The sequence below is a fragment of the Leclercia sp. UBA5958 genome (assembly GCF_002430365.1).
GTDB lineage: Bacteria > Pseudomonadota > Gammaproteobacteria > Enterobacterales > Enterobacteriaceae > Enterobacter > Enterobacter pneumoniae.
In genome coordinates this window covers 171,169-227,631 of the sequence record NZ_DJCE01000004.1, presented here as the reverse complement: position 1 = coordinate 227,631, position 56,463 = coordinate 171,169, and the positions used below count along the sequence as shown (strand labels likewise).

General features: G+C 56.3%; 56 protein-coding genes, 1 tRNA gene and 1 riboswitch. Of the genes, 35 read left to right on the top strand and 22 right to left on the bottom strand.

Going from position 1 to position 56,463, the window contains the following annotated elements:
• Positions 1-43: 43 nt before the first annotated feature.
• Positions 44-451: a YgiW/YdeI family stress tolerance OB fold protein gene (locus B2Q93_RS05595; protein ID WP_286932155.1), complete on the bottom strand. Its 408-nt coding sequence runs from the start codon at positions 449-451 to the stop codon at positions 44-46.
• A 138-nt stretch (positions 452-589) separates the two neighbouring features.
• Between B2Q93_RS05595 and qseB the strand changes: the two genes are divergently transcribed.
• The 6 genes from qseB to B2Q93_RS05565 all read left to right on the top strand — a co-directional run bounded on the left by qseB (position 590) and on the right by B2Q93_RS05565 (position 4,734).
• Positions 590-1,249: a quorum sensing response regulator transcription factor QseB gene (gene qseB, locus B2Q93_RS05590; RefSeq protein ID WP_286932153.1), complete on the top strand. Its 660-nt coding sequence runs from the start codon at positions 590-592 to the stop codon at positions 1,247-1,249.
• On the top strand, positions 1,246-2,595 hold the full coding sequence (gene qseC / locus B2Q93_RS05585; protein WP_286932151.1) for a quorum sensing histidine kinase QseC: 1,350 nt from the start codon (positions 1,246-1,248) through the stop codon (positions 2,593-2,595). The genes qseB and qseC overlap by 4 nt, the downstream gene beginning before the upstream one ends.
• A gap of 105 nt (positions 2,596-2,700) precedes the next feature.
• The gene (locus B2Q93_RS05580) at positions 2,701-3,282 is read left to right on the top strand and encodes an NAD(P)H-dependent oxidoreductase (RefSeq protein ID WP_040074002.1); all 582 of its coding nucleotides are present in this window, start codon (positions 2,701-2,703) and stop codon (positions 3,280-3,282) included.
• Positions 3,283-3,311: 29 nt separating this feature from the next.
• Positions 3,312-3,626, top strand: coding sequence for a putative quinol monooxygenase (locus tag B2Q93_RS05575; RefSeq protein WP_040074001.1), 315 nt, complete (start codon positions 3,312-3,314; stop codon positions 3,624-3,626).
• 100 nt (positions 3,627-3,726) lie between these two features.
• Positions 3,727-4,167, top strand: coding sequence for a peptidoglycan-binding protein LysM (lysM, locus tag B2Q93_RS05570; RefSeq protein WP_040074000.1), 441 nt, complete (start codon positions 3,727-3,729; stop codon positions 4,165-4,167).
• Positions 4,168-4,206: 39 nt separating this feature from the next.
• Positions 4,207-4,734 (top strand): hypothetical protein, encoded by a 528-nt coding sequence (locus tag B2Q93_RS05565; RefSeq protein WP_040073999.1) that lies wholly within the window; start codon positions 4,207-4,209, stop codon positions 4,732-4,734.
• A gap of 12 nt (positions 4,735-4,746) precedes the next feature.
• Here B2Q93_RS05565 and B2Q93_RS05560 read toward each other — a convergent pair whose 3' ends face one another.
• The 3 genes from B2Q93_RS05560 to B2Q93_RS05550 are packed head-to-tail and all read right to left on the bottom strand — an operon-like array spanning position 4,747 to position 9,064.
• Positions 4,747-5,934, bottom strand: coding sequence for a glycoside hydrolase family 88 protein (locus B2Q93_RS05560; protein ID WP_286932148.1), 1,188 nt, complete (start codon positions 5,932-5,934; stop codon positions 4,747-4,749).
• Positions 5,935-5,961: 27 nt separating this feature from the next.
• Entirely contained in the window at positions 5,962-7,215 is a 1,254-nt protein-coding gene (locus tag B2Q93_RS05555; RefSeq protein WP_040073997.1) for an oligosaccharide MFS transporter, read from the bottom strand.
• Between the two features lie 31 nt (positions 7,216-7,246).
• A complete protein-coding gene (locus B2Q93_RS05550; protein ID WP_286932145.1) occupies positions 7,247-9,064 on the bottom strand; it encodes a DUF2264 domain-containing protein in 1,818 nt (605 codons plus the stop codon).
• A 166-nt stretch (positions 9,065-9,230) separates the two neighbouring features.
• On the opposite strand from B2Q93_RS05550, the gene B2Q93_RS05545 reads away from it, so the two are divergent.
• Complete coding sequence (locus tag B2Q93_RS05545) at positions 9,231-10,070, top strand: AraC family transcriptional regulator (protein WP_286932143.1); 840 nt, start codon at positions 9,231-9,233, stop codon at positions 10,068-10,070.
• Positions 10,071-10,111: 41 nt separating this feature from the next.
• On the opposite strand, the gene parE is transcribed toward B2Q93_RS05545, so the two are convergent.
• The 5 genes from parE to nudF are packed head-to-tail and all read right to left on the bottom strand — an operon-like array spanning position 10,112 to position 14,522.
• A complete protein-coding gene (gene parE / locus B2Q93_RS05540) occupies positions 10,112-12,004 on the bottom strand; it encodes a DNA topoisomerase IV subunit B (protein ID WP_040073994.1) in 1,893 nt (630 codons plus the stop codon).
• Positions 12,005-12,032: 28 nt separating this feature from the next.
• Positions 12,033-12,614 (bottom strand): esterase YqiA, encoded by a 582-nt coding sequence (gene yqiA, locus B2Q93_RS05535; RefSeq protein WP_286932140.1) that lies wholly within the window; start codon positions 12,612-12,614, stop codon positions 12,033-12,035.
• The gene (cpdA, locus tag B2Q93_RS05530; protein WP_040073992.1) at positions 12,614-13,441 is read right to left on the bottom strand and encodes a 3',5'-cyclic-AMP phosphodiesterase; all 828 of its coding nucleotides are present in this window, start codon (positions 13,439-13,441) and stop codon (positions 12,614-12,616) included. The genes yqiA and cpdA overlap by 1 nt, the downstream gene beginning before the upstream one ends.
• Positions 13,442-13,469: 28 nt before the next feature.
• Positions 13,470-13,892: a DUF1249 family protein gene (locus tag B2Q93_RS05525; RefSeq protein ID WP_040073991.1), complete on the bottom strand. Its 423-nt coding sequence runs from the start codon at positions 13,890-13,892 to the stop codon at positions 13,470-13,472.
• Positions 13,893-14,522, bottom strand: a complete 630-nt coding sequence (gene nudF / locus B2Q93_RS05520; protein ID WP_046885849.1) for an ADP-ribose diphosphatase — start codon at positions 14,520-14,522, stop codon at positions 13,893-13,895.
• A gap of 202 nt (positions 14,523-14,724) precedes the next feature.
• Here nudF and tolC point away from each other — a divergent pair, with 202 nt between their 5' ends.
• From tolC to B2Q93_RS05505, 3 genes are all read left to right on the top strand, one after another.
• Positions 14,725-16,164 carry an outer membrane channel protein TolC gene (gene tolC / locus B2Q93_RS05515; protein ID WP_040073989.1) on the top strand — a complete coding sequence of 480 codons (1,440 nt, stop codon included), beginning with the start codon at positions 14,725-14,727 and terminating at the stop codon, positions 16,162-16,164.
• A 238-nt stretch (positions 16,165-16,402) separates the two neighbouring features.
• Positions 16,403-17,074 (top strand): DUF1190 family protein, encoded by a 672-nt coding sequence (locus B2Q93_RS05510; protein ID WP_040073988.1) that lies wholly within the window; start codon positions 16,403-16,405, stop codon positions 17,072-17,074.
• Between the two features lie 2 nt (positions 17,075-17,076).
• On the top strand, positions 17,077-18,237 hold the full coding sequence (locus B2Q93_RS05505) for a glutathionylspermidine synthase family protein (protein WP_040073987.1): 1,161 nt from the start codon (positions 17,077-17,079) through the stop codon (positions 18,235-18,237).
• A 34-nt stretch (positions 18,238-18,271) separates the two neighbouring features.
• On the opposite strand, the gene ygiD is transcribed toward B2Q93_RS05505, so the two are convergent.
• Entirely contained in the window at positions 18,272-19,060 is a 789-nt protein-coding gene (gene ygiD / locus B2Q93_RS05500; protein WP_046885848.1) for a 4,5-DOPA dioxygenase extradiol, read from the bottom strand.
• A gap of 196 nt (positions 19,061-19,256) precedes the next feature.
• Between ygiD and zupT the strand changes: the two genes are divergently transcribed.
• Positions 19,257-20,030: a zinc transporter ZupT gene (zupT, locus tag B2Q93_RS05495; RefSeq protein WP_046885847.1), complete on the top strand. Its 774-nt coding sequence runs from the start codon at positions 19,257-19,259 to the stop codon at positions 20,028-20,030.
• A gap of 36 nt (positions 20,031-20,066) precedes the next feature.
• Here zupT and ribB read toward each other — a convergent pair whose 3' ends face one another.
• Entirely contained in the window at positions 20,067-20,720 is a 654-nt protein-coding gene (gene ribB, locus B2Q93_RS05490) for a 3,4-dihydroxy-2-butanone-4-phosphate synthase (RefSeq protein ID WP_046885846.1), read from the bottom strand.
• Positions 20,721-20,824: 104 nt separating this feature from the next.
• Positions 20,825-20,975, bottom strand: a riboswitch (FMN riboswitch).
• A 121-nt stretch (positions 20,976-21,096) separates the two neighbouring features.
• Here ribB and ubiK point away from each other — a divergent pair.
• Positions 21,097-21,393: a ubiquinone biosynthesis accessory factor UbiK gene (ubiK, locus tag B2Q93_RS05485; RefSeq protein WP_040073983.1), complete on the top strand. Its 297-nt coding sequence runs from the start codon at positions 21,097-21,099 to the stop codon at positions 21,391-21,393.
• A 26-nt stretch (positions 21,394-21,419) separates the two neighbouring features.
• Here the strand turns inward: ubiK and hldE are convergent, their stop codons facing one another.
• Genes hldE through B2Q93_RS05470 form a run of 3 tightly spaced genes read right to left on the bottom strand, consistent with a single transcriptional unit; the run spans position 21,420 to position 27,069 of the window.
• Positions 21,420-22,850 carry a bifunctional D-glycero-beta-D-manno-heptose-7-phosphate kinase/D-glycero-beta-D-manno-heptose 1-phosphate adenylyltransferase HldE gene (gene hldE / locus B2Q93_RS05480; RefSeq protein ID WP_046885845.1) on the bottom strand — a complete coding sequence of 477 codons (1,431 nt, stop codon included), beginning with the start codon at positions 22,848-22,850 and terminating at the stop codon, positions 21,420-21,422.
• 40 nt (positions 22,851-22,890) lie between these two features.
• Positions 22,891-25,749 (bottom strand): bifunctional [glutamate--ammonia ligase]-adenylyl-L-tyrosine phosphorylase/[glutamate--ammonia-ligase] adenylyltransferase, encoded by a 2,859-nt coding sequence (glnE, locus tag B2Q93_RS05475; protein WP_154298864.1) that lies wholly within the window; start codon positions 25,747-25,749, stop codon positions 22,891-22,893.
• A gap of 18 nt (positions 25,750-25,767) precedes the next feature.
• The gene (locus tag B2Q93_RS05470) at positions 25,768-27,069 is read right to left on the bottom strand and encodes an inorganic triphosphatase (protein ID WP_046885843.1); all 1,302 of its coding nucleotides are present in this window, start codon (positions 27,067-27,069) and stop codon (positions 25,768-25,770) included.
• A gap of 238 nt (positions 27,070-27,307) precedes the next feature.
• Between B2Q93_RS05470 and B2Q93_RS05465 the strand changes: the two genes are divergently transcribed.
• Positions 27,308-27,928: a TIGR04211 family SH3 domain-containing protein gene (locus B2Q93_RS05465; RefSeq protein WP_046885842.1), complete on the top strand. Its 621-nt coding sequence runs from the start codon at positions 27,308-27,310 to the stop codon at positions 27,926-27,928.
• A gap of 61 nt (positions 27,929-27,989) precedes the next feature.
• Positions 27,990-29,231, top strand: a complete 1,242-nt coding sequence (locus B2Q93_RS05460; RefSeq protein ID WP_233800563.1) for a multifunctional CCA addition/repair protein — start codon at positions 27,990-27,992, stop codon at positions 29,229-29,231.
• A 13-nt stretch (positions 29,232-29,244) separates the two neighbouring features.
• Here the strand turns inward: B2Q93_RS05460 and bacA are convergent, their stop codons facing one another.
• Both bacA and folB read right to left on the bottom strand, forming a co-directional pair.
• A complete protein-coding gene (gene bacA / locus B2Q93_RS05455; protein ID WP_046885840.1) occupies positions 29,245-30,066 on the bottom strand; it encodes an undecaprenyl-diphosphate phosphatase in 822 nt (273 codons plus the stop codon).
• A 107-nt stretch (positions 30,067-30,173) separates the two neighbouring features.
• Positions 30,174-30,542, bottom strand: coding sequence for a bifunctional dihydroneopterin aldolase/7,8-dihydroneopterin epimerase (gene folB, locus B2Q93_RS05450; protein WP_040073976.1), 369 nt, complete (start codon positions 30,540-30,542; stop codon positions 30,174-30,176).
• 107 nt (positions 30,543-30,649) lie between these two features.
• Here folB and plsY point away from each other — a divergent pair, with 107 nt between their 5' ends.
• Both plsY and B2Q93_RS05440 read left to right on the top strand, forming a co-directional pair.
• Positions 30,650-31,264: a glycerol-3-phosphate 1-O-acyltransferase PlsY gene (gene plsY / locus B2Q93_RS05445; protein WP_040073975.1), complete on the top strand. Its 615-nt coding sequence runs from the start codon at positions 30,650-30,652 to the stop codon at positions 31,262-31,264.
• Between the two features lie 154 nt (positions 31,265-31,418).
• Positions 31,419-32,885 (top strand): MFS transporter, encoded by a 1,467-nt coding sequence (locus B2Q93_RS05440; protein WP_040073974.1) that lies wholly within the window; start codon positions 31,419-31,421, stop codon positions 32,883-32,885.
• Positions 32,886-32,928: 43 nt separating this feature from the next.
• On the opposite strand, the gene B2Q93_RS05435 is transcribed toward B2Q93_RS05440, so the two are convergent.
• Positions 32,929-33,351: a MarR family winged helix-turn-helix transcriptional regulator gene (locus tag B2Q93_RS05435; RefSeq protein ID WP_046885838.1), complete on the bottom strand. Its 423-nt coding sequence runs from the start codon at positions 33,349-33,351 to the stop codon at positions 32,929-32,931.
• A gap of 150 nt (positions 33,352-33,501) precedes the next feature.
• Here B2Q93_RS05435 and B2Q93_RS05430 point away from each other — a divergent pair, with 150 nt between their 5' ends.
• The 9 genes from B2Q93_RS05430 (at position 33,502) to ureG (ending at position 40,144) form a co-directional block, all read left to right on the top strand.
• Positions 33,502-34,515 (top strand): alpha/beta hydrolase, encoded by a 1,014-nt coding sequence (locus tag B2Q93_RS05430; protein ID WP_233800556.1) that lies wholly within the window; start codon positions 33,502-33,504, stop codon positions 34,513-34,515.
• 143 nt (positions 34,516-34,658) lie between these two features.
• Complete coding sequence (locus B2Q93_RS05425) at positions 34,659-35,486, top strand: urease accessory protein UreD (protein ID WP_263616626.1); 828 nt, start codon at positions 34,659-34,661, stop codon at positions 35,484-35,486.
• Between the two features lie 10 nt (positions 35,487-35,496).
• On the top strand, positions 35,497-35,799 hold the full coding sequence (locus B2Q93_RS05420; RefSeq protein ID WP_040073970.1) for an urease subunit gamma: 303 nt from the start codon (positions 35,497-35,499) through the stop codon (positions 35,797-35,799).
• A gap of 10 nt (positions 35,800-35,809) precedes the next feature.
• Positions 35,810-36,124, top strand: a complete 315-nt coding sequence (locus B2Q93_RS05415) for an urease subunit beta (protein WP_046885835.1) — start codon at positions 35,810-35,812, stop codon at positions 36,122-36,124.
• Positions 36,117-37,820: an urease subunit alpha gene (gene ureC, locus B2Q93_RS05410; protein WP_286932130.1), complete on the top strand. Its 1,704-nt coding sequence runs from the start codon at positions 36,117-36,119 to the stop codon at positions 37,818-37,820. The genes B2Q93_RS05415 and ureC overlap by 8 nt, the downstream gene beginning before the upstream one ends.
• A gap of 9 nt (positions 37,821-37,829) precedes the next feature.
• Entirely contained in the window at positions 37,830-38,294 is a 465-nt protein-coding gene (ureE, locus tag B2Q93_RS05405; RefSeq protein ID WP_040073967.1) for an urease accessory protein UreE, read from the top strand.
• Between the two features lie 9 nt (positions 38,295-38,303).
• Entirely contained in the window at positions 38,304-38,843 is a 540-nt protein-coding gene (locus tag B2Q93_RS05400; RefSeq protein ID WP_233800548.1) for a HupE/UreJ family protein, read from the top strand.
• The gene (locus B2Q93_RS05395; RefSeq protein ID WP_286932126.1) at positions 38,843-39,517 is read left to right on the top strand and encodes an urease accessory protein UreF; all 675 of its coding nucleotides are present in this window, start codon (positions 38,843-38,845) and stop codon (positions 39,515-39,517) included. The genes B2Q93_RS05400 and B2Q93_RS05395 overlap by 1 nt, the downstream gene beginning before the upstream one ends.
• Before the next feature lie 9 nt (positions 39,518-39,526).
• A complete protein-coding gene (ureG, locus tag B2Q93_RS05390) occupies positions 39,527-40,144 on the top strand; it encodes an urease accessory protein UreG (RefSeq protein ID WP_046885831.1) in 618 nt (205 codons plus the stop codon).
• 50 nt (positions 40,145-40,194) lie between these two features.
• Here the strand turns inward: ureG and tsaD are convergent, their stop codons facing one another.
• Complete coding sequence (tsaD, locus tag B2Q93_RS05385) at positions 40,195-41,208, bottom strand: tRNA (adenosine(37)-N6)-threonylcarbamoyltransferase complex transferase subunit TsaD (protein ID WP_286932124.1); 1,014 nt, start codon at positions 41,206-41,208, stop codon at positions 40,195-40,197.
• Between the two features lie 237 nt (positions 41,209-41,445).
• Here tsaD and rpsU point away from each other — a divergent pair, with 237 nt between their 5' ends.
• The 3 genes from rpsU (at position 41,446) to rpoD (ending at position 45,532) form a co-directional block, all read left to right on the top strand.
• Positions 41,446-41,661, top strand: a complete 216-nt coding sequence (gene rpsU / locus B2Q93_RS05380; RefSeq protein WP_001144069.1) for a 30S ribosomal protein S21 — start codon at positions 41,446-41,448, stop codon at positions 41,659-41,661.
• A 116-nt stretch (positions 41,662-41,777) separates the two neighbouring features.
• On the top strand, positions 41,778-43,523 hold the full coding sequence (gene dnaG / locus B2Q93_RS05375) for a DNA primase (RefSeq protein WP_286932110.1): 1,746 nt from the start codon (positions 41,778-41,780) through the stop codon (positions 43,521-43,523).
• A 122-nt stretch (positions 43,524-43,645) separates the two neighbouring features.
• Positions 43,646-45,532 carry an RNA polymerase sigma factor RpoD gene (gene rpoD / locus B2Q93_RS05370; protein ID WP_281069593.1) on the top strand — a complete coding sequence of 629 codons (1,887 nt, stop codon included), beginning with the start codon at positions 43,646-43,648 and terminating at the stop codon, positions 45,530-45,532.
• Between the two features lie 85 nt (positions 45,533-45,617).
• Here rpoD and mug read toward each other — a convergent pair whose 3' ends face one another.
• On the bottom strand, positions 45,618-46,124 hold the full coding sequence (mug, locus tag B2Q93_RS05365) for a G/U mismatch-specific DNA glycosylase (RefSeq protein ID WP_286932108.1): 507 nt from the start codon (positions 46,122-46,124) through the stop codon (positions 45,618-45,620).
• A 125-nt stretch (positions 46,125-46,249) separates the two neighbouring features.
• Between mug and B2Q93_RS05360 the strand changes: the two genes are divergently transcribed.
• From B2Q93_RS05360 to B2Q93_RS05340, 5 genes are all read left to right on the top strand, one after another.
• Positions 46,250-46,325, top strand: a tRNA-Ile gene (locus B2Q93_RS05360).
• A 375-nt stretch (positions 46,326-46,700) separates the two neighbouring features.
• A complete protein-coding gene (locus B2Q93_RS05355; protein ID WP_286932106.1) occupies positions 46,701-47,183 on the top strand; it encodes an Hcp family type VI secretion system effector in 483 nt (160 codons plus the stop codon).
• Entirely contained in the window at positions 47,180-47,659 is a 480-nt protein-coding gene (locus B2Q93_RS05350; protein WP_286932103.1) for a DUF2778 domain-containing protein, read from the top strand. Before B2Q93_RS05355 ends, B2Q93_RS05350 begins: the two co-directional genes overlap by 4 nt.
• Complete coding sequence (locus tag B2Q93_RS05345; RefSeq protein WP_286932101.1) at positions 47,659-47,907, top strand: hypothetical protein; 249 nt, start codon at positions 47,659-47,661, stop codon at positions 47,905-47,907. The genes B2Q93_RS05350 and B2Q93_RS05345 overlap by 1 nt, the downstream gene beginning before the upstream one ends.
• Before the next feature lie 471 nt (positions 47,908-48,378).
• Entirely contained in the window at positions 48,379-49,548 is a 1,170-nt protein-coding gene (locus tag B2Q93_RS05340) for a DNA repair protein (protein ID WP_046885826.1), read from the top strand.
• On the opposite strand, the gene B2Q93_RS05335 is transcribed toward B2Q93_RS05340, so the two are convergent.
• A complete protein-coding gene (locus B2Q93_RS05335) occupies positions 49,549-50,313 on the bottom strand; it encodes a siderophore-interacting protein (RefSeq protein WP_286932098.1) in 765 nt (254 codons plus the stop codon).
• Between the two features lie 234 nt (positions 50,314-50,547).
• Here B2Q93_RS05335 and B2Q93_RS05330 point away from each other — a divergent pair, with 234 nt between their 5' ends.
• Positions 50,548-51,072, top strand: a complete 525-nt coding sequence (locus tag B2Q93_RS05330; RefSeq protein WP_286932095.1) for a PadR family transcriptional regulator — start codon at positions 50,548-50,550, stop codon at positions 51,070-51,072.
• Here B2Q93_RS05330 and B2Q93_RS05325 read toward each other — a convergent pair.
• Both B2Q93_RS05325 and B2Q93_RS05320 read right to left on the bottom strand, forming a co-directional pair.
• Positions 51,069-52,628, bottom strand: coding sequence for a methyl-accepting chemotaxis protein (locus tag B2Q93_RS05325; RefSeq protein WP_286932093.1), 1,560 nt, complete (start codon positions 52,626-52,628; stop codon positions 51,069-51,071). The two genes, B2Q93_RS05330 and B2Q93_RS05325, sit on opposite strands and share 4 nt — an antisense overlap.
• A gap of 325 nt (positions 52,629-52,953) precedes the next feature.
• Positions 52,954-54,474, bottom strand: a complete 1,521-nt coding sequence (locus B2Q93_RS05320; protein WP_046885824.1) for a methyl-accepting chemotaxis protein — start codon at positions 54,472-54,474, stop codon at positions 52,954-52,956.
• Positions 54,475-54,907: 433 nt separating this feature from the next.
• On the opposite strand from B2Q93_RS05320, the gene ygjG reads away from it, so the two are divergent.
• Positions 54,908-56,287 (top strand): putrescine aminotransferase, encoded by a 1,380-nt coding sequence (gene ygjG / locus B2Q93_RS05315; protein ID WP_046885823.1) that lies wholly within the window; start codon positions 54,908-54,910, stop codon positions 56,285-56,287.
• Positions 56,288-56,463: the final 176 nt, after the last annotated feature.

Genomic DNA, 56,463 nt, shown 5'->3' with positions numbered 1-56,463 from the left:
GAGTCACAAAGAAAAAGGACCGGCTAAGCGGTCCTTTTTAGGGTTATTTGTTCAGTTTGATGACCTGCTTCACGTCAATTTCAAACTCGTTCCACTCTTTATCGACTTTACCCTGAATTTCCACTTTATCCTGCGGGGTCACCGTCACGCCGTTCCAGCGTTTGTGGTCGATCTCGACGTCTACCGTGCCGCTCTCATCGCGGAAGGTATAACGGTCGTCAGAGAGGCGCTGAGCGATATTTCCGCGCAGCTTCACCCAGCTGTCGTCTTTCAGATCTTTCACTTTTGCCGCCGTGGTCAGATTAGCGTCGTTATCGACAAAACCGCCCTTCTGGGTCTCGGTTTGCGTCTGAGCCGGTGCGGCTGTCGGGCCGTTAAAGCCCCCCTGGGCAGCAAAGACCGGGGCCGTGGTCATCATCATGATGGCAGCAATTGCAGCATATTTTTTCATCTTAACTCTCCCTTTAATGTCGTTTCGCAATCCATTAAACAGGGTAAACCTTAACAACTTCTTAAGGGGAAAATTTATTTATTTTTACTGTACAGCAGGCTGAAGCAGAGGGTTTACTGACGGCATCAAGGAGGGAATATGCGCATTTTACTGGTAGAAGATGACAAGCTTATCGGGGATGGCATCAAAGCGGGCCTCACCAAAATGGGCTTTAGCGTCGACTGGTTCACCGACGGCCACACCGGGCAGGCGGCGCTTCTCAGCGCCCCTTACGACGCGGTGGTTTTAGACCTGACTCTGCCAGGGATGGATGGGCTGGCGATCCTGCGCGCCTGGCGCGACCAGAGGCGCAGCGAGCCGGTGCTGATCCTCACCGCCCGCGATGCGCTTGAACAGCGCGTGGAGGGGTTACGTCTGGGGGCCGATGATTATCTTTGTAAACCCTTTGCCCTTATCGAAGTCGCGGCCCGTCTGGAGGCGCTGGTGCGCCGCAGCCATGGTCAGAGCCAGAGCCTGCTTCAGCACGGCAAGGTGGCGCTGGATCCGGCCAGGCTGGTTGCGACGCTGGAGGGTGCTCCGCTGGTGCTGAAGCCGAAAGAGTTTGCCCTGCTGGAGCTCCTGCTGCGCAATGCCGGGTGCGTGTTACCACGTAAACAGATCGAAGAGAAGCTCTACACCTGGGACGACGACGTGTCGAGCAATGCCATTGAAGTACATATTCACCATTTACGCCGCAAGCTCGGTAGCGAGTTTATCCGCACCGTGCATGGCATCGGTTATACCCTGGGTGACGCATGAAACTGACCCAACGCCTGAGCCTGAAGCTGCGGCTCACCTTTCTCTTTCTGATACTGGCCCTGGCGGCCTGGCTGGCAGCAAGCGTGGTGGCCTGGCAGCAGACCACTGACAAGCTTGATAAGCTGTTCGATACCCAGCAGATGTTATTTGCTAAACGCCTGCTGACGATGGATCTCGATGAGCTAAACGCCTCTGCACGCCTGCGCGACGTGCCGGAAAAAGCCCGGCATGGTCATCTGGATGACGACGCCCTGGCGTTCGCCATCTTTACCCCTGAGGGGAAGCGGGTACTACACGATGGGGAAAACGGGCAGGAGATCCCGTATCGCTGGCGGCGGGATGGCTTTACCAACGGACACCTCGAAGATGACAACGATGCGTGGCGCTTTCTGTGGCTGACCTCCCCGGATGGCAAATACCGTATTGTGGTGGGTCAGGAGTGGGAGTATCGCGAGGAGATGGCGCTGGAGGTGGTGACTTCTCAGCTCACGCCGTGGCTGGTGGCCCTACCCGTGATGCTGCTATTGCTTATCCTTCTGTTAAGCCGCGAGCTAAAGCCGCTGAAAAAGCTGGCGCAGACATTGCGTACACGTTCACCCGATGCCACCGACAAGCTGCCGACGGAGGGGGTCCCCACGGAAGTACGGCCTCTTCTCGACGCGCTGAATCAACTGTTTGCCCGCACCCAGGCGATGATGAGCCGCGAGCGTCGCTTTACCTCGGACGCCGCCCACGAGCTACGCAGTCCGCTGGCCGCCCTGAAGGTACAGACCGACGTGGCGCAGCTCTCCCTTGACGACCCGCAGGCCCAGGAAAAAGCGCTGGCGCAGCTGCATGCCGGTATCGACCGCGCCTCCCGGCTGGTCGATCAACTCCTCACGCTGTCGCGTCTGGATTCGCTGGATAACCTGGACGGAGTAGAACCCCTCTTACTGGCTGATTTACTCCAGTCGGCGGTGATGGAGAGCTATCATCCGGCGCAGCAGGCGGGCATCGATCTACGTCTGCATATCAATGCACCAGAGGTGAAACGCATGGGGCAACAACTGCTCCTCAGTCTGCTGGTGCGTAATCTGCTGGATAACGCCATACGTTACAGCCCGCGCGGTAGCGTCGTGGACGTGACGCTGGATAGCCGCAGCTTCATCGTGCGTGACAACGGCCCCGGTATCTCACCCGACGCGCTGGCGCGGATCGGTGAACGCTTTTATCGTCCGCCGGGACAGGATGCCACCGGCAGCGGACTGGGCTTATCGATTGTGAAACGCATCGCCACCCTGCACGGAATGCACGTCTCGCTGAGAAATGCAGCCGACGCTGGCGTTGAAGTCCAGGTTAGCTGGTAAGCGATTATTGCGTATAACGCAAAAGACTATGCACATTTTGCTCATTTTTCCGCTCCGTTCTCGCGCGTAGAATACTCGGCATACTCTCACCACCGAGGACAAATAATGAGCAACGTACTGATTATCAATGGCGCGAAAGAGTTCGCGCACTCAAAAGGCCAACTGAACGACACCCTGACCGAGGTCGCGGATGGTTTTCTGCGCGACGCCGGGCATGATGTTAAAGTCGTCCGCGCAGACGGCGACTATGATGTGAAAACGGAAGTGCAGAACTTTCTCTGGGCCGATGTCGTTATCTGGCAGATGCCGGGCTGGTGGATGGGCGCGCCATGGACTGTGAAAAAGTATATGGATGACGTCTTCACCGAAGGTCACGGCTCCCTGTATGCCAGCGACGGCCGTACCCGTTCAGATGCGTCTAAAAAATATGGTTCAGGCGGCCTGATTCAGGGCAAAAAGTATATGCTTTCCCTGACCTGGAATGCCCCGCTGGATGCCTTCACCGACCCGGATCAGTTCTTTGAAGGAGTAGGCGTAGACGGTGCCTATCTGCCTTTCCACAAAGCCAACCAGTTCCTCGGAATGGAAAGCCTGCCAACCTTTATCGTTAACGATGTCATTAAAATGCCTGACGTGCCGCGTTATATCGCAGAATATCGCAAGCATCTGGCGGAAATTTTTGCTTAACTGGAAGCCTGTTATCAGGAGAAAACATCATGCTTACCATTATTGCTGAAATCCGCACCCGCCCTGGTCAACACCACCGCCAGGCGGTGTTGGATCAGTTTGCAAAAATTATCCCCACCGTTTTGCAAGAAGAGGGCTGCCACGGCTATGCGCCGATGGTGGATGCTGCTACCAGCGCCAGCTTCCAGGCCACCGCGCCAGACTCCATTATCATGGTAGAACAGTGGGAAACCGTGGCCCATCTTGAAGCCCACCTGCAGACGCCGCACATGAAAGCCTGGAGCGATGCCGTTAAAGGTGATGTGCTGGAAACACACATTCGCATCCTCGAGCCTGCGGCTTGATGTAATCCTAATCAGTCTTCTCCCTCATCGGTGAAGACTGATTAACTTTCCCTTTGCCTGCTATGCTTATTCTGTCTTCATATCTAACAGGAGGGGTAGTATGGGCATTTTTAACTTCGTTAAAGAAGCAGGTGAAAAACTCTGGGACAATTTGACGGACCATAAAAACCAGGGCGAAAAAGTCACCGAACATCTCAAAAAACTCAACATACCTGGCGCCGAGAAGGTTCAGGTCAACGTCACCGACGGTAAAGCCAGCGTGACCGGCGATGGCCTCACCCAGGAGCAGAAAGAGAAGATTCAGGTTGCCGTAGGTAACATTGCGGGCGTTAGCGAAGTGGAAAACAACATCACCGCTTCCGATACCAAAGATGAAGCCACCTACTACACGGTAAAATCGGGCGATACCCTGAGCGCCATCTCCAAAACCGTGTACGGCGATGCCAATCAGTACAACAAAATCTTCGAGGCTAACCGCCCGATGCTCTCCAGCCCCGACAAAATCTACCCGGGTCAGACGCTGCGTATTCCTAAAGCATAACGTCTGAGGCTATCGGTTCACGTCGCACAGAGGAACAGGATGAAAATTGCGTGTCTGGGTTGGGGTTCGTTAATCTGGAAAAGCGGCGCGTTACCTGTCGCCGGAGAGTGGCAAACCGACGGGCCTTCCCTGCCCGTCGAGTTTTGCCGGGTGAGCGATGGCGGGGAACTGGCGACCGCCATCTGCATGAATGCGCCTGCTGTACCGGTACTCTGGGCATGGCTGGATACAGACCAGTTGAGTCTCGCCTGCCAGGCTTTGCGCGCACGTGAAGGGATACCGGAGGAGCGCTGCGATGGCATTGGTTCGCTGCTGATAGCGGGTCGCCATGTGGGCGAGCTATCGACCTGGGCCGCACAGCGAGACATCGAGGCGGTTATCTGGACCGGACTACCGCCCCGCAGCGCGTCTCTGGAAGGCCGGGTGCCAACCATGGACGAGGCTATCGCTTATCTGGATAGCCTCAGCGGCGAGACCCGCAGCCATGCAAAGGATTACATGCGCCGCGTGCCGTCTCAGATCGACACGCCCTATCGGCGCGTCATTAAAGAGGTACTGGGGTGGTAACACTCCAGCCTGTTACCAGTACAGCTTCCAGCTCTGCGTAAAGCGCACCAGCGCCTCTACATAGAAGTAATCCCCCCAGCTTGCACACTCATCCACCCCTTTATTGCTTGCCAGGTGATAAACAGAGTGCTTCAGCAGGCCCGTCCCCTTCTCCTCTTTGTCCATCAGGTAGTGCTTCGTCAGTGACGACATGATCCCTTTTGCCCAGGCCAGATAACGCTCCCGGTCCGGATCGGTGGCTGGCAGATGTTTCACCAGCTCCAGCAGGCCGCATACCGCGATAGCCGCCGAGGAGGAGTCACGTAGCGCGTCGGTCCCGACCAGCGCCAGATCCCAGTGGCAGACGTAGTCTTCCGGAAGCCGATTAAGGAAATAGTTTGCCAGCCGTTTTGACAGGTCAATCATCGTCGCGTCGCCGGTATAGATATAGCTCAGCAGGAAGCCGTAAATTCCCCACGCCTGGCCGCGCGACCAGCACGAATCGTCGGCGTAACCCTGCTGAGTATTGCCATAACGCGCCGCGCCGGTGTTAACGTCCATATAGTAGGTATGGAAGGTCGAGGCATCTTCACGGATCAACCAGGTCGCCGCCTGCATGACGTGGGCTTTCGCGGCATCGGCAAAGCGCGGATCGCCGGTCTGTTCCGTCGCCCAGTAGAGGAGCGGCAGGTTCATATTGCAGTCGATGATCATCCGTCCGGCCTGATCCGGATCGGTCAGATCGCCCCACGCCTGTATGATCTTCGCCTTGTCATGGAAACGCTCCAGCAGCGCCTCTGCCGCCAGCAACGAGAAGCCACGCGCTTCGCGGTTTCCCGTCAACCGCCAGGCCGCGACGCAGGAGAGCGTATAGAGAAAACCGAGATCGTGGGTATTGGTATCATTACGCCCGGCGATACGCAGACCAAACGAACGGACATGTTTCTCGGCCATGGCGCGGTATTTCTCTTCACCGCTCATCTCCCACGCCAGCCAAAGCTGCCCGGTCCAGAAGCTGGTGGTCCACTCCACGTTGTCGGTCAGTGGATAATAGCCCTCCTGGCAGGTTTCTGCCGGAAACTGCTCGCCAAAGGTTTCTAAATGACGGCCAATCAGTTCCAGAACATGGCTGCGGGCTGAGCGTAATTCATCGCTGAATGCCCTCTCGTCTACAGGCTCGGCAATCCCGGTCAGGCGCTCAAGGGCAATCTGATTTAACATATTTGGTTCCTTCTTTGACGGCGTAAATTAGCGAGTTGAATGCTGTTCTGCGACGTTAAGCGGCTGCGCACTGCGCCATTTGCTTTGGCAGGCGGATAACGTAAAGGCAGAAATCAGCGTAAAGGTCAGCGCCGTGGCACCCATGATGATGTAGGTCTGCTCGAAGCCAATGCGGTCGTACATATAGCCAGCCGGCGAAGAGACCACCACATTCCCGACGTACAACATCGCCTGATACCCCAACAAATACATGGTGGCATTGACGCGTTTATCGAAATGCTCGGCGATATATTTAAAGACCGACACCAGCAGCAGACAGATTTCCAGGCCATAGAGCGGCTTGAGAACAGAAATTAATAGATGTGAGTCGCAGATGCCGGAAATAATCAGGCGTGCCCCGACCACCAGCCCGACAATTAATAATCCCCGTTTTGCGCCAATAAAGTTCACAAACAGCGGGATCACCATATACATGACAAATTCCATCCCTGACTGCACGGTGCCCAGATAACCAAATACCGCGTTGCCCTGGTGAATATCATCGAAGAAGGTGACGAAATAACGCGAGAACTGCTGCTCGGCGATAAACATCATCCAGGCTACGCCCGCCACGTAAAGACAGAAGGCCCAGAACTTGCGGTTGCGCAGCAGCGCATAGACATCCGCCGGGGCAATTTTCTCTTTGGTCAGCACGTCGCCGGCATGAACGGAGTTAGTGTTCACTTTCAGTTTAAGCAGGACAATCAGCATGATCACAGAGGCCACGCTGCCCATAATAAAGTTATATGCCGGAGAGAGGTTAAACAGCAGACCCGAGAATGACGAGGCCACCGCCCAGCCGAGCGATCCCCACATGCGGATCTGGCCAAATTCCATGCCGTTCAGGCGGCTAAAGCGGTCGGAATAGGATTCACACGCCGCCACGCCCGCATACCAGGCAAAGCTTAAATAGAGTGCCCCGATAATAATCCCCAACAGGGTATTGGACATTAGCAGCGGCTGATAAACATAAATAAAGAACGGGGCCATCAGCGCAGACATCGCCACCACAAAATAGAGCAGATATTTGCTCATGCCGATCTTATCGAGAATATAGCCATAGATAGGTTTCAAAATGACGGAGAAGATGCCGTTCACCGCAAATACCGTGCCGATGACCGAACCGCTCAAATTCGCCTTTTGTCCGAGCCAGATAGCCAGCAAGCCAATACTTGCGGACCAGGTAAAGAAATAGAGAAAAATAAAACTACTGATTTTGTAATATTCAATTCTGTTATTCATACCATCCTCGCCGACATTCAGGTGCAGGGCTTTATAAAATGAACGACAGCTGACGTTCGCTTCCGGGCTGGCTGATTACGGCCTGCCGGTTATTGATTTCCAGCCGCGGGGCTTCCCCGTGGTTGACAGGCGCTCCGCTGGCAAACACGGCGCAGCAGAGCCAGCTCTCACCGTGAGCAATCTCGCCGGTAAGGAGCGGGATAGCGGCACATTCCGGGAACATGACGCTGCTGTTTGGCGGAGTGACAATACTTTCCGCACGGCGATGGATGACCGGTGAGAGATCGACGATCCGGCTCATGCCGTTATCTGCCACCAGGCTCACCCCGCGCTCGTCGGCCTGCGGCTCGGTTTTGCGTACCGCAAAGCCCCCTTCCGCCGTTTGCAATGTCCGTGCGCTGTTAATGCGATGCAGACGAAGGTGCCATTCGCCAAACGGGATCAGCCAGGTGTCGACATGCACGTCATGCCACGGCGACCAGCGTGAAAAGATGAAGTTCTCATCAACGCGAACCTCCTCGCAGTCGCGGCGGCCGCGGTAGTAGTTATCGCCGTCGGCCAGCAGCAGCATGGAGTCGCTGGCCGCATGCTTAAGACCATAGCGCCCACGCTCGATGGTGAAGCCAAAGCGGCTGGAGTAGGCAAATTTGGTGTATTTCGCCTCGGTATTAACGTAATTATTCAGCTCCAGCTGCCCGGCGGTGAGCAGGGTGACATGCTGCGACTGTGGCGCGTGAATGAGGATCTGCTGGGCCTTCGGGAGCACGCGCTTTTCAGCCAGCGGCGGCAGCGGTTGCTCTTCCGCCTGCCAGAACGGGTGCGCTTCAGGCAATGCCAGAATCAGCATCGTTTTCAGCGCCCAGTAAGGCGAGCCGGGGGAATTGTAGTCTTCGCACATCGCCAGGTTGGGGTAAGCAAACCCGAGCGTCAGGATCCCGTCGCGATCGGTAATCGGCTGCTGTTGCCACCAGCGCAGATGGCGCAGGATGATCCCCTTAACGATGCCGGGGGTGAACACCTCCAGCCCGGAGAATGCCACTGCGCTCCAGAAAGCGACCATCGCGAAGCGGTAGGTCAGGCTACGGCCGAACGGAATCGACGCGCCATCGGCGGCAGACATAAAGATGAAATCGTCCGCGAAGAGGCGGGAACGCTCGCGCAGCACGGCGGCCCGCTCCTCATCACCGCTGAGTGTGGCGTAGATAAGGCCGTAAAAGTGGAACGCCATCGAGATGTAATAATCTTTCGGACGGCCAGCACCGTCGGAGTACCAGCCGTCGCCGAGGTAGTAGGCATCCATCATCGCAAAACGGCGATCGATGGCGGACTGATCGTACGGTAGCCCGGCGCGTTTAAAACCGAGCTGAACCATAATGGCGAAATAGTTCCAGTTGCTGTCGGGCATCTCCGCGTCGGTGATCTGGTTTAACCAGGCGTGCAGGTTCATGACCTCGCGCTCGCTAAACAGGTCGGTGAGCTTCTCCTGCAATAACGTAAGCCCCAGACCGTAGGCCGCCATCTCTACCAGCCGCTGATCGTAAGGGGCGGTTTCTCCCCAGTAGTCCGGGTGCGTCGGATCGGTGCCGATGCGGATAGCGTTGATATATTTGTCGCTAAAGGGGGTGGTGTCCCCTCCTGCCATCAATGGAAACAGCCCCCACAGCACGCGGGAAAGCCCCTCCATTTCGGCAATGTCTGTTGCGTAGTGCGCGCTGGTTTCCCCCAGCGAAAAGCGCGAACGCCCGGCCGGAAACTGTTTATCCAGCGCGCTCAGCATCCCATTCAGGGCCGTGACCAGATCCTGACGGGAAGACAACGGATTTGATTTTTCTTGCTCTACCGCCCACATACGCTTGCCCTCGTAATCAACTGCGGCAAAGCATAGTGAATCCGTCGGGCGCAGAAATGTTAGCCCGGTCACAGGAGTGAGAGATGAATGAACTCCCCGTTGAGAAAATTTAAAAAGGTGGTTTATAACGACGTAGAGAGGGGTAAAAATTGAGTTTTATTGCACTATGCGCGAAACGCCACAATCTGAATTTCTAGAGCTTATTACCTTAAACGATACCCTGGTGTCGTTCAGTCGACTCTTTGCCAACACCGTGCGCTACCACCACTGGCACCAGTGTCTGGAGATCCTCTACGTTGAAGAGGGGTTTGGCGTGGCGATTGTTGATAACCGACAATACACCATGCGCCCCGGGCGGCTCTTTTTCTTTCCCCCCTTTACGCTGCACAAGGTGATGGTGGATGAGCAGGCCGAGGCCAGCTATCGCCGCACCATTATTCATCTCGATCACCACGCGGTACTGAAGGCACTGCGGGATTTCCCTCAGACCCGGCAGCGCCTGCAGCAGCTCTCACGCCGTGGCGGACCGGCGTGGGTCGTGGATATGGCCCACTGCCATAGCCATCTCGATCATCTGTTTAGCTGTTACCAGCCCCCGCTTAATGCAGAGCGTATCGCCAGCCTGCTGATTAGCCTCTTCGCCATGCTGCCTCAGGAGATAGACGGCGAGCGCGGCAGCAGCCACGGGATTGCCAGCCAGGTGATGTTCTGGCTGGATGAGCACTATCGTGAGAAATTCAGGCTGGATACGCTGGCGCAGGCGCTGGGAAAGTCTCGCAGCTATGTGTCACGAAAATTTCACGCCGAAACGGGGGAGAAAATTCACGACTATCTGAACACCCTGCGGCTGCGTAAGGCGTGCGAATATCTGCTGCACAGCGAAGAGAGCGTGCGCGATATCGCCGCGCGGGTGGGGTTTTCAGACGTGACCTGGTTTATCAGCGCCTTTCGCAAGGGAATTGGAGAGACGCCGCTGCAGTATCGTAAAAACCACGCCAGCGACTAATCTTCAGGCACAAAAAAGCCCTGCATCGCAGGGCTTGTTTATCAGGCTTCGATATCGGCCATGTCGCCTTTCTCCTGCAGCCAGTTACGTCGGTCTTCCGAACGTTTCTTGGCCAGCAGCATATCCATCACTGCGTTGGTTTGCTGTTCGTCTTCATCGCTGATGGTCAGCTGTACCAGACGACGCGTGTTGGGATCCAGGGTCGTTTCACGCAGCTGCATCGGGTTCATCTCGCCCAGCCCTTTAAAGCGCTGCACGTTGGGTTTGCCCTTCTTACGCTTTAACTGCTCCAGCACGCCCGCTTTCTCTTCTTCCGTCAGCGCGTAGTAAACCTCTTTGCCGAGGTCGATACGGTAGAGCGGCGGCAGCGCCACGTGAACGTGGCCGTTTTTCACCAGCGTACGGAAGTGCTTCACGAACAGCGCGCAGAGCAGCGTGGCGATGTGCAGACCGTCGGAGTCCGCATCCGCAAGGATACAGATCTTGCCGTAGCGCAGCTGGCTCAGATCCTCGCTGTCCGGATCGATCCCGATCGCGACAGAGATATCGTGCACTTCCTGCGAGGCCAGCACTTCGTCTGAAGAGACCTCCCAGGTGTTAAGGATCTTACCCTTCAGGGGCATGATCGCCTGATATTCACGATCGCGCGCCTGCTTGGCCGATCCGCCCGCCGAGTCCCCTTCTACCAGGAACAGCTCGGTGCGGTTGAGATCCTGCGCGGTGCAGTCCGCCAGCTTGCCCGGCAGCGCGGGGCCGCTGGTGAGCTTTTTACGCACCACTTTCTTCGCCGCACGCAGACGACGCTGGGCGCTGGAGATGGCCATTTCGGCCAACATTTCTGCCGCCTGCACGTTCTGGTTCAGCCACAGGGTAAAGGCATCTTTTACCACCCCGGAGACAAAGGCCGCGCACTGGCGTGAAGAGAGACGCTCTTTGGTCTGTCCGGCAAACTGCGGATCCTGCATCTTCACGGAGAGCACGTAGGCACAGCGATCCCAGATATCTTCTGCCGAGAGCTTCACGCCACGCGGCAGAATATTGCGGTATTCGCAGAATTCACGCATCGCATCGAGCAGACCCTGACGCAGGCCGTTGACGTGGGTGCCGCCAAGCATGGTCGGGATCAGGTTGACGTAGCTTTCGGTCAGCAGCTCGCCGCCTTCCGGCAGCCACAGCAATGCCCAATCCACCGCCTCGGTGTCGCCGGCAAAATTACCGACGAAGGGTTTTTCCGGCAGGGTGGGCAGGCCGTTTACCGCTTCGCAGAGATAGTCGTTCAGACCATCGGCATAGCACCAGCTCTGCTCGGTGTTATTAACGTGATCTTTAAAGGTGATCTCTACGCCCGGGCAGAGCACCGCTTTCGCTTTCAGCAGGTGCGTCAGACGGGAAACGGAAAAACGTGGGCTGTCGAAGAAGCTCTCGTCAGGCCAGAAGTGGACGCTGGTGCCGGTGTTGCGTTTGCCGCACGTGCCGACAACCTGCAGATCCTGCACCTTTTCACCGTTCTCAAACGCGATGTTATAGATCTGACCGTCGCGACGGACGTTCACTTCCACACGCTTAGACAGGGCGTTAACGACGGAGATCCCCACGCCGTGCAGACCGCCCGAGAACTGATAGTTCTTGTTAGAGAACTTACCGCCCGCATGCAGACGACAGAGAATCAGCTCAACGGCAGGTACGCCCTCTTCCGGGTGAATATCCACCGGCATACCGCGCCCGTCGTCGATGACCTCCAGCGACTGATCGGCGTGCAGGATGACGTCGACGCGTTTGGCATGGCCTGCCAGCGCTTCGTCCACACTGTTATCAATAACTTCCTGGCCCAGATGGTTTGGGCGCGTCGTATCGGTGTACATCCCCGGGCGGCGGCGAACCGGCTCTAGCCCGGTGAGTACCTCAATGGCATCAGCGTTATAGGTTTGCGTCATGATTTAAACTAGCAATTCGCATTGATTGTCAGTGGCTGTGCAGTCCAAGAAAATCGACAATCTGGGTGAAATGATTCTCAAAGCCCGTGAAAGCATGATTTCCGCCCTCTTCTACAGTCTGGCGGCAAGAGGCGTAATACGCCACTGCCTGGCGGTAATCCAGCACTTCATCGCCCATTTGTTGCAGCAGCCAGATAAGATCCGGCGCTTCAAGCGGGTCTACCTGCATAACTTTGAGATCGTAAATATGGCGTGACTCTAGCACATATTGCTGCCCGGTGTAGGGGTTCTCGTTTTGCCCGAGAAAGTCCCGTAACAGCTCGAATGGCCGAACTGCCGGATTCACCACCACTGCAGGCAACATAAAGCATTGCGACAGCCAGGTGGCGTAGTATCCGCCCAGAGAAGAGCCCACGACGCCCAGCGGTTCACCGCCGCGCGCCAGCACGATAGATTCCAGCAGTTCTGCGGCATCGGCCGGGTATGGCGGCAGCTGCGGCACGATTATCTCAACCTGTGGATGATGAACCTCTAGCCACTGGCGAAACTGTGTTGCCTTCGCAGAGCGCGGCGAACTGTTGAAACCGTGGAGATAAAGAAGTGCTGACATCAGTATCCTTCTGAAGCCGTATCCGGACGGAACGCGGTTCCTTGCAGGCGGCAAACTTCCGTCGTTAAGCTGCCATCAGCATGCAGTTCCAGCCAGCGCCAGCCCGGCGCAATGGTATCAAGCGTAAAGTTGGCGCAATGGGGTTTGAACTGCACGCAGGTGGATGGCGTAGCCAGCAGGCGACGACCATTCCAGTCGAGATCCTGCTCCTGGTGGATATGACCACAGAGCAAATTTTTTACGCGGGGGAATTTCACTAGCACCTGATCCAATGCGGCAGAGTTGCGCAGACTGTGCTGATCAAGCCAGCTACATCCCGCAGGTAACGGATGATGGTGCAATAACAGCAGGGTATGGCGCTCGGGCTCAGCGTTGAGCTTATCTTCCAGCCACTCGAGCTGGAATTCACTCAGCTCGCCGTGCGGTACGCCGAACACCTGGCTATCGAGCAGCAAAATTTGCCAGTGGTCGCCCACGAAGACGCGCTTGGCAGGCGAGATGCCCGCATCCTGAAGCGCGCTGTACATCGCAGGCTGGAAATCGTGGTTGCCAGGCAACCAGACGCAGGGCACGCTGAAGCTCGCGATACCCTCAGCGAAGCGCTGGTAGGCCGCAGCGGTTTGATCCTGCGCCAGATCACCCGTGGCGACAATCAGATCGTATTCGCGCTTTTCAGCATGAATCGCATCCAGGACAGCCTGATAGCTCTCCCAGGTATTCACCCCCAACAGGGTTTCATGCTTTTCGGCAAACAGGTGAGTATCAGTAATTTGTAGTACCCTGACTGGCGCCCCACCAGCAACAGTCAGGTTTAACAGGCTTTCCAAATGGTGTCCTTAGGTAGGTTTCACGACGCTAACAAACCGGAATCGCCATCGCTCCATGTGCTAAACAGTATCGTAGCCAGTCGGCCAGAAACTGATTAATTTGATGCTTTTCGTCACGTTGATGCAACTTTTTATTTGGGTAATCATACCGCGCTTTGAAGCGGAAGATCTGCTGACTTGAACACACTTCCGCGACCATCGCATCGTGGTAAAGGCGCACCGTCATCGACGGTAAGCTCCAGTAGCTGACGGATGGGGCCGTCTGCTCAATTTCGACCAGCGTAGTGTAGCGGGTAGATTCCACAATCGTTAACCGATACTGCGCGTTGCTCACCTGATAGCTCACTGTCTCGCCAGCCGCGTCGTTTCGCGGCAGCAGGCGTCGGAGTTGCGCGAAGTTGGTCTCGCACAAACGCATCATTTCAGGGAAGTCAGGTGTATAACGCTTCATTCATTTCCACTCATTTCGTAAGTCTTGATAGTGCAGCTGGAGCCATTGCAAAGCGATGACAGAAGCTGCGTTGTCGATTTTCCCCTCTTCTACCCAAAGGTAAGCCTGCTCCCGGCTCACCACATGAACACGAATGTCTTCGTTTTCATCAGCCAGACCATGTATACCTTGTGCGGTCGTGGCGTCCACTTCGCCTACCAAAACAGATAAACGCTCGCTGGTGCCACCCGGGCTCGCGAGATAGTTCAACACCGGTTTGGTGCGGCCTACTACCAGCCCGGCCTCTTCCATGGCTTCGCGACGGGCGACATCTTCCGCTGTTTCGCCCTCTTCAATCATTCCGGCCACCATCTCCAGTAACCACGGGCTTTCGCTGGTATCAAATGCGGCAATACGAATCTGCTCTACCAGTACCACTTCGTCGCGCACTGGGTCAAAGGGTAGCAATACTGCGGCGTGCCCGCGCTCAAAAATTTCGCGTTTCACTTCGCCACTCATTTCGCCGTTAAACAAGCGGTGGCGAAAACGGTAAAGATCGAGCGAAAAAAATCCGCGATAGAGCGTTTCTCGTGCAATAATTTCTACATCATTTTTGCTGAAAGTCACTGGCATCTTTTCCGGTATAGGCATGAGAGTGTCCTGTAAAAGTGGTGATGTTATTTCGATTTTCAAATCTTCTAAAATGCGGTTTCTCAGACAGTATGGTAAATTGCTGCGAGTTACTGCCGGATGGCACGGAACGCCAACCTTTTGTACTGGCGAAGTCTGCTAGAATCGGTAAATTATTTTTAATTAGATCAGCGCTAACAAAGCTTCACAACAAGGAAAGCAAATGAAGAAATTGCTCCCCATTCTCATCGGCCTGAGCCTGACGGGTTTCAGCGCGATGAGTCAGGCAGAGGACCTGTTACAGGTTTATAAGCAGGCACGACTGAGCAACCCGGAACTGCGTAAATCCGCTGCCGACCGTGATGCTGCCTTTGAGAAGATTAATGAAGCACGCAGCCCACTTCTGCCACAACTCGGTTTAGGGGCTGACTATTCCTACACTAACGGCTATCGCGATGCTAACGGTCAGGACTCAAACGTGACCAGCGGTTCCCTGCAGTTAACCCAGACTCTGTTTGATATGTCTAAATGGCGTGCTCTGACCCTGCAGGAAAAATCTGCCGGTATTCAGGATGTCACTTTCCAGACCGATCAACAAACCCTGATTCTCAACACCGCGACGGCTTACTTCAAGGTGCTGAGCGCTATCGATACCCTCTCTTATATCGAAGCCCAGAAACAGGCCATCTACCGTCAACTGGATCAAACCACCCAGCGTTTTAACGTTGGCCTCGTGGCGATCACCGACGTACAGAACGCCCGTTCACAGTACGACAGCGTACTGGCGAACGAAGTGACCGCGCGTAACGACCTTGATAACGCCGTTGAAGAGCTGCGTCAGGTCACCGGTAATTACTACCCGCAACTGGCTTCGCTGAACGTCGACAGCTTCAAAACCGATAAGCCGCAGGCGGTGAATGCCCTGCTGAAAGAAGCTGAAAACCGTAACCTGAGCCTGCTGCAGGCACGTCTGAGCCAGGACCTGGCCCGTGAACAGATTCGTCAGGCGCAGGATGGTCACTTGCCAACCCTGGATCTGAACGCCTCTTCCAGCATCTCTAACTCACGTTACAGCGGCTCCAACTCCATCAATAATAACGCTGACGTAGGTCAGAACAAAGTTGGCCTGAGCTTCTCCCTGCCGCTGTATCAGGGCGGAATGGTGAACTCGCAGGTTAAACAGGCGCAGTACAACTTTGTTGGCGCGAGCGAGCAGCTTGAAAGCGCACACCGCAGCGTTGTGCAGACTGTACGTTCCTCCTTTAACAACGTGAACGCCTCCATCAGCAGCATCAACGCCTATAAACAGGCCGTTGTCTCTGCCCAGAGCTCTCTGGATGCGATGGAAGCCGGTTACTCTGTGGGTACCCGTACCATTGTTGATGTGCTGGATGCGACCACTACGCTCTATAACGCCAAGCAGCAGCTGTCTAATGCGCGTTATAACTACCTGATTAACCAGCTGAACATCAAATCTGCCCTGGGAACCCTGAATGAACAGGACCTGCAGATTCTGAACAGCTCCCTGGGTAAACCTATCTCTACCACGCCAGAATCCGTGGCGCCGGAAAATCCAGGTCAGGATGCGTCCGCTGATGGTTATGCCGCCAACAGTGCCGCTCCAGCCGCACGCCCGGCCTCTACCGGAATGCTGCGCAACTGATGCGCTAACCCGGCCTGATTTTTCAGGCCGGGTCTGTTTTCACACCAACCGATAAATATAACCCGACCCCTTCGAATTGCAGACAGCCGAGGCACAGGCAGTTTGAACTCTGTCCGGTATAAACGTAAGCCAACGTAAAGATCCCCTCGATTCCCGCACTACGCTTCATTTTCGACCACTCATCCTCTATTCTGAGCGTTATATACCACGTAATACCACTGGGTCCTGGAAGACAAAAATGAAACGGACAAAATCCATCAATCACGCGTCGTTCCGCAAAAATTGGGGCGCACGCCATCTTACTCCTGTCGCACTGGCCGTGACGGCCGTCTTTATGCTGGCGGGCTGTGAACAAAACGACGAAACGGTTTCGCTCTATCAGAACGCTGATGACTGTGCGACCGCCACCGGCAACAAAGCGGAATGTACCACCGCTTACAATAGTGCCCTGAAAGAAGCTGAACGTACTGCGCCGAAATACGCCAGCCGTGAAGACTGTGTAGCCGAATTCGGTGAAGGTCAGTGTCAGCAGGCACCAACGCCGGCACAGGCTGGCACCGCGCCAGAAAACCAGGCGCAGGCGCAATCCAGCGGCAGTTTCTGGATGCCGCTGATGGCGGGCTATATGATGGGCCGCCTGATGAGCGGTGGCGCAGGCTACCAGCAGCAGCCGCTGTTTAGCTCTAAAAATCCGAACAGCCCTGCCTACGGCAAATATACCGACGCCAGCGGTAAGGGATACGGCGCCGCGCAGCCGGGCCGTACCATGACGGTACCGAAAACCGCGATGGCACCTAAACCGGCGACCACCAGCACCGTGACCCGCGGCGGCTTTGGGGAATCTGTTGCGAAACAGACCTCCATGCAGCGTAGTGCCACGGGCACCTCAACCCGCTCCATGGGCGGCTGATAATGGAACGAGTCAGTATTGTCGAGCGCCCGGACTGGCGCGAAAAAGCCACTGAATATGGTTTTAACTTCCACACCATGTACGGCGAGCCGTACTGGTGTGAAGAGGCCTATTACAAGCTCACTCTTGAGCAGGTTGAAAAGCTGGAAGAGGTGACTGCCGAACTGCATCAGATGTGTTTGAAAGTCGTCGATAAGGTCATTGCCAGCGATGCGCTAATGACCAAATTCCGCATTCCTAAACACACCTGGGGTTTCGTTCGCCAGTCCTGGGAAACGCATCAACCGTCGCTCTATTCCCGCCTCGATCTGGCGTGGGATGGCGTTGGTGAACCTAAGCTGCTTGAGAATAACGCCGATACGCCGACTTCCTTGTACGAAGCGGCGTTCTTCCAGTGGATTTGGCTGGAAGATCAGCTCCAGGCGGGCAAGCTGCCGGAAGGTAGCGATCAGTTCAACAGCCTGCAGGAAAAGCTGATTGCGCGCTTTGCCGAGCTGCGTGAACAGCACGGTTTCAACCTGCTGCATCTGGCCTGCTGCCGCGATACGGTAGAAGATCGGGGTACCGTGCAGTATCTGCAGGACTGCGCTGCAGAAGCAGAGGTCGCCACCGAATTTCTGTATATGGAAGATATTGGTCTGGGTGAGAAAGGTCAGTTTACTGACCTGCAGGACCAGGTCATCAGCAATCTGTTCAAGCTCTATCCGTGGGAGTTCATGCTGCGCGAGATGTTCTCCACCAAGCTGGAAGATGCCGGCGTGCGCTGGCTGGAGCCAGCATGGAAGAGCATCATCTCGAACAAAGCGCTGCTGCCGATGCTGTGGGAGATGTTCCCGGATCACCCTAACCTGCTGCCTGCTTATTTCGCCGAAGATGACTATCCGCCAATGGATAAGTATGTCGTGAAACCGATCTTCTCCCGCGAAGGTGCCAACGTATCGATTATCGAAAACGGTAAAACGCTGGAAGCCGTTGAAGGTCCGTACGGTGAAGAGGGAATGATCGTCCAGCAGTTTTATCAACTGCCAAAGTTTGGCGACAGCTATGTCCTGATTGGCAGTTGGCTTATCAACGATGAGCCAGCCGGGATTGGTATTCGTGAAGACCGGGCGCTGATTACCCAGGATCTGTCACGCTTCTATCCGCACATCTTTGTAGAGTAAACCTTGCCCGGTGGCCTGCGCTACCGGGCATGTTTTAACCCACCTGTACCGACAACATGCTCAGGCTTCCCATCTCAATTCCGTCGACCGGGATCGTTATCGGCTCTTCGCCATCCCAGGCCCCCAGCACATACAGCAGAGGCAAGAAATGTTCAGCCGTGGGATTCGACAGCGAGCCGCCTTCGTGTTCCAGGTAATTCGCCAGCGGATGCTCTCCGGCGGGCCCCTGCCAGTGAAGATTCGCTTTTACAAAATCGTTGAACGATGTCGCCCAGGGATAGGGCGTATTTTCGCCATGCCAGCGCGCGGTACGCAGGTTGTGCACCACATTACCGCTGGCCACCAGCATAATGCCCTCGTCACGCAATGTTGCCAGCTTGCGCCCCATCTCCAGATGCCAGGCCGCCGGTTTGGTGCTGTCGATGCTAAGCTGCACCATGGGGATGTCTGCATCCGGATACATCTTAATAAGCACGCCCCAGGAGCCATGGTCAAAGCCCCAGGCCTCTTTATCCAGCGCCACCGGGACGGGCGCCAGCCTTTCAACCAGCGCCTGCGCCAGCTCGGGCGAACCCGGCGCCGGGTAGTGCGTGTCATATAATGCCTGTGGAAAACCGCCAAAATCGTGGATCGTTTTCGGCGCTTCCATCGCGGTCACGCCAGTACCGCGGGTGAACCAGTGGGCGGACACCACCACGATAGCCTTCGGACGCGGTAAGGTCTCGCCCAGATGACGCCATGCGCGGGTATAGACGTTATCTTCCAGCACGTTCATCGGGCTACCGTGCCCCAAAAACAGCGCTGGCATACGAGAAGCAGTCATGGTGATATCCTTACATAAGATGTCGATTTAATAGCATCACATTACGCGCTATCGCGCTAAGATGAACCCGGATAAGCATGATGATGATCTTCAGGAAATTTGAATGTAAGGGAATGGTAAAGGCGTAGCGGCCCTCTCGCTTTGCCCGCTTTTAGCCCTTAATATTAATGAGAATCGTTATCAAAAGGAGAGAGACATGTCAGTACCCTTGCTTCTGACCATACTTGCAGGCGCCGCCACGTTTATTGGTGCGATTCTCGGCGTGCTGGGCCAGAAACCGTCTAACCGCGTGCTGGCCTTCTCCCTCGGCTTTGCCGCGGGCATTATGCTGCTGATATCACTCATGGAGATGCTGCCCGCCGCGCTGGGCACCGAGGGCATGTCGCCGGTGCTGGGCTATGGCATGTTTGTCTTCGGCCTGCTGGGTTACTTTGCGCTGGACCGGATGCTGCCCCATGCGCATCCGCAGGATCTGATGCAAAAGGGGGCGAAACCGCTGCCGGGCAATATCAAACGTACCGCCGTGCTGCTGACGCTGGGCATCAGCCTGCATAACTTCCCGGAAGGGGTCGCCACCTACGTTACCGCCAGCAATAATCTTGAGCTGGGCTTTGGTATCGCGCTGGCCGTGGCATTGCACAATATTCCTGAAGGTCTGGCGGTGGCCGGACCGGTCTATGCCGCCACGGGCTCTAAACGTAAAGCGGTATTCTGGGCCGGGATCTCCGGTATGGCAGAGATTCTTGGCGGCGTGCTGGCATGGCTGATTCTGGGAAGCCTGATTTCACCGGTAGTCATGGCGGCCATCATGGCTGCGGTCGCGGGGATTATGGTGGCGTTGTCCGTGGATGAACTCATGCCGCTGGCAAAAGAGATCGATCCTAACAATAACCCGAGCTATGGCGTGCTCTGCGGCATGTCGGTGATGGGGCTAAGTCTGGTCCTGCTACAAACCGCAGGGATAGGATAAAAAAAACGCCGGGTTAACCCGGCGTTTTTCATTCAATTAGCTGGCTTTACGCTCATGCGCCTGACGATAGGCCACCAGATCTTCGATGGTGACAACGGCCATGTTGTGCTTCACGGCAAAGTCGATGCACTCTGGCGCGCGCGCCATGCTGCCGTCGTCGTTGGTCAGTTCACAGAGCACGCCGGCTGGCTTGAAGCCTGCCAGAGTCACCAGATCGATGGTTGCTTCTGTGTGACCACCGCGGGTCAGAACGCCGCCCGGCTGCGCGCGCAGCGGGAAGACGTGGCCCGGACGGTTCAGATCGGAAGGTTTTGCGCCGTCGGCAATGGCGGCACGAACGGTCGTAATACGGTCGGCAGCAGACACGCCAGTGGTCACGCCGTGGGCTGCTTCGATGGTTACCGTAAAGCCGGTGCCGAAGGCGCTGGTGTTGTTTTCTACCATCATTGGCAGATCCAGCTGCTTACGGCGCTCTTCGTTAAGACACAGGCAGACAATCCCACTGCCGTGGCGAATGGTCAGCGCCATCTGCTCAACGGTCATGGTTTCGGCGGCGAAAATCATATCACCTTCGTTTTCACGATCTTCATCGTCAAGCACCATCACACCGCGACCTTCACGAAGGGCGGTTAGAGCCTGTTCGATACGTTCGACAGGGGTACCAAAAGAGGAAAGTAGCGTCTGATTCATGGTAAATAAACCTCATTAAAATTATGGTTACCAGAATCAGGGCAGTCTTAGGAGCGCCGCAAAGCGGCAAAAAAATAACGTGAGCGGGCCTCGCCCGACTTGATCGTTACTCTCTCCCATCCGGACTTTAACCGTCGGCCCCGGAATTACACCGGATCTGCTGACCTTCAGGCTCACACCTGAAGCGCTCGCGGGCTTTCAACGTAAGGTTGATTTACCGCCGGTGGGGAATTTCGCCCCGCCCTGAGAATAAGCGAGATAACTATAACGCTAATGATTATGTTCGGCAACGCATTAGCTTCATACAAATCTGGTTTATGGATCCGCGTTACGCGCTACAATGGTCATTAACACCTTTTCATCAAGGGAAACGACAATGATTGACCCGAAAAAAATTGAACAGATTGCCCGTCAGGTCCATGAATCCATGCCGAAAGGCATTCGTGATTTTGGTGACGATGTAGAGAAGAAGATCCGTCAGATCCTGCAATCGCAGCTGATGCGTCTGGATCTGGTGAGCCGCGAAGAGTTTGACGTCCAGACTCAGGTGCTGTTGCGTACCCGCGAAAAAATCGCCCTGCTTGAGCAACGTCTGACAGAGCTGGAAAACCGCAATACCCCTGCGGAAGTGAAACCGGCCCCGGCTATTCCACCGGTCGACGATCAGGTATAAAAAAACGGGCCATCAGGCCCGTTTTTTTATTCACTATCTTTCTGTATCTTTTTGATGATGTTCGTCGTTGAACAGCCATCTTCAAAGTTCAGCACCATCACTTCGCCGCCGTTAGCCCATACCTCTTCGCTACCGGCGATCTGCTCTGGCTTATAATCACCGCCTTTCACCAGCAGATCGGGCAGGATACCGGCAATCAGGCGCTGCGGCGTGTCCTCTTCAAACGACACCACCCAGTCCACCGCCTCCAGCGCACCCAGTACAATCATGCGCTGTTCCAGCGGATTGACCGGACGGGTCTCGCCCTTCAGACGTTTTGTCGAGGCATCGCTGTTGACCGCCACAATCAGGCGATCGCCCAGCTTGCGCGCGTTGGCCAGATAGGAGACGTGGCCGGCATGCAGAATGTCGAACACGCCATTGGTCATCACCACCTTTTCGCCCCGCTTACGGGCTGCGGCAACGGCGTCTTTAAGCTCGTCTTCGGTCATTACGCCGAAGCCCGTCTCTGCGCGGCCACGCACGGCGTTTTCCAGCTCAACCGGCGAGACGGTAGAGGTGCCCAGTTTACCCACCACCACGCCTGCCGCGGCGTTGGCAAAGTAACACGCCTCTTCCAGGGTATTGCCCGCCGCAAGCGTCGCCGCCAGCACGCCAATCACCGTATCGCCCGCACCGGTCACGTCATAGACTTCCTGGGCCTGGGTTGGCATATGCAGCGGCGCTTTGCCGGGCTGCAGCAGGCTCATCCCCTGTTCGGAACGGGTCACCAGCAGCGCAGAAAGTTCGAAATCGGCGATGATCTTCATGCCGCGCTCTACCAGCTCAGCTTCGTTTTTGCACTTGCCCGCCACCGCCTCAAACTCAGAGAGGTTAGGCGTCAGCAGCGTGGCACCACGATAGCGTTCGAAGTCTGTCCCTTTCGGGTCGATCAGCACAGGCACATTGGCTTTACGCGCCAGCTGAATCATCTGCTGTACGCTCGCCAGCGCCCCTTTGGCGTAGTCAGAGAGCACCAGCGCGCCAATGTTGCCCAGCGCCTGGTTGATGCGCTCGTGCAGCGGTTGCGGATCTACCCCCTCAAACCCCTCTTCAAAGTCGAGACGGATCAGCTGCTGGTTACGCGATAGCACGCGCAGCTTGGTAATGGTGGGATGGGTAGGCACAGAAACGAAATCACATTTGACGTTCACGTCGGCCAGCGTTTTGCTCAGGGCACGCGCCGCATCATCAATACCTGTCAGCCCAACCAGACGCGAATGCGCGCCGAGGGAGGCAATGTTCATCGCCACGTTTGCCGCGCCGCCAGGACGCTCCTCAATGGTATCAACCTTCACCACCGGTACCGGCGCTTCCGGGGAGATGCGGCTGGTGGGTCCGTACCAGTAGCGATCCAGCATCACATCGCCCACAACCATCACGCCAGCCCGTTCAAACTTTGGCAGTGTTACTTTCATTCCTGACTCCAGAAAGATTCACAATTTGCGCGCGATAATATCACACTTGTTTTGTTACGCACGGTTCCACCAGCCACTTCTGCCAGCTGGCCCGCACAAGCTCTCGCTCTGCCGCGAAGCACTCTGGCGCCACATGGCCAGGCTGCTCTTGCAATGCCAGATGGTGCAACTCATCACGTAGCGTGGTGTAAGCCCGGGTTAACGCCAGCGACTCCGCTTCATCCATGATGTCGTTTTGCGCCAGCAGTTCCAGAATGCGCACGTTATCCGACCAGCGGGTCAGCTTTGGTTTCAGGTGCGCGTGACGCAGTACCAGATATTGCGTAATAAACTCAATATCGGTGATCCCGCCCTCATCGGCCTTGATATCGAAGCGATCCCGGTGCTTATTGCCAAGATGCGAACGCATCTTGTCGCGCATTTCACGCACTTCAGTTTGTAGGGTCTCGCCCTCGCGCGGGGTGGTAAGCACATCCCGACGAATGGTGTCGAATTGCGCGGTTAACTGCGGATCGCCATACACCACCCGGGCGCGCACCAGCGCCTGATGCTCCCACGTCCAGGCTTCGTTTTGCTGATAGTCGGCAAAGGATTCGGTCGAGGTGACCAACATGCCCGCCGCACCAGAGGGACGCAGTCGCGCATCCACCTCATAGAGGATCCCTGATGAGGTGCGGGTGCTAAAGAGGTGCATGATGCGCTGAGCCAGCCGCAAATAGAACTGTCGCCCGTCGATTTCCCGCTCGCCGTCGGTCATTACGTCCACCGGGCAGTCGTGCAGGAAGATCAGATCCAGATCGGAGCTGTATCCCAGCTCCCAGCCGCCCAGCTTGCCATACCCCACTACCGCAAAACCGCGGCCTTCCCGATCGGCCAGGTGCTTCGGCTGCCCGTAGCGCGCCACCATCTGCACCCATGCCTGCTGTACCACCGCATCAATAATCGCTTCCGCCAGCCAGGTTAAATGGTCACTCACTTTCATGACCGGCAGCGTTTCAGCGATATCGGCAGCCGAGACGCGCAACATCTGCGCCTGCTTGAACTGGCGCAGCGCCTCGAGCTGCTGCTCTTCGTCCTCTTCCGGTACGCGCAGCAGATATTGGCGCAGCTCGTCGCGATAGGCGTCCGTCGCCGTCGGCTGATAAAGGGTATTGGGATCAAGCAGCTCATCCAGTAACAACGGATAACGCGCCAGCTTATTGGCCACCATGGGCGAGGCGGCACAGAGGGTGATCAGGTGCTTAAGCGCGCCGGGAAATTCGCTCAGCAGCTCCAGATAAGTGGTACGGGTAATAATGCCGGTTAGCAGCGGCGTCAAACGCGAAAGGGGGATCGGGGCATCCGCGCGGGGGCAGACTTCACTCAGCAGATGCGGCATAAGATGATCCAGCACCTGGCGCCCGCGAGGGCCGATGGCGCGCCTGTTCATCTCCAGGCGGAAATCGGCAATCAGCGCCACGACCCGGTGACGATCTTCATCGCTCAGGTGCGCCAGTACCGGGGTGGTGTCGTCCTCTTCCAGCGCATCCTGCCACAGCTCGCGCCAGTGCTCAGAGAGTTCATCCTCTTGTGATTCGCTTTCGTCATCGCCAATCAGTTCATTAAAGATATGCCGCACCGCGGCCATGTGCCGATCGAGCTGGTCGGTAAGGCTTTGCCAGTCGTCCATCCGCATGCCCCAGGCGAGGCGCGCGCGATTGAGATCGTCGCCCGGCAGAGTCTGCGTCTGCTCGTCGTTGATACTTTGCAGCAGATTCTCAAGCCGACGCAAAAAGAGGTAGGCCTCACGCAGCGTCTGCGCATCCCCTTCCGGCAGCAGATTCAGCTGCGCAATCGCCGCCAGGGTGGGCAGCAGAGAGCGGGATTGCAGCGACGGCTCGCGCCCACCGCGAATCAACTGGAAGACCTGAACAATAAATTCGATTTCCCGGATACCGCCCGCGCCGAGCTTGATGTTATCCCGCAGTCCACGACGCCGCACTTCCCGGGCTATCATCCCTTTCATGTTTCGCAGCGACTGAATTACGCTGAAGTCGATATAACGACGGAAGACAAACGGGCGCAGCATGGCGCGTAACTCACCAGCGTAGACATCGTCGTTATCGCCCATGATCCGCGCTTTTACCATCGCGTAGCGTTCCCAGTCGCGCCCCTGCTCCTGGTAATAATCTTCCAGCGCGGCATAGCTCAGCACCAGCGGGCCGCTGTCGCCAAAGGGGCGCAAACGCATATCCACCCGATAGACAAAGCCGTCCTGAGTCGGCTGATCCAGCGCTTTGATAAGCCGCTGACCCAGACGCGTGAAAAATTGAGCATTATCCAGCTCGCGGCGCCCTCCACGGGTCGCCCCTTTCTCCGGCCAGGCAAAGATCAGATCAATATCCGAAGAGAAGTTCAGCTCGCCGCCGCCCAGCTTCCCCATCCCCAGAATCATCAAGGGCTGCGGGATGCCTTCGTCATTACAGGGGGTTCCCCACTCTTTACAGCACGCCTCGTACAGCCAGTCGCGGGCGGCGACGATTAAGGTCTCCGCCAGGGCACTCAGCTGCTGTAACGTGCTCTCTTCGCTCACCAGTGACAGCGCCTGCGCCCAGGCGATGCGCACCATCACCTGACGGCGGAACTGACGCAGCACGCGCATCAGCGCAGCCTCGTCGGTCACCTCTGCCAGCGCAGCGTGCAGCCAGGCGGCATACTCCCGCCACTCTTCCGCCTGGGGTGGCGAGGTTTCAAGTTCCACCAGCCAGTCGGGATGCGCAGAAATACTCTCCTGCACAAAATCGCTAAAGGTCAGCACCTGCTGCGCCTGCTCGCTCAGGGAGGAGGCGGGTAACGACGCCGGCAGACGTTCACACACCGTCTGCCACTGCTGCTGTAACTGGGAGGAAAGCGGCATGATTGGGGTTCCTTGCCTGCGTTAACGTTTTCCGCTGTGCAGCCAGAATGGCTCCTGCGAAATGGACTCATTACGGAAATGTTCAATCTCAATACGCTGACGGGTCTTAATGGCATGCTGCAACCCCTGCCAGTTCTCCAGCCAGGCATGGGCGACGGGGCCATCATAGGCGCCAGCCAGCAGCAATATGCTGTCGATATCACGCGCCAGTCGGACCAGCTGATCGCCATACTGGTCGCCCAGCGGCTGGGCGAACGCCGCTTTCAGTTCCGCCGCGTGACGGGAAAGGTGAATATCAGCAAAGCGTTTAAATGAGTCGTCAATTTTGGCCTGCGCTTTGGCATCCAGGAAATTGCGCCAGCCATGGGTCACCAGAAACTCGGTCAACGCCAGTTTAGCCGTGGCGTTTTGCGCGCTGTACGCGGCCGTCTGGGCAGAGACCTCGGTTGCCATCAGGGTCTCGGTCTGGGTAAGCAGATCGCGTAAGCGAGCACTGGCTTTACGCGGAACGATACCGCCAAACAGCGCCAGGGTATGGCGCACCAGGCTTATTGCCGCCAGCACGTCTGCTTTGGCGTCTTTCACGCCGCGTACCCACAGCTCTTCATGGTACTGCCACTGGCTGAGGGCCAGTTCCAGTGCCGCTTCAAAGCCCTTCTCCACGGAGGATTTGGCCGGAACCTTCAGAATTGGCGTCGGTTTGCGGGTGCGTGGGGCGTTACCTGCCGCCAGGTGATAGCCGCGCGCGGCTTTGCTCAGGCTTCCCTGACGCAGACCCGGCTGGCTTACCAGCTTACGCGCCAGTTTCAGCACATCTTCGGCATCGCCTTCCAGCAGCTCCAGCTCCAGCTCGCAAAGGGGTTCCTGCAGTTCACCGGCCTTCACTTCCCCGAGGTCGAGGGCAATCTCAATGCGGCTGTTGCCTTCATTCACCAGCCACTTCTCGCGCATGAAATTGGTGCTGAACAGGGGGCTCACCTCGGCGGCAAGCGAGGCGGGTAATCCCCCTTCCGGCCAGACCTCAGCCGGGAAGCGATCCAGCGCCAGTTCAGGCTTTTCAATGTCGATGTTGTATTCAGGACGTTGATGCAAACCGCCCACCACGCGACCGGCGATTTTCATCGTCATCTCATAGCGCCCGCTGGCACCACGGATGCGCAGGCCCATATCGTGGCGGCGCAGCCAGTTATCCGGCGTTTCGTAATAGATGTTAAGTAACTCCACCGGCTGATGATGTTCAGCGGTCAACTGGTGAAGGCGGGTACGCAGCGCATCAACGCTGTCATTTTCGACGATAAATTTTAATTCGATTTCCTGAGCCATGGCCTCGATCTTCTGGTTGCGTCACAGCGGGGTAAATTACAGCGAACTTACTCATCACTTTTTTGTCAGTAGATAGTATTTTGCGCCAGATTGCCACGCAATGAGCAATTTGACGGGCGTAAAGGTTAGACGCAGTGCGTTACGGTACACAGATGATTCTGAATGCTGACGAATCTTTTGCGTGGAAGCATCGTAACCTCTACTATCGTTCCACTTTTTATGTAAATAACGACTAATGATGCTTAAATTACGCCTGATTGGACTCACTTTCCTCGCTTTCAGCGCCGCCACTGCGGTGCACGCGGAAGAGAAACGCTACGTTTCTGATGAACTCAACACCTGGGTACGCAGCGGCCCGGGCGACCATTATCGTCTCGTGGGCACCGTCAATGCCGGCGAGGAAGTCTCTCTGTTACAGACCAATGCGGATACCAACTACGGCCAGGTGCGCGACAGCAGCGGCCGTACGGCGTGGATCCCGTTGAAAGAGCTTAGCACTAACCCCAGCCTGCGTACCCGTGTACCGGATCTGGAAAATCAGGTTAAGACCCTGACCGATAAGCTAAATAATATCGACACCACCTGGAACCAGCGCACCGCCGAGATGCAGCAGAAGGTCTCGCAGAGCGATAGCGTGATTAACGGCCTGAAAGAAGAGAACCAGAAGCTCAAGAACGAGCTGATCGTCGCGCAGAAGAAGGTCAACGCCGCGAACCTGCAGCTTGACGACAAACAGCGCACCATCATCATGCAGTGGTTTATGTATGGCGGCGGCGTGCTGGGCGTAGGCCTGCTGTTGGGTCTGGTGCTGCCTCACCTGATACCGAGCCGTAAGCGTAAAGATCGCTGGATGAACTAAATCGTCTTCTCTGCCACACTAACGTATTATTTTGTGAAAAATGGATGCGGGAGTGTAAGGCGTGAAGATTTATCTGGTCGGTGGTGCGGTTCGCGATGCGTTGTTAGGTCTGCCGGTCAAAGATAAAGACTGGGTGGTGGTGGGCGCCACCCCCCAGCAGATGCTTGACGCGGGCTACCAGCAGGTAGGCCGCGATTTTCCCGTATTCCTTCATCCCCACTCTCACGAAGAGTATGCCCTGGCGCGTACGGAGCGAAAATCTGGCTCCGGCTATACCGGGTTTACCTGCTATGCCGCACCGGACGTCACCCTGGAGCAAGATCTGCTTCGCCGCGATCTCACTATCAATGCCCTCGCGCGTAATGATGACGGCACCATCGTGGATGCTTACGGCGGCCAGGAGGATTTGAAAAACCGCCTGCTGCGCCATGTCTCCCCTGCGTTTTCAGAAGACCCGCTGCGCGTTCTGCGCGTCGCGCGCTTTGCCGCACGCTACGCCCACCTCAGCTTCCGCATTGCCGACGAGACCATGGCCTTAATGACGGCCATGACCGCCGCAGGCGAGCTGGAGCATTTGACGGCGGAGCGCGTCTGGAAAGAGACGGAAAATGCGCTCTCTACCCGCAACCCGCAGGTCTTTTTCCAGGTGCTGCGCGATTGCGGCGCCCTGAAGGTGCTCTTCCCGGAAATTGACGCCCTCTTTGGGGTGCCTGCGCCAGCGAAGTGGCACCCGGAAATCGATACCGGCATCCATACCCTGATGACCCTGAGCATGGCGGCGATGCTGAGCCCGACGGTGGATGTGCGCTTTGCCACGCTCTGTCACGACCTGGGAAAAGGACTCACGCCAAAAGCGTTGTGGCCACGGCATCACGGCCATGGTCCGGCGGGCGTGAAGCTGGTCGCCGGGCTCTGCCAGCGTCTGCGCGTACCGAACGAACTGCGCGATTTAGCGAAGCTGGTCGCCGAATTCCATGACCTGATCCACACCTTCCCGATCCTGAAACCGGCCACCATCGTGAAGCTTTTCGACAGCATCGACGCCTGGCGCAAGCCCGTACGCGTGGAGCAGATCGCCCTTACCAGCGAAGCGGACGTACGTGGGCGCACCGGGTTTGAGGCCAACGACTACCCGCAGGGTCGGTTACTCCGTGAAGCCTGGGATGTGGCGAAAGCGGTGCCGACCAAAGCGGTCGTGGAGGCAGGATTTAAGGGCGCAGAAATTCGCGAAGAGTTAACGAAAAGGCGTATTCAGGCAGTGTCAGAATGGAAGGAAAAGCGTTGCCCTCAGCCAAAAGAGTGAGGGCAACCGGTCATCAGAAGAAGACCACGTACACCGCTGCCGCGACGATAAAGCGGTAGATGGCGAACGGAATAAAGGAGATGCGCTTGATGAGCTGGAGGAAGGTTTTGATCGCCACCAGCGCCACGAGGAACGCCGTCACGAAGCCGACGGCAAACATCGGGATGTCGCCCACCGTCAGGAAGTGGAAGCTCTTATAGAGATCCAGCGCGGTGGCACCCATCATCATCGGCACCGCCAGCAGGAACGAGAACTCCGATGCCGCATAGCGGCTCACGCCCATCAGCATACCGCCGGAAATGGTCGCCCCGGAGCGGGAGAAGCCCGGCCACAATGCCAGACACTGGAAGCAGCCAATCATAAACGCCTGGCGGTAAGTCATATCATCCAGACCCGGCGCGCGCGGCTCTTTTGGCTTCAGTAGTTCTGCCGCAATCAGCAGCACGCCACCCACCACCAGCGCGTACATCACGTTAATGGGGTTGAAGAGCGATTTGATGGTGTCGTGGAAAATCAGGCCCAGCACCACGGCGGGCGCCATACCAAGCAGAATATGAATCAATGTGAGACGACCTTTGCCCTCGCCTTCATGCTGCGGTGGGCGGCCAAAGTGAATGCCAATCAGGCCGAACAGACGGCGCCAGAACATCACCACCACGGCGAGAATGGAACCCAACTGAATAACCACTTCGAAGGTTTTTGCCGTTTCGCCCTCAAAGCCCAGCAGGTGACCCACGATAATCATGTGTCCGGTACTGGAAACCGGCAAAAACTCCGTCAATCCTTCGACCACACCCAGTATTGCCGCTATCAACAGCGAGTGCATATCGCTCATCAAATAAACCCCTAAAAATTATAGTAAAAACGGCCTACCCTACGGGCAGCCGCGAAAGCTACAGCTTTAAGACCGGTTTAACCGGAAATGGTTTAGTAATTATGAAGTTAATTATCGCCTTTAAGATTTTGGCTACGCTCGATCACCACGCCAACGTTGGCAGCACGCGCCACGGCGCCCGGTTTGCTGAGTTTGATGCGCACCCAGGGGGAGTTAAAGCGGCTTAACAACAGGCTCGCCACCTCTTCCGCCACGCGCTCGACCAGCGCAAAACGTTGCCCTTCAACATGGTTTACCACCGCCTCGCTGATATCGGCATAACTTAAGCAGTCATTCACGTCATCGCTTTTCGCTGCGGCACGGTTATCCCAGCCCATTTCGATATCGAACACCAGCTTCTGTTCGATGGTCTGTTCCCAGTCGTAAACACCAATAGTGGTGATTACCGAAAGTTGCTCTATAAATACAATATCCATCACGACCTGCCTGCTTTTTGACTTAACCAGATACCACTCCCGGCGAATTATGCGTATTATCCACAGATGCTGAGTACAAAACGACATTTTCAAAACGGAACAGCGTTATGAGTGCAATCGCGCCTGGAATGATCCTCCTCGCCTACCTTTGCGGCTCAATTTCCAGCGCCATTCTGGTCTGCCGTCTTGCCGGGCTTCCCGATCCACGTGAGAGTGGCTCCGGAAATCCGGGGGCGACCAATGTACTACGAATTGGCGGCAAAGGAGCAGCCGTAGCGGTGTTGATTTTCGACGTCCTGAAAGGCATGTTGCCCGTCTGGGGCGCATACGCATTGGGCGTGACGCCGTTCTGGCTGGGACTGATTGCTATTGCCGCCTGTCTGGGCCATATCTGGCCTGTCTTCTTCGGTTTTAAAGGCGGCAAAGGCGTGGCCACCGCCTTCGGGGCGATTGCCCCTATCGGCTGGGATCTCACCGGCGTCATGGCGGGCACCTGGCTGCTGAGCGTATTGCTGAGCGGTTACTCTTCACTGGGTGCGATTGTCAGCGCACTGATTGCGCCCTTCTACGTCTGGTGGTTTAAACCCCAGTTTACCTTCCCGGTTTCGATGCTCTCCTGCCTTATCCTGCTGCGCCATCACGATAATATTCAGCGCTTGTGGCGTCGTCAGGAGACCAAAATCTGGACCAAATTCAAACGAAAAAAGAGAGAGCCTGAGTAATTTCTCTCTCCTCTTTTTGCCCGGCGACGCGCTGCGTAAACGGGCCTGGCGGGTCACGCTCTCTTCAGGTTATGTCTTATAACCAAATGTGATATTTATCACTTTCTGCCTGTGGTAACTCTAAGAGACACACCACAACGACACAAAAAGAAAAATGGCAGACATTTCAGATACAACTCCGCTTTCAACGGCAGGACATGCCCCGGATGGTGACATCAGGTGGGTTCGTAGCGCGGCAGACGTTTCACGTCTGGTCAATGCGGGATCACAAGGCAGAGCTAACGCCCGTATCGTGGTCGGCATCGCACTGGGTGGCATTTTCCTCGATGCGTACGATCTGGGTGCGCTGGCGTTTGGCATCAAAGATATCACCCGCGAATTCAATCTCACTCCGGCCGGTACCGGGATGGTGGCATCGGCCATCACCTTTGGCGCCATTGTCGGGGCGCTCCTCGGGGGTTATCTCACTGATAAAATCGGGCGCTACCGCGTCTTTATGGCCGACATGGTCTTCTTTGTGGTCGCAGCCATCGCCTGCGCCCTCGCCCCCAATGAATACGTGCTGGCAGGGGCCCGCTTTGTGATGGGCCTGGGGGTGGGGATCGATCTCCCCGTCGCGATGGCGTTTCTCAGCGAGTTCGCCAGGCTTAAAGGTCCGGGCAACAAAGCGTCCAGCGTGGCGATGTGGTGCCCTACCTGGTACGCCGCAATCAGTATTTCGTATCTGCTGGTGCTCTTCTTCTATGCCGTACTGCCCGAAAGCCATAGCGACTGGCTCTGGCGCTTAATCCTCGGCTTTGGCGCGGTGCCTGCGCTGGTAATTATTGCGATTCGTAGCCGCTATATGAGCGAATCCCCGGTCTGGGCGGCGAACCAGGGCAAGCTGAAGGAGGCCGCGTCTATCCTGCGGCAGTCGTATAACATTAACGCCCATGTGCCACAGGAGGTGCTTAACCAGCCGGCCCCGGTGGTGAACAAGGCCAAATGGTCAAACTACCTGAACCTGTTCCGCGGTCGCTATTTACGGCGTACCACCCTGGCGACGCTGCTCTCCGTGGTCTCCTCTTTTGCCTACAACGCCGTCGCCTTCGGTCTGCCGGTGATCATCTCCAGCTTCTTTGTGCAGTCGATGCTAACAACGATTCTGATCTCGCTGGCGCTCAACCTGCTGTTTGCCTTTGTGGGCGGGCTGCTGGCGGTACGTTATGTGCCGCGCTTCGGCGCATGGCGGATGTCGCTGGCGGGCTACGCTTGCCAGCTTGTCGCCTTGCTCGGACTGGCGTTGATTGGTCGACCGGATGGTGCCGCTGAAGGGGTGACTGCCGTGGCGATGCTGGCGCTGTTCCTGTTCGGCCAGGGGTTTGGCCCCGGCGCGCATACCATGACCTTTGCCTCGCTGAGCTATCCGACCTCACTGCGCGGCGTGGGTGTTGGACTTAATCAGACTCTGATGCGCAGCAGTTCGACGTTATCGCTGTTTATGTTCCCGCTGCTGGTGGCCTCGCTGGATACCGCTGTCTTCTGGGTGATTGCCCTGGCGCCATTTATTGGTCTGGCGTCGCTGCTGGCGATCCGCTGGGAGCCCTCCGGGTACGATGTGGACGCCGAAGATTACCGCTAAAGGTAAGGCACTGGCGGGGGCGCAACGTCCCCGCCATCATGGGCTATAAATCCTCCAGCAGATTTCTGGCGAGCTGTCTCAACGTCGCCAGCTCCTCATCGTTCATACGCATGCTACAGCGCATCTGGTCCGGCAAGCCCATAATTTGCGCTTTCAGCGCATCCGCTTTTTCGGTTAGCACGACGTTTTTCATCCGTTCATCTCCCACCACCGCAACGCGTTTCAAAAAGCCTTTCGCTTCAAGCTTTTGTACCAACGGGGTCAGAGTACCCGAATCAAATAACGTCTTTTCACTGAGGTCACGCAGCGGAATATTATCCTGCTCAAAGAGGGCCATCAGCACCACGAACTGCGGATAGGTGAGATCCAGTTCATTGAGTAAGGGCCGGTACTGGCGGATCAGGGCGTTGGTTACCGAGTACAACGAAAAACAGAGCAAGCCATCTAACGTTTTGTTTTCTTTCATTTTTAACTCCCATCACGCAAATCTTTCTAAAAAAAGTATAAATAATGTTTGACTAAAAGTATCTTGCGCGCAAGTATTATAGCACAAATTAAATAGCGCACTACCTAGTTAGTGACAAACAACCTTAACGACACATACAGAGGCTTCACCATGAAAACATTATCCGCAATCCTGGTTTCTTCCGTCTTCGCATCCGCTGTGGCCTCCGCGCAGCCTGTTAATACTCCGGCCCCCACTGCTGGTGTGCAGGCGTTTCTGAACGTCCTGAATAGCGGTAACGGTAAGCCGATGGAGCAAATGACCCCGCAGGAAGCACGCCAGGTACTGATTGGCGCCCAGCAGGGGGCAAAACTGCCACCGGCGCAGGTTTCGCAGAAAACCATCCAGGCCAACGGGCAGGCGATCAAACTGACCATCGTTAAACCTGAAGGTGCGACCGGCACGCTGCCGGTGTTTATGTTCTTCCATGGCGGCGGCTGGGTACTGGGTGATTACCCAACCCACGAACGTTTGATCCGCGATCTGGTGCGGGCATCCGGTGCGGCTGCGGTCTATGTGGATTACACCCCGTCACCTGAGGCGCACTTCCCGGTAGCCATCAATCAGGCCTATGAAGCGACAAAATGGGTAGCAGAGCACGGTCAGGAAATTGGTGTGGATGGCAGCCGTCTGGGTCTGGTCGGTAATAGCGTGGGTGGCAACATGGTGGCCTCCGTGGCGCTGCAGGCAAAACAGTTTAAAGGGCCGAAAATCCGCTATAACGTAATGCTGTGGCCGGTTACCGATGCAAACTTCGATACCGCCTCTTATAACCAGTTTGAGAACGGCTATTTCCTGTCAAAAAACATGATGAAATGGTTCTGGGATAACTACACCACGAACGCGGCTGACCGTAATTCGATTCTCGCTTCGCCGCTGCGTGCCAGCACTGAACAGCTGAAAGGCTTCCCGCAAACCCTGATTCAGACCGCGGAGCTGGATGTGCTGCGCGACGAGGGTGAAGCGTTTGGCCGTAAACTCGATGCCGCAGGCGTGCCGGTCACCGTTACCCGCTACAACGGTATGATCCATGACTATGGCCTGCTGAATCCGCTGAGCGAAGAGCCAACGGTGAAAGTTGCCTTGCAGCAGGCGGGCGCAGCGCTGCATGAACATCTGAAATAAGCCATAACACGCGTTTGAGAGCACGGCCCCGGCCGTGCTTTTTCTTTTTCATCCCCCGCCATCCATAAGCGACTCATATGACAGGGTTCATTTGCGCCAGGGCATACTGACCTGGAACCCGACGACGAGCAGATGGACGAACCATGTTAGCAACCCAGGTGGCTGATAATACGTATAAAGGCTGGCGCGCCTCGCTGGCTTTAGCGTTTCGTCATACGCCGGAAAAGACCCTCCTCCACTCTGCCCGTCACGTCGGCCCCCTTACCGTTCAGCGCCCCTTTTATCCGGAAGACAACACCTGCCATCTCTACCTGCTTCACCCCCCTGGCGGGATTGTCGGAGGCGATGAACTGGATATTTCAATTCGACTGGATGCCAACAGCCATGCGCTGATCACCATGCCGGGCGCCAGTAAGTTCTACCGCAGCAGCGGGCCGCAGGCGCGGCTGGCTCAGCACTTCTGGCTGGACGAAAACGCCACGCTTGAGTGGCTACCCCAGGACACGATTTTCTTCCCCGGCGCCAACGCCGCGCTGCGCTCGGTATTCCATCTGCATGCCACCAGCACGCTGCTGGCGTGGGAGCTTTACTGCCTGGGCCGCCCGGTCATTGATGAAACCTTTAGCCACGGCACGCTCGAGAGTCGACTGGAAGTGTGGCGCGATGGCGAACCGCTGTTGATTGAACGCCAGCACCTGGCCGACGGCGACCTCTCGCCGGTGGCGGGCCATCCGTGGCTCGGCACGCTGCTTTTCTATCCGGCAAATGAGAGCCACCTGGAGGAAACGCGAAGCCTGCTGGCAGAGCTGAACCATTTTGCCGGCGCCACCCTCACGGATGGTTTGCTGTCGGTGCGTTTTCTCTCGCACGATAACCTGATTTGCCAGCGGGTGATGCGCGATATCTGGCAGCATCTGCGCCCGCACTTAACCGCCAAAGCGCCCCATTCACCCCGGATCTGGCAGACCTGAGAGAGCCCCTATGGAACTGACCCCCAGAGAAAAAGACAAACTGTTGTTATTCACCGCCGCGCTTGTGGCAGAGCGCCGTCTCGCCCGCGGCGTCAAACTCAACTATCCGGAATCGGTCGCGCTGATTAGCGCCTTCATTATGGAAGGCGCGCGCGACGGGCAGACCGTGGCGGAGCTGATGGAGGCTGGACGTCATGTCCTCACCCGCTCGCAGGTGATGGAAGGGGTACCGGAGATGATCCCGGATATTCAGGTGGAGGCGACCTTCCCGGACGGCTCCAAGCTGGTCACCGTTCACAACCCCATCGTCTAAGGAGCGCGCAATGATCCCAGGCGAGTATCAGATCAAACCAGGGCAGATCGCCCTCAACGTGGCCCGCGAGACCCAACGCGTGGTGGTCGAAAACCATGGCGATCGCCCTATTCAGGTGGGATCGCACTACCACTTCTACGAGGTCAACCCGGCGTTAAAATTCGATCGTGAGGCCACGAGAGGCTACCGCCTGGATATCCCGGCTGGCACCGCCGTGCGCTTCGAACCCGGCCAGAAGCGCGAAGTGACGCTGGTCCAGGTGGCGGGTGCGCAGCGTATTTTTGGCTTTCGCGGCGAGGTGATGGGCGAGGTGAAGCATGGCTGAGATTTCGCGTCAGGCCTACGCCGACATGTTTGGCCCCACCACCGGCGACAAGGTCCGGCTGGCGGACACCGGGCTGTGGATCGAGGTGGAAAAAGATCTCACCGTGTACGGCGAAGAGGTGAAATTTGGCGGCGGGAAAGTGATCCGCGACGGCATGGGCCAGGGGCAGATGACCGCGCAAGATTGTGTGGATCTGGTTCTGACCAACGCGCTGATCGTCGATCACTGGGGGATCGTGAAAGCCGATATCGGCGTCAAACATGGCCGGATCTTCGCCGTGGGCAAAGCCGGTAACCCGGATATTCAACCCGGCGTGACTATCCCCATCGGCGCCGCGACGGAGGTAATCGCCGCCGAAGGGAAGATCGTGACCGCCGGCGGGATCGACACCCACATTCACTGGATCTGCCCGCAGCAGGCGGAAGAGGCGCTGGTCTCCGGCGTCACCACCATGATCGGCGGCGGCACCGGCCCGGCAGCGGGCACAAACGCCACCACCTGTACACCGGGCCCCTGGTATATCGCCCGCATGCTGCAGGCGGCCGATACATTGCCGGTCAATATTGGCCTGCTGGGCAAAGGTAACGGCTCTAATCCCGACGCGCTGCGCGAGCAGATTGCAGCGGGTGCCATCGGGCTGAAGATCCACGAAGACTGGGGGGCGACGCCGGCGGCCATCAACTGTTCGCTGGAGGTGGCCGAAGAGATGGATATACAGGTGGCCCTGCACAGCGACACGCTGAATGAATCCGGCTTTGTGGAAGATACCCTGGCGGCGATTGGCGGGCGTACCATTCACACCTTCCACACCGAAGGGGCGGGCGGCGGTCACGCGCCGGATATCATTACCGCCTGCGCGCATCCGAACATTCTCCCCTCCTCCACCAACCCGACGCTGCCCTATACAGTGAATACCATCGATGAGCATCTCGACATGCTGATGGTGTGCCACCACCTTGACCCGGACATCGCCGAGGACGTGGCTTTTGCCGAATCGCGCATCCGCCGGGAGACCATCGCCGCCGAAGATGTGCTGCATGATATCGGTGCCTTCTCGCTCACCTCGTCCGACTCGCAGGCGATGGGCCGCGTGGGCGAAGTGATTATCCGCACCTGGCAGGTCGCCCACCGGATGAAAGTACAGCGCGGCGCGCTGCCGGAAGAGAGCGGTGATAACGATAACTTCCGCGTGAAGCGCTACGTCGCCAAATACACCATTAATCCGGCGCTGACCCATGGTATCGCCCACGAAGTCGGCTCCATCGAAGCGGGCAAACTGGCGGATCTGGTGGTCTGGTCTCCGGCATTCTTTGGCGTAAAACCCGCGACCATTGTGAAAGGCGGGATGATCGCCTGCGCCCCGATGGGCGATATCAATGCCTCTATCCCTACGCCGCAACCCGTGCACTACCGCCCGATGTTCGGCGCGCTGGGGGCCGCCCGTCACGCTACCCGCCTGACCTTTATTTCGCAGGCGGCAGAGGCGCAGGGCATTGCCCGGCAGTTGAACCTGCAAAGCACCACCGCCGTGGTGCGGGGCTGTCGCAGCGTGAAGAAGGCCGACATGATCCACAACGGCCTGCAACCCAACATTACCGTCGATGCGCAAACTTACGAGGTGCGCGTGGACGGCGAGCTGATAACCAGCGAACCGGCAGAGATCCTGCCGATGGCGCAACGCTATTTCCTGTTCTGAGGAGCCAAGATGATCACCTTAACCCAACGCCTTGATCACGCCCATCGCGTCACCACCAGCGTGACGCTGCCGATTGATATCCGCGTCAAAAGCCGCGCCCGCGTCACGTTGAACGATGGTCGCGAAGCGGGGCTCATGTTGCCGCGCGGCCTGCTGCTTCGCGGCGGCGACATGCTGGCAACGGAAGACGGCAGCGAAATTATTGAAGTGATTGCCGCCCCGGAGTCCGTTTCGGTGGTGCGTTGCGCCGATCCTTTCCTGCTTGCCCGCGCCTGCTATCACCTGGGCAACCGCCACGTGCCGCTGCAAATCATGCCCGGCGAGCTGCGCTATCACCACGATCATGTCCTCGACGACATGGTGCGGCTGCTCGGCCTTGAGGTGACGTTTGCCACGCTGCCGTTTGAACCGGAAGCCGGGGCGTATGCCAGCGATGCTCACAGCCATAGCCACTCTCACGCTCATTCACATTAAGGATCTGTCATGCGTACGTACCTTCCTCTGTTATTGCTGGCCTTTTCCCTTCCCGCCCTCGCCCATCCGGGGCACGGCGCGGATAGCTTTCAGGCGGGCTTTTTCCATCCGCTGACCGGTCTCGATCACCTGCTGATGCTGACCGGCGCTGGCGTCCTCTCTGCCCTCAGCGGCCGTAAGCTGCTGATGCCGCTCGCCACCCTCGGCATGATGCTCACCGGCGCCTTTGCGGGCAGCCTGTTCGGCGGCTTTAGCGGGATGGAGACGCTGATTGTCGCCTCGCTGGCGGTATGCGGCGTGATGATGTTTAAAACAGAGAACCGACTGCTGCTGGCGGTGCCTGCGCTGGCTATGTTCCACGGCTGGGCGCACGGCGTGGAAATGGCGGGCCACAGCTTCTGGCTCTTTACCTCTGGCTTTATGCTCGCCAGCGCGGCGGTGCTGTGCCTGAGCTTCGGCGCAGGCCTGCTGCTGCGCCGTCATGACGGGATCCGTAAAACGCTGGGCGGCGGACTTATCGCCTCTGCGCTGCTGGCGCTGATGAGCTGATGGAGAACGCCCGCCAGCGGCTGCGGCTGATGCAGCTCTCCAGCAGTAGTCTGCCGGTGGGGTCGTTTACCTGGTCCCAGGGGCTGGAGTGGGCGGCCGAAGCGGGCTGGGTGACGACCGTCGACGCATTCCGCCGTTGGCAGATACAGCAGATGGAGCAGAGCTTTTTCTGCACCGATTTACCGCTGTTTATCCGCCTCTGCCACGCCTGCGAGCGGCACGATATCGCCCAGGCAAAATGGTGGACGGCGTACCTGCTGGCCTGCCGCGAAACGCGTGAACTGCGCGAAGAGGAGCGCAATCGCGGCGCCGCCTTCACCCGGCTTATCAAGAGCTGGGAGCCGGACTGCCCGCCAGACTGGCAACCGCTGTTTATGCAAAGCCAGCTTTGCGGCATGGCATGGCTGGGCGTTCGCTGGGCGATCCCTCCTCGCGAGCTGGCCCTGAGCCTGGGTTACAGCTGGATTGAGAGCGCGGTGATGGCGGGCGTCAAGCTGGTGCCATTCGGGCAACAGGCGGCGCAACAGCTAATTATCGAACTGAGCGATCGCTTCGCGGCAGGATTTGAACAGGCTTTACTGCGCCACGATGATGAACTGGGTGCCGCGACGCCCCTGTCGGCCATCGCCTCGGCGCGTCATGAAACACAATATTCACGGTTATTCCGTTCCTGAGGATTGTCTATGTCTGATTACAAACATCCCCTGCGCGTGGGCGTGGGTGGCCCGGTGGGGTCGGGTAAAACCGCCCTGCTGGAAGCGCTGTGTAAAGCCATGCGCGACACGTATCACCTGGCGGTGGTCACTAACGATATCTACACCAAAGAAGATCAGCGCATCCTGACCGAAGCTGGTGCCCTGGAGCCTGAGCGCATCGTGGGCGTAGAGACCGGCGGCTGTCCGCATACTGCCATTCGTGAAGATGCCTCGATGAACCTGGCGGCGGTAGAAGCGTTGAGCGAGAAGTTTGGCAACCTGGACGTGATCTTCGTCGAAAGCGGCGGCGATAACCTGAGCGCCACCTTCAGCCCGGAACTGGCCGATCTGACCATTTACGTCATCGACGTGGCCGAAGGGGAAAAAATCCCCCGTAAAGGCGGGCCGGGGATCACCAAATCCGATTTTCTGGTCATCAATAAAACGGATCTGGCGCCCTATGTCGGGGCCTCACTGGAGGTGATGGAGCGCGATACCAACCGCATGCGCGGCGAGCGTCCGTGGACCTTTACCAACCTGAAAGCCGGCGACGGCCTGGCAACGATTATTGCGTTTCTGGAAGAGAAAGGGATGTTGCGGGTGTAGTAACGCGGGATGGGGATATTTCCCTCTCCCCGCGGGGAGAGGGAGAGGCGTTACGCCGCAGGCAGCTCTGCCAGCGGCCAGCGTGGACGCACAGAGACGGCTAAATCTGCCGTCGCGCCCGCTTTCAGACGCACCAGGCCGGCGTAAGCGATCATCGCCCCGTTATCGGTACAAAACTCGGGGCGAGCGTAGAACACCTCGCCACGGCGTTTTTGCATCATCTCTGCCAGCTTCGTGCGCAGCGTGCGGTTGGCGCTCACGCCCCCCGCCATCACCAGACGTTTAAAACCGGTCTGATCCAGAGCGCGTTTACACTTGATCATCAGGGTATCCACCACCGCATCTTCAAACGCACGGGCAATGTCCGCCCGGGTTTGATCGTCGTTGCCGTTGTTACGAATGGTGTTGGCAGCAAAGGTCTTCAGACCGGAGAAGCTGAAATCCAGACCCGGACGGTCGGTCATCGGACGGGGGAAGACAAAGCGCCCTTCCGTTCCCTGCGAGGCGAGTTTAGAGAGCATCGGCCCCCCCGGATAGTCGAGCCCCAGCAGCTTGGCGGTTTTATCGAAGGCCTCACCGGCCGCATCGTCAATGGATTCGCCCAGCAGGGCATACTCACCAATGCCCGTCACGCTAATCAACTGGGTATGCCCGCCGGAAACCAGCAGCGCCACAAAGGGGAATTCCGGCGGGTTATCTTCCAGCATCGGCGCCAGAAGGTGGCCTTCCATATGGTGAACAGGAATGGCAGGCACGTCCCAGGCGAACGCCAGCGCGCGCCCAACGGTGGCACCGACCAGCAGCGCACCCACCAGGCCAGGCCCTGCGGTGTAACCGACGGCGTCGATCTCTTTCGCCGTTAAGCCGGCCTCTTTCAGCGCCGCCTGGATCAGGGGCACCGTTTTGCGCACATGGTCGCGGGAGGCCAGTTCAGGTACCACACCGCCGTAGTCAGCGTGTAATTTCACCTGACTATACAGTTGGTTGGCAAGCAGCCCTTTTTCGTCGTCGTAAATGGCGATGCCGGTTTCATCGCAGGATGTTTCAATACCGAGTACACGCATGACTTGTTTTACCTCGTTTCAATACCGCGCAGTGTAGGGCCAATGCGGGTTGATGTAAAACTTTCCTCACCCCTGGCGTTGAGTTCGTGTATACTCCCCACCCTTATAAAAGTCCCATTTCAAAATCGCATCGGTGCTTTACAAAGCAGCAGCAATTGCAGTAAAATTCCGCACCATTTTGAAATAAGCTGGCGTTGATGCCAGCGGCAAACCGAATTTATTAAAGGTGAGAGTTACATGCCGGTAATTAAAGTACGTGAAAACGAGCCGTTCGACGTAGCACTGCGTCGCTTCAAGCGTTCATGCGAGAAAGCAGGTGTTCTGGCTGAAGTTCGTCGTCGTGAGTTCTATGAAAAACCAACGACCGAACGTAAGCGCGCTAAAGCTTCTGCTGTGAAACGTCACGCGAAGAAACTGGCTCGCGAAAACGCACGCCGTACTCGTCTGTACTAATCTGTTGAGGGCAACGGCCCTCAATTGACAGACAGAGTAATAGTCGTAAGGCCGTGCTTCCGTAAGGAATGCGCGGCTTGTTTTCGTTTATGAGTAGCTAAAAATTCACGGGGCATATGGCTGGACGAATCCCACGCGTTTTCATCAATGACCTGCTGGCAAGAACCGACATCGTCGATCTCATCGACGCGCGGGTAAAGCTCAAAAAGCAGGGCAAGAACTACCATGCGTGCTGTCCGTTCCATAACGAAAAAACCCCCTCTTTCACCGTAAACGGTGAGAAACAGTTTTACCACTGCTTCGGTTGCGGCGCACACGGCAATGCCGTCGACTTTTTGATGAACTACGACAAGCTCGAGTTTGTTGAAACCGTCGAAGAGCTGGCCGCCATGCACAACCTTGAAGTGCCTTATGAAGCAGGCTCTGGCCCAAGCCAGATAGAGCGCCATCAACGGCAAAGCCTCTATCAACTGCTGGAAGGTCTGAATTCGTTTTACCAACAGTCTCTGAAGCAACCTGCCGCTGAGCCTGCGCGTCAGTATCTGAACAAGCGCGGTCTGAGCGACGATGTCATTGCGCGTTTCGCTATTGGTTTCGCCCCGCCCGGCTGGGATAACGTGTTAAAGCGTTTTGGCGGCAATAGCGAAGATCGTAAATCGCTTATCGATGCGGGCATGCTGGTCACGAATGACCAGGGACGCAGCTACGACCGCTTCCGCGAGCGGGTGATGTTCCCCATTCGCGACAAGCGTGGCCGGGTCATTGGTTTTGGTGGCCGCGTGCTGGGCGATGCCCTGCCAAAGTACCTGAACTCCCCGGAAACTGACATTTTCCATAAGGGCCGCCAGCTGTATGGCCTTTATGAAGCGCAGCAAGATAACGCTGAACCGCCGCGCCTGCTGGTGGTCGAAGGCTATATGGACGTGGTCGCCCTGGCGCAATACGACATCAACTATGCCGTCGCGTCGCTGGGCACCTCCACTACGGCTGACCATATTCAGCTGTTGTTCCGGGTGACCAATAACGTCATCTGCTGTTACGACGGCGATCGCGCGGGACGCGATGCCGCCTGGCGCGCACTGGAAACCGCGCTGCCGTATATGACCGACGGGCGGCAGCTACGCTTTATGTTCCTGCCCGACGGGGAAGACCCGGATACGCTGGTGCGTAAAGAGGGTAAAGCAGCATTTGAAGCGCGGATGGAGCAGGCACAGCCGCTCTCCACGTTTCTCTTTAACAGCCTGATGCCGCAGGTAGATTTGAGCACGCCGGATGGCCGTGCGCAGTTGAGTACGCTGGCCCTGCCGCTGATTACTCAGGTACCGGGCGAAACGTTGCGCATCTATCTGCGTCAGGAGCTGGGCAAAAAGCTGGGCATACTGGATGACAGCCAGCTTGAACGTTTAATGCCAAAACAGGCCGATAACGGCACGGCACGTGCCGCTCCGCAGCTAAAACGCACAACCATGCGTATACTGATAGGACTGCTGGTACAGAACCCTGAGCTGGCGCCCAAAGTGCCGTCGCTGGCGGGTCTGGACCACGATAAGTTGCCTGGACTTGGCTTATTTTCAGAATTGGTCAACACTTGTCTGTCACAGCCAGGTCTGACCACCGGGCAACTTTTAGAGCACTATCGCGGCACAAAAGCGGCCGCAACCCTTGAAAAATTGTCGATGTGGGACGATATAGCAGATAAGGATATCGCTGAAGAGACCTTCACCGATTCGCTCAACCATATGTTTGATTCGATGCTTGAACTGCGCCAGGAAGAGTTAATTGCTCACGAGCGCACACACGGTTTAAGCAGCGAAGAGCGCCGGGAACTCTGGATGTTGAACCAGGAACTGGCGAAGAAATAAGAGAAAGACAAAAGTATTTAACGGCTTAAGTGCCGAATATCGATCGGGAAGCCCCCGACAGCCGCACTGAGAGGCAGCGGCAAAAATATAAGTACGCCCTCGCTTTAAATGTTGGCAGCCGTATTGCCGACACCAATCAAACGAATAAGTGTGGATACCGTCTTATGGAGCAAAACCCGCAGTCACAGCTGAAACTTCTTGTCCAACGCGGTAAGGAGCAAGGCTATCTGACCTATGCCGAGGTCAATGACCATCTGCCGGAAGATATCGTCGATTCAGATCAGATCGAAGACATCATCCAAATGATCAATGACATGGGTATTCAGGTGATGGAAGAAGCACCGGATGCCGATGATCTGTTGCTGGCTGAAAACTCCAACAACACTGATGAAGATGCTGAAGAAGCCGCTGCACAGGTACTGTCCAGCGTAGAATCTGAAATCGGACGCACGACCGACCCGGTTCGCATGTACATGCGTGAAATGGGTACCGTTGAACTGTTGACCCGCGAAGGCGAAATCGACATCGCAAAACGCATTGAAGACGGGATCAACCAGGTTCAGTGCTCCGTTGCCGAATACCCGGAAGCCATCACCTATCTGCTTGAGCAGTACGATCGCGTTGAAGCGGAAGAAGCGCGTCTGTCCGATCTCATCACCGGCTTCGTCGATCCAAACGCTGAAGAAGATATGGCACCGACCGCCACCCACGTTGGATCTGAACTGTCTCAGGAAGAGATGGATGACGACGAAGACGAAGATGAAGAAGACGACGACGACAGCAGCGATGACGACAACAGCATCGACCCTGAGCTGGCGCGCGAGAAGTTTGGTGAATTGCGTACCCAGTACGAACTGGCTCGCGACACGATCAAAGCCAAAGGCCGCAGCCATGCTGCCGCTCAGGAACAGATCCTGAAGCTGTCTGAAGTGTTCAAACAGTTCCGTCTGGTGCCAAAACAGTTCGACTACCTGGTTAACAGCATGCGCGTGATGATGGATCGCGTACGTACCCAGGAACGCATCATCATGAAGCTGTGCGTTGAGCAGTGCAAAATGCCGAAGAAGAACTTCATCACCCTCTTCACCGGTAACGAAACCAGCGAAACCTGGTTCAACGCCGCTATCGCGATGAACAAGCCGTGGTCTGAAAAACTGCACGACGTGAAAGAAGACGTGCATCGCGGCCTGATGAAACTGCAGCAGATTGAAGAAGAGACCGGCCTGACCATCGAACAGGTGAAAGATATCAACCGTCGTATGTCCATCGGTGAAGCGAAAGCCCGCCGTGCGAAGAAAGAGATGGTTGAAGCAAACTTGCGTCTGGTTATCTCTATCGCCAAGAAGTACACCAACCGTGGTCTGCAGTTCCTGGATCTGATTCAGGAAGGCAACATCGGTCTGATGAAAGCGGTAGATAAGTTTGAATACCGTCGTGGTTACAAGTTCTCCACCTACGCAACCTGGTGGATCCGTCAGGCAATTACTCGCTCTATCGCGGATCAGGCGCGCACCATCCGTATTCCGGTGCATATGATTGAGACCATTAACAAGCTCAACCGTATTTCTCGCCAGATGCTGCAGGAGATGGGTCGCGAGCCGACGCCAGAAGAGCTGGCCGAGCGCATGCTGATGCCGGAAGATAAGATCCGTAAAGTGCTGAAGATCGCCAAAGAGCCTATCTCCATGGAAACACCGATCGGTGATGATGAAGATTCGCATCTGGGTGATTTTATCGAGGATACCACCCTCGAGCTGCCGCTGGACTCTGCCACCACCGAGAGCCTGCGTGCCGCAACGCACGACGTACTGGCTGGCCTGACCGCCCGTGAAGCGAAAGTGCTGCGTATGCGCTTCGGTATCGATATGAACACCGACCATACGCTGGAAGAAGTGGGTAAACAGTTCGACGTAACCCGCGAACGTATCCGTCAGATCGAAGCGAAAGCGCTGCGTAAACTGCGCCATCCGAGCCGCTCTGAAGTGCTGCGTAGCTTCCTGGACGACTAATCCAGGCACACAGCAAAAAGCTCCCACACGGGAGCTTTTTTTTTGTTTTTTCCTTGCTCCTGGAGGGGCTCTGAACGCAGAGGGCTTACAGCCCCCGCACCACCAGCGCCTCATCCAGCTCCCGATACGCCTCGACCAGCTTATCCAGCGTCGCACGGTTTAATCCACTCGGGTTTGGCAGCACCCAGACCTGCGTCACGCCAATCATCACGCTCTGCTTACCCCACTGCATCCCTCGCTGGCTAAAAGCCTGCTCGTACGCCTGCTTGCCCAGAATCGCCAGTGCGGCAGGCTGGTAGTCTTCCATTTTCTTAATCAGCTCGCGCCCCCCACTGCGCAGTTCATGCAAATTGACCTCGCTGGCCTGCACCGTGGGCCGCTCTACCAGCATGGTAATGCCACAGCGTGTATCCAGCAGCCGTTGTTCCTCTTCCGGTTTGAGTTGCGTATCGGTAAAGCCTGCCTGGTGTATGACCTTCCAGAAGCGGTTTCCCGGATGGGCGAAGTGGAATCCGGTATGGGCCGACGACTTACCCGGATTGATACCGCAGAACACAACGCGCAGGCCTGGCGCAAGAATGTCGTTGATCATTATTACTCCCGATAGATGAATCACTATAGAAGTATAAAAGATTGAAAATACGTTGTTTATAAAAACAGCAGGCAGGCGCGTATGGCTGGATTGCGGCGGGGAGTTACATTATAATCCTTCGCCACGGCCCCTTAGCTCAGTGGTTAGAGCAGGCGACTCATAATCGCTTGGTCGCTGGTTCAAGTCCAGCAGGGGCCACCAAATTTTAGCTTTAAAATCATATGATTAAGCCACTCAATTGAGTGGCTTTTTTGTTTTCTAAATCATAAATGACTACAAAATGGCGACAGCTTTTCTGGTGGTGCCATTAACAACCCCTCCGGGGCAGATACTCTCTCTTCGATCTCAATTCAGCGGCAGTAGCCTGAGAGGCAGTAATGCCTGTTACCTCATATGCTCCGGCCTCGTGTAAATAGTCGAGCCCCCCGCAAGCACAGGCTATGTAAAACGCATCAGCGCTTAAAGACGGTTCCGGTTTTGCTTCTGATGGCTTCATCCTATTGATTATCTTGTGTACAACACACAATAACCACAATAAAATTGTGCATTACTTAACGCAAATGGAGATTGTGGATTATGGCTATTCCGGCTTACTTATGGATAAAAGATGATGGTGGCGCGGACATTAAGGGCTCTGTTGATGTTCAGCATCGCGAAGGTAGTATTGAGATTCACAGTTTCGCGCACGGACTACATCTATCCACGGACAACATGACGGGTAAAATTACAGGAACCCGCGTTCATAGCCCTCTTAGTTTCGAGAAAGAATTCGACTCTTCCAGCCCCTACTTATACAAAGCCGTGGCAAAGGGGCAAACCCTTCAGAGTGCCGAATTTAAGTGGTATCACATCAATGATGCAGGTCAGGAAGTTGAATACTTCAACATGTTGCTGGAAGGCGTGAAGGTCGTATCGGTCTGCCCTCTGATGCATAACTGCAAAAATGCCGGTACCGAAAAGCATAATCATCTTGAAGCCGTGTCGCTGCGCTATGAGAAAATTACATGGAAGCACTGCGACGGGAATATCATGTTCACTGACGCGTGGAATGAACGATGATCCATTGCACCTTTCGGCTAAACGGGAATGCGTTATCAAACCTCAGTTGTCCGGGGATAGGTTTCTTCCCCGCCTATTCAGGATATGAAGGGGGACACAGGAACAATCCGGACTCAGTAAATATACCTAACGAGGGTCCTTTGCCTCCTGGAAAATATTACATTGTCAGCCGCCCCACAGGAGGACTCAGAACAATGGTACAGGACTGGGCCGCAACGAAGTATTCCGGTTCAGACCGTTCCGTCTGGTTCGCGCTGTATCGCGATGACGGAAACATTGATGACTGGACTTTTATTGATCGCGTCGAGCGAGGACATTTCAGGTTACATCCTGCGGGGTACATGGGAATTAGCGAAGGTTGTATCACTCTACCCAGCCACTCACATTTCGCAGTTTTAAGAGAAGCTTTATTAAGAACGCCTACGATGCAGGTCACGGCGACTTTGACAGCTTACGGAACGGTGCAGGTTTATTGATGAGAGCGATCCACATTGCCCTTTTGTGGGCTGCATCATTCGTGGTGTATGCAGTTATTTTGATCCTGATGTATGCATTCATCCCTCAGGGCAAACTATTCGCATTTTATAGTGATTTAACAGGCCCCGTCTCCGGTATCGAATGGGACAACCTAATCAGCAATTTCTTCATATTGGGCAGCGCTGCAATCACTTTTCTGCTTGTATGGGCTGCCGCATGTATTGCTTTGAAAAATCGGAGTGAGTGACTCCAGCTAACCCGGTTAGTTTGACCGGGTTCTTTTCCTCAACAATGTGAGAACATTCAGTGATTAATAAAACGAAGGTTGGCGAAAACAGATAGCGCCATAGCAGACAGCTGCGCGATCTCACTATCGTGAGATAAATATAAAGCAGACAGGGAATAGTGGTCATATTGATGCCTCTGCTGAGTTTGACAAGCCACAACCTAAGTTGCTAAGCACAGCGGTAAGAACCGGAACTCAATGGCAACTGCCCAACCTTTCTGCTGCGCTGCCAAAAGCAAAAAAAGCGCCACGGCTCCCTTCTGCGAGCCCTCTTCCGTAATGAATGTAACGGATTCATCATTCAGGCGAAAAAACCGTAAAAACTAAAGAAATCCCCCATCGCGCCGATCATCATCCGTGTGTATTATTTCCTGTAGCTCTTACCACAATTACCCTTAACTCAAATACTTAAGCGCCAAAGCGAAAGGCATCATGAGCACTCCGATAAAACGGCTAGAAATCATCAAAAATGCCATTGAACTGGAAGACGACGACATCATCCTGAGCCAGCTCGCCAGGCTGAAAAGTGAAGCGTTTGACGATGAGCTACAGGCAATCGTCGTGGCGCTTGAGCAGAAAAATTATACCGCCGCGATGGCCGCCATCACCGCCTGGCTGCAGAGCCAGCGCGCCGTCACCCCGTGGCGCGATCCCCAGCTGGCGGCCAGTAAGCTGGAGTTGAAAGCGCTGGAAGAGCGCCTGCGCGATCTGATTGACCGTCGTAACGCCCGCGTCCAGCAGCTGGATGAGTTTAACGACAGCTATTTCTCTCGCCTCGGCCCCCTGATGACCCAGATCCTCGCCCTGCGTAAAACTCTGGCGGAGCTGAATCTGCGCCGTCAGCAGGCGGAGGCGCGTCGGCGTGAAGAGGATTATCGCCGCTGTCAGCACTATATGGCTCAGGCGGTGGAAGTGCTGGCCACCCTGACCCAGCGCTGGCGCGACCTGCCGGCAGACTCGCTGCAGGCCGCCGAGGCGCGTAAACAGCTGCAGCAGCAGAGTAACCTGATTGCCAATCTGCTGGCGGAAGCGCAGGAGCTGGAGATCGGTTTAACCCGCGAAGAGGAGCCTGCCCGTCAGGCACGGGATGAGGCCAACGACGAGTATGAAAAATACCGCGAACAGCATCACGAAGCCGAAGTGCGGCTGCGTAAGGGTAAGGACTTATCAGAAGAGGATAAGAACGAGTTAAAACGCCTCTGGCGTCAGGCCAGTAAGCTCTGCCATCCGGATCTGGTGGCGGACGATCTGAAAGAAGAGGCGAATGCCATGATGGTGCAACTCAATCAGGCTAAACAGCGGGGTGACGTGAAAGCCATCCGTTCGCTGGTGGCGCGCCTGCAGCAGGGCTTTGAGCCACTGATGGCCAGCGACAGACTGAACGATCTGGAACGTATCCGCAAAAAGATGAACCAGGTGCGCGAGCAAATCGACACGCTGGTGAACGAGCTGGCAGAGCTGGAAAAAGAGGAGTCCTGGCTGCTGGTCTCTTCCCTGAGCAATATGGAGGCCTACTTCGCCCAGCAGGAGAAAGCGCTGAACGACGTCCGCGCCTCGCTCGAACATCAGGTGAACGAAGCGCAGTTGGATTCAGCGGCCTGACTATTTTGCGTGCCAGTATGCGCTGGCACGCACCAGCTGTTGATCAATGGCATCCGTTTCAAACTGGCGGCTCAGGTTTTTCACCATCTTCCCTTCCCCGGTCAGCCAGATAAAGTAATCCGCCGCGGGCACGCTTAAGGTCGCCAGCGTGTCGGCAACCGCCTGCTCGTTATGCCCCACAACCCAGTGAATGTTAAACACACTCAGGTGTGCCAGATACTCTTTATATGCTTCGTCACCCACCGTCACTACCGCGTGGATCTCCGGGCGTACCGGCAGCGCCGCAATGGCTTCAAGACGACGACGAAGGGCCGGCATGCCCGATTCATCGCACACGTACAGCTGCCAGACATAATCTTCCGGCACAACCAACGAACCGCGCGGGCCGCCAATGGTCAGCTTATCGCCCACTTTGGCCTGCGCCGCCCAGTCGCTGGCGAGACCGCGTTCGTGAATGAAGAAATCGAGCGCCAGTTCATGGCGCGCCGCATCGTACAGGGGGGTGTAATCGCGCGCCTGCGGGCGCACGCCCTCGCCCCAGTCGATCCCCTCTTCCGTGACGACCGGCGGCACAAAGGTCGTCCCCGGCTCAGGGAAAAAGACTTTGGTATGGTCGTCAAAACCGCGTGAGCTAAAGCCTTCCAGCGCCTCGCCGCCTAAAACAATGCGCTGAAATCCGCCGCTGATGCGCTCCACGCGCAGCACGTCCAGTTCGCGAAAACGCAGCGCATTGCGCACGCGTTGTGGGTATCGGGTCGATGTCATTTTTCTGCCTTCGTGATGATTTACGATATATCTAAATTGATTTTAAATGATAATGATTGCTAATAACCAGGATTGCAAGTTTTTTTTGATAGACTTTGAATTCTCCCTGACACGAATCCACACCTACTAAATAAATCTTTTTAATCATTGAGTTAAAAACAAAGTGGTGTGAACATTTGCAAATAAGAACACTTTAGATATAAATTAGATATATCAAAACAAGGAGCCAACTCTATGCGACACGCACATCCTGAACGCGACCACGATCATCACCCCCACGGCGGCGGCGGACGTCGACAGCGATTCTTCGGACACGGCGAGTTACGGATGGTCATCCTCGACATTTTGACCCGCAATGCCAGCCACGGTTATGAGTTGATTAAAGCGATCGAGAGCCTGACCCAGGGCAATTACACCCCGAGCCCGGGCGTGATCTATCCGACGCTGGATTTCTTGCAGGATCAGCAGTTTATTACCATTACGGAAGAAGAGAACGGCCGCAAAAAGCTGGCCATCACCGTGGCCGGGCAGCTGTGGCTGGATGAAAATCTGGTACAGCTGGAGCAGATTCAGACGCGTATCAAAGCGCGCTGTGTGGGTGCCCAGTTACGTAAAAACCCGCAGATGAAGCGGGCTCTGGATAATTTTAAAGCGGTGCTGGATTTACGTGTTAACCAGGCCCCGCTCAGCGACGCGCAGCTTAAGCAGATTATCGGCGTGATCGACCGCGCGGCGCTGGAGATCTCCCAGCTGGATTAAGCCACGGCTTCATCACGCAGGCGGAAGATTTTCACCATCTCTTTCAGGTGTCGGGCCTGATCGTTAAGTGCCGATGCCGCCGCAACGGACTCCTCTACCAGCGCAGAGTTCTGCTGGGTAGTGGAGTCAATCAGGCCGATGGCGCTGTTGATCTGGGAAATGCCTTCCGTCTGTTCGCGGCTCGCCTGGCCAATCTCGCGCAGAATGGCATCCATCTCTTCCACGTTCCCCACCATCCCGTTGATCAGAGCGCTGGCTTTCTCAACCAGTGCCATGCCCTCCTGCGTCTGGCTGGTGGAACTCTCAATGAGCTGGCGGATCTCACGGGATGACGAGGCGCTTTTCTGCGCCAGCTGACGTACTTCTCCGGCCACCACCGCGAAACCGCGCCCGTGCTCGCCCGCGCGTGCCGCTTCTACGGCGGCATTCAGCGCCAGAATATTGGTCTGGAAGGCGATGGCATCGATCAGGTTGATAATGTCAGACATGCGGTTAGAGGTGTCGTTAATCAGACGCATTTTCTGCGTCACCTGCTTCATCATTTCACCGTTATTTTTCACCACCAATGCCGCATCGGCAGAGAGGTGAGTGGCATCGCCGGTGTGGGCTGCGGTGTTCTTCACCGTCACGGTGATCTGCTCCATCGACGCCGCCGTCTGCTCGACGGAACTGGCCTGCTCTTCAGTCCGGGCTGCCAGATCCTGGTTGCCTGCCACAATCTGCGCCGCCGCGCTGGAGATGCTCTCGGAGCCGGACTGCACCTCCTGCACAATCTCCTGCAGACGGGTTTTCATGGTCATCAGCGCGTTCAGCAGAACGCCGGTCTCGTCACGGGAGCGGCTGACCACCGTTCGGGTGAGATCGCCCTCGGCGATAGATTCCGCCAGCGAGACGGCCTGGCCCAGCGGATGGGTGATTGAGCGGGCGATAAACCAGCCGATCACCGACGCCGCCAGCACGCTTCCCAGCGCCAGCAGGACCAGGATCATACGGTTCGATTTGAAGTCGCGCTCAACGTCGTCACCACCCTTCTGCATCTCGCGGTTCTGCACCGCAATCAGCTCCTGCACTTTCGCTTTATAAGCTTGCTGCAGCGTCAGGGTCGTGGTCATCATCTCGGCCACCGCCCCCGGGCGGTCATTATTTTGTATGGCTTTCAGGATACGGAAGCGGGACTCAAGATATTGCTGGCGTATCTGGCTGAAGTCGGAGAGGATTTTTTGCGATTCTTCGTCGTTGAGCCTGTTGGTCAGGTCAGTAGAAATGCGCGTGATATTTTCACTTATCGCCTTCAGATGCTGCTCCGACGTGGCGGTGTAGGTGCCCTGGTCATCCAGCAACATGAGCTGCTGGGTACTGACAAACTCCTGGAACTGTTCGATTAACTGATTGGCTTTTACCGTGGTGGGATAATCCTCAGAAATGATGGTCTGCATACCGCTATTAGCCCGACTCAGGCTCAGTAAGGAGAGACCGGAGCTCACTATCATGAGTAAAATAATGAACCCAAACGCCAGAAATAATTTCGTGCCGATCCTTACGTTATTTAAAGACATATTAACTCCGTCGATGTGATTATTTCTTTGACGAGGGGGTTATCGGTCGGTTTTTAGCTAACTTTATGACTTTGATCGCTTTTTTCTTAGAAACCATTATCAAAGAATAGGTATCGCCTATTAAATGCGGGTAATCGATCGTTTTAGCGCCTGTATTTAAGTGAATTGACTTCTGCGCAAGAATAAGCGCGCATTATTTCTGGTTATTATTTCAGCGGGAACTTTAATTATTTAATATAAAATTAACATTCCCTGCGGCTTTACCGCGGAATAAAAAAAGCCGCTTACTTAAAATAAATAAGCGGCCTTTTCTTCTGCGGGACGTTTAGTGTAAAACGGTGACCGCATCCTCCAGGCGTTTCGCCCGGTGCTTCACCATGGCGGAGACATGCGCGCTCTCTTCCACCAGCGCGGCGTTTTTCTGGGTGATGCCATCCAGTTCTGCCACGGCACGGGTCAGCTCGGATAAACCGGTGGCCTGTTCCGAGGTCGAGTGGCTAATCTGGGCAATCAGGCGGGTGACGTTCTGGACCTGCTCAACGATATCATCCATGGTCTGGCCGGCGGCATGCACCTGCTCCGAACCGGACTGCACCTTACTGGAACTGGCATCAATCAGCTTACGGATATCATTGGCCGCGCTGGCGCTGCGGCTCGCCAGATGGCGCACTTCGCCAGCCACCACCGCAAAACCTTTCCCCTGCTCACCCGCACGGGCCGCCTCAACCGCAGCGTTCAGCGCCAGGATGTTGGTCTGGAAAGCAATGTCATTAATCAGTTTAGTGATTGAGCCGATGCGCTGGGTACTGTCGGCGATCTCATCCATCGTCCTGACTACCGTCTGCATCGCGCTGCCCCCTTCGGTGGCCGCGCCGCTGGCCGCCATAGAGAGCTTATCGGCGGCGGCGGCCGTCTCTGAGTTGCTCTGCACCGATGCCGCCATCTGGTTCATGGTGGTCACCGTCTGCTGCACGTTGGCCACGGTCTGACGGGTGCGATCGTTCAGGTCTTCGTTGCCCTTCGCCAGTTGGTCACTTCCGTCGCGTACGCTCACCACCTGGCTTGACACGTCATTGATCAGCCAGCGGCACATCAACCCTAACTGCCCCACCGCTCGCAGGGTCAGCCCCAGTTCGTCGCTGCGGTTGAGGTGCTCTACGCTATTGCGTGCCCCGGTCGCCACGTTCAGCGCCTGGCGCGCAACGTTCTCGATCGGGCGTACAATCTGCTGCTCAAACAGCAGGGTGCCTGTCAGCATGATGAGGGCACTGGCCGCCAGCGGCGCCCAGCCTGCAGAGGTGGCTAGCATCACCGCGGCAAGCACCACAAACAAACCGGCCATCACGCTACGCACCCGCCAGCGCAGCGGCAGAGTGGGCAGCTTGCCAGACCAGCCTTTACGCAACACTAGCCCTTTATGCAGACGTTTGTTACTGCGTCCTTCGTTCAGCGCTTTGTAGAGCGGCTCTACCGCGGCAATCTCTTCCGGCGTGGCCTTCGCGCGAATCGACATATATCCCGTCACCTGCCCGTTACGCACCATCGGCACGGCGTTGGCGCGCACCCAGTAATGGTCGCCATTTTTGCGGCGGTTTTTCACAATGCCGCTCCACGGCTCGCCCTGCTTCAGCGTGTACCACATATCGGCAAACGCGGCTTTTGGCATATCCGGATGGCGTACCACATTGTGCGGCTGGCCCAGCAACTCATTCAATTGGTAGCCGCTGACCTTCACGAAAGTATCGTTAGTGTGGGTCATGTAGCTGTTGAGGTCAGTGGTGGACATCAGAGTGGTGTCATCGTCCAGAGGATACGCATTCTGGGTGACATACGATTGAGAAGACATGTGAGCATCCCTTGCAGGTTATTTGAATGTTAATTTCGGGGGTTAATCTCTTTTCGGCGGTAGGGAATTTATCTTTAGTTGTTAAATTCGATCGAGATCGCAAATCATCCCTAAACCGCACTTTTAGTACGCTTTTCTAATCTATTGATTCAAAATACTTTCATGGTGAAATTACTCACAAAGCCTTACCCGTTAAGGCCTACTTAAGTAGCGTGCGCCGCACTACGTCAGTGCAATTGACGAAAATGAGTGCAACGCAATGGCCCGCGACCCCACGCCAAAACCGCCTCCGCTGCGTCTCACATGATTAAATATTGTGCAACATTACTTTAACCTGGCGTTTATCCCGATTTTCGTCGGGTCATCGGAAGTGGCGCAATCCCTGCAATAATTAACTCAGTATCATGTGATACGCGATCCCCGGGAGCACATCTTGAACAGGTTACCCTCCAGCGCCTCGGCTCTTGCCTGTACCGCGCACGCACTGAATCTCATTGAAAAGCAAACGCTTGATCATGAGGAGATGAAACAACTTAACCGCGAGGTGATTGATTACTTCAAAGAGCATGTGAATCCGGGGTTTTTAGAGTATCGAAAATCTGTGACCGCTGGCGGGGATTACGGAGCCGTAGAGTGGCAGGCGGGGAGTTTGAATACGCTTGTCGACACCCAGGGACAGGAGTTTATTGATTGCCTGGGTGGTTTTGGGATTTTCAACGTGGGGCACCGTAATCCAGTTGTCGTTTCCGCCGTACAGAATCAACTCGCTAAACAACCTCTTCACAGTCAGGAACTCCTCGACCCCCTGCGGGCGATGCTGGCAAAAACGCTGGCGGCCCTGACCCCCGGCAAACTGAAATACAGCTTCTTTAGCAACAGCGGCACGGAGTCGGTCGAAGCAGCGCTTAAGCTCGCCAAAGCGTACCAGTCGCCGCACGGAAAATTCACCTTTATCGCCACCAGCGGTGCCTTCCACGGCAAATCGCTGGGCGCCCTCTCCGCGACGGCAAAATCGACCTTCCGTAAACCGTTTATGCCGCTGCTGCCGGGCTTCCGCCATGTGCCGTTCGGCGATATTGCTGCGCTGCGCCTGCAGCTCAGCGAGTGCCGTAAAACCGGCGATGACGTGGCGGCGGTGATTCTGGAACCTATTCAGGGTGAAGGGGGCGTGATCCTGCCTCCGCAAGGCTATCTGCCTGCCGTGCGTCAGCTGTGCGATGAGTTTGGCGCGCTGCTGATCTTCGACGAAGTACAGACCGGTATGGGGCGTACAGGCAAGATGTTTGCCTGCGAGCATGAGAACGTGCAGCCAGACATTCTCTGCCTGGCGAAGGCGCTGGGCGGCGGCGTAATGCCGATTGGCGCCACAGTGGCGACCGAAGAGGTATTCTCGGTGCTGTTTGATAACCCGTTCCTGCACACCACCACCTTCGGCGGTAATCCTCTGGCCTGTGCAGCTGCGCTGGCGACCATCAACGTATTACTGGAGGAAAACCTGCCTGCCCAGGCCGAGCAGAAAGGCGACATGCTGCTCGATGGTTTCCGCCAGCTAGGGCGTGAATACCCGGACCTGGTGCAGGACGCACGCGGCAAAGGGATGCTGATGGCTATCGAGTTTGTTGATAACGTAATCGGCTACAACTTCGCGAGCGAGATGTTCCGCCAGCGGGTGCTGGTAGCCGGCACGCTGAACAACGCCAAAACCATCCGCATTGAACCGCCGCTCACGCTCACCATTGAGCAGTGTGAGCAGGTGTTGAAAGCAGCGCGTAAAGCGCTGGCCGCGCTGAGAGTGAGCGTCGAAGAGGCGTAAAAAAGCGCCGGGCGGCCCTGCGCCTGCCCGGCCGTTTTTTTTCCGCTACGTCAGAACCTTTTTAAGGGTAAACCGCCGCACATTTCCCCTTTACTGACCCCGCTCTGTTTTTGCCAACGCCTGGCTTACCGGGACGATATTCGCTTCCGGCCTGGTCAATACCTTGTCTTTATCCT

Bases quoted from the DNA above. Each gene is read 5' to 3' on its own strand.
- B2Q93_RS05595 (WP_286932155.1), bottom strand. From the start codon at position 451: ATGAAAAAATATGCTGCAATTGCTGCCATCATGATGATGACCACGGCC.
- qseB (WP_286932153.1), top strand. From the start codon at position 590: ATGCGCATTTTACTGGTAGAAGATGACAAGCTTATCGGGGATGGCATC.
- qseC (WP_286932151.1), top strand. From the start codon at position 1,246: ATGAAACTGACCCAACGCCTGAGCCTGAAGCTGCGGCTCACCTTTCTC.
- B2Q93_RS05580 (WP_040074002.1), top strand. From the start codon at position 2,701: ATGAGCAACGTACTGATTATCAATGGCGCGAAAGAGTTCGCGCACTCA.
- B2Q93_RS05575 (WP_040074001.1), top strand. From the start codon at position 3,312: ATGCTTACCATTATTGCTGAAATCCGCACCCGCCCTGGTCAACACCAC.
- lysM (WP_040074000.1), top strand. From the start codon at position 3,727: ATGGGCATTTTTAACTTCGTTAAAGAAGCAGGTGAAAAACTCTGGGAC.
- B2Q93_RS05565 (WP_040073999.1), top strand. From the start codon at position 4,207: ATGAAAATTGCGTGTCTGGGTTGGGGTTCGTTAATCTGGAAAAGCGGC.
- B2Q93_RS05560 (WP_286932148.1), bottom strand. From the start codon at position 5,934: ATGTTAAATCAGATTGCCCTTGAGCGCCTGACCGGGATTGCCGAGCCT.
- B2Q93_RS05555 (WP_040073997.1), bottom strand. From the start codon at position 7,215: ATGAATAACAGAATTGAATATTACAAAATCAGTAGTTTTATTTTTCTC.
- B2Q93_RS05550 (WP_286932145.1), bottom strand. From the start codon at position 9,064: ATGTGGGCGGTAGAGCAAGAAAAATCAAATCCGTTGTCTTCCCGTCAG.
- B2Q93_RS05545 (WP_286932143.1), top strand. From the start codon at position 9,231: ATGCGCGAAACGCCACAATCTGAATTTCTAGAGCTTATTACCTTAAAC.
- parE (WP_040073994.1), bottom strand. From the start codon at position 12,004: ATGACGCAAACCTATAACGCTGATGCCATTGAGGTACTCACCGGGCTA.
- yqiA (WP_286932140.1), bottom strand. From the start codon at position 12,614: ATGTCAGCACTTCTTTATCTCCACGGTTTCAACAGTTCGCCGCGCTCT.
- B2Q93_RS05525 (WP_040073991.1), bottom strand. From the start codon at position 13,892: ATGAAGCGTTATACACCTGACTTCCCTGAAATGATGCGTTTGTGCGAG.
- nudF (WP_046885849.1), bottom strand. From the start codon at position 14,522: ATGCCTATACCGGAAAAGATGCCAGTGACTTTCAGCAAAAATGATGTA.
- tolC (WP_040073989.1), top strand. From the start codon at position 14,725: ATGAAGAAATTGCTCCCCATTCTCATCGGCCTGAGCCTGACGGGTTTC.
- B2Q93_RS05510 (WP_040073988.1), top strand. From the start codon at position 16,403: ATGAAACGGACAAAATCCATCAATCACGCGTCGTTCCGCAAAAATTGG.
- B2Q93_RS05505 (WP_040073987.1), top strand. From the start codon at position 17,077: ATGGAACGAGTCAGTATTGTCGAGCGCCCGGACTGGCGCGAAAAAGCC.
- ygiD (WP_046885848.1), bottom strand. From the start codon at position 19,060: ATGACTGCTTCTCGTATGCCAGCGCTGTTTTTGGGGCACGGTAGCCCG.
- zupT (WP_046885847.1), top strand. From the start codon at position 19,257: ATGTCAGTACCCTTGCTTCTGACCATACTTGCAGGCGCCGCCACGTTT.
- ribB (WP_046885846.1), bottom strand. From the start codon at position 20,720: ATGAATCAGACGCTACTTTCCTCTTTTGGTACCCCTGTCGAACGTATC.
- ubiK (WP_040073983.1), top strand. From the start codon at position 21,097: ATGATTGACCCGAAAAAAATTGAACAGATTGCCCGTCAGGTCCATGAA.
- hldE (WP_046885845.1), bottom strand. From the start codon at position 22,850: ATGAAAGTAACACTGCCAAAGTTTGAACGGGCTGGCGTGATGGTTGTG.
- B2Q93_RS05470 (WP_046885843.1), bottom strand. From the start codon at position 27,069: ATGGCTCAGGAAATCGAATTAAAATTTATCGTCGAAAATGACAGCGTT.
- B2Q93_RS05465 (WP_046885842.1), top strand. From the start codon at position 27,308: ATGCTTAAATTACGCCTGATTGGACTCACTTTCCTCGCTTTCAGCGCC.
- bacA (WP_046885840.1), bottom strand. From the start codon at position 30,066: ATGAGCGATATGCACTCGCTGTTGATAGCGGCAATACTGGGTGTGGTC.
- folB (WP_040073976.1), bottom strand. From the start codon at position 30,542: ATGGATATTGTATTTATAGAGCAACTTTCGGTAATCACCACTATTGGT.
- plsY (WP_040073975.1), top strand. From the start codon at position 30,650: ATGAGTGCAATCGCGCCTGGAATGATCCTCCTCGCCTACCTTTGCGGC.
- B2Q93_RS05440 (WP_040073974.1), top strand. From the start codon at position 31,419: ATGGCAGACATTTCAGATACAACTCCGCTTTCAACGGCAGGACATGCC.
- B2Q93_RS05435 (WP_046885838.1), bottom strand. From the start codon at position 33,351: ATGAAAGAAAACAAAACGTTAGATGGCTTGCTCTGTTTTTCGTTGTAC.
- B2Q93_RS05430 (WP_233800556.1), top strand. From the start codon at position 33,502: ATGAAAACATTATCCGCAATCCTGGTTTCTTCCGTCTTCGCATCCGCT.
- B2Q93_RS05425 (WP_263616626.1), top strand. From the start codon at position 34,659: ATGTTAGCAACCCAGGTGGCTGATAATACGTATAAAGGCTGGCGCGCC.
- B2Q93_RS05420 (WP_040073970.1), top strand. From the start codon at position 35,497: ATGGAACTGACCCCCAGAGAAAAAGACAAACTGTTGTTATTCACCGCC.
- B2Q93_RS05415 (WP_046885835.1), top strand. From the start codon at position 35,810: ATGATCCCAGGCGAGTATCAGATCAAACCAGGGCAGATCGCCCTCAAC.
- ureC (WP_286932130.1), top strand. From the start codon at position 36,117: ATGGCTGAGATTTCGCGTCAGGCCTACGCCGACATGTTTGGCCCCACC.
- ureE (WP_040073967.1), top strand. From the start codon at position 37,830: ATGATCACCTTAACCCAACGCCTTGATCACGCCCATCGCGTCACCACC.
- B2Q93_RS05400 (WP_233800548.1), top strand. From the start codon at position 38,304: ATGCGTACGTACCTTCCTCTGTTATTGCTGGCCTTTTCCCTTCCCGCC.
- B2Q93_RS05395 (WP_286932126.1), top strand. From the start codon at position 38,843: ATGGAGAACGCCCGCCAGCGGCTGCGGCTGATGCAGCTCTCCAGCAGT.
- ureG (WP_046885831.1), top strand. From the start codon at position 39,527: ATGTCTGATTACAAACATCCCCTGCGCGTGGGCGTGGGTGGCCCGGTG.
- tsaD (WP_286932124.1), bottom strand. From the start codon at position 41,208: ATGCGTGTACTCGGTATTGAAACATCCTGCGATGAAACCGGCATCGCC.
- rpsU (WP_001144069.1), top strand. From the start codon at position 41,446: ATGCCGGTAATTAAAGTACGTGAAAACGAGCCGTTCGACGTAGCACTG.
- dnaG (WP_286932110.1), top strand. From the start codon at position 41,778: ATGGCTGGACGAATCCCACGCGTTTTCATCAATGACCTGCTGGCAAGA.
- mug (WP_286932108.1), bottom strand. From the start codon at position 46,124: ATGATCAACGACATTCTTGCGCCAGGCCTGCGCGTTGTGTTCTGCGGT.
- B2Q93_RS05355 (WP_286932106.1), top strand. From the start codon at position 46,701: ATGGCTATTCCGGCTTACTTATGGATAAAAGATGATGGTGGCGCGGAC.
- B2Q93_RS05350 (WP_286932103.1), top strand. From the start codon at position 47,180: ATGATCCATTGCACCTTTCGGCTAAACGGGAATGCGTTATCAAACCTC.
- B2Q93_RS05345 (WP_286932101.1), top strand. From the start codon at position 47,659: ATGAGAGCGATCCACATTGCCCTTTTGTGGGCTGCATCATTCGTGGTG.
- B2Q93_RS05340 (WP_046885826.1), top strand. From the start codon at position 48,379: ATGAGCACTCCGATAAAACGGCTAGAAATCATCAAAAATGCCATTGAA.
- B2Q93_RS05335 (WP_286932098.1), bottom strand. From the start codon at position 50,313: ATGACATCGACCCGATACCCACAACGCGTGCGCAATGCGCTGCGTTTT.
- B2Q93_RS05330 (WP_286932095.1), top strand. From the start codon at position 50,548: ATGCGACACGCACATCCTGAACGCGACCACGATCATCACCCCCACGGC.
- B2Q93_RS05325 (WP_286932093.1), bottom strand. From the start codon at position 52,628: ATGTCTTTAAATAACGTAAGGATCGGCACGAAATTATTTCTGGCGTTT.
- B2Q93_RS05320 (WP_046885824.1), bottom strand. From the start codon at position 54,474: ATGTCTTCTCAATCGTATGTCACCCAGAATGCGTATCCTCTGGACGAT.